A 56,686-nucleotide genomic window follows, 5' to 3' on the forward strand; every position below is an offset into this window, starting at 1 on the left:
CACCGGTTTTTCCACGAAAAACGGCAGATTCAGCGCCAGACAGGCCCTTTCCGCGGCGCCGTGGGCAAAAGGCGGCACGCAGATGAACACCGCATCCAGTTCAATGCCGGCCAACATGGCCTCGTGGTCCGGGAAGGCTTCCGCGCCCAATGCCGCAGCCGCCGTTGCAGCCCGCCCGGCATCGGGATCAGCGATGGCCGCGATGCGCACATCTTCCATCTGGGCCAGCACCTCGAAATGGCGATGGGCAATGCCGCCCGCGCCGATGAAACCGAGTCGTGTCGTCATGGCGGTACCTGTGACAAAGGGAGAAACGGAACGTTCATAGAGCGCGGCGGTTTGCCGACCCATCCGATCGGCGGTGTACAGGGTCTCATATCGCTCCCGCTGTCTTTCGGCCGCAGCGGCGCGCGCCGCGGGATCAGACAGCGCGTCGAACATGGCATCGGACAGCGCGTGGTGATCGCCGGGGGGAACGAGCCAGGGGTGGTCATCGCCCAGCACCTCGCGCACGCCCCCGATCCGGGTGGCGATCACCGGCGTTCTTGCCGCCATCGCTTCCAACACGACCAGCGGCAAGCCTTCGAAGGCGGAGGCAAGGACGAGAATATCGGCGGAGGCCATGAGGCGCGCAACATCCTCCCGCTGGCCCAGAAAATGCACGGCATCCTGTCCGAGCCGTTCTGCCCGGCGCCGCAGCCCGGCCTCCTCCGGGCCTTCCCCGGCAAGGAGGAGCCGGGCCGCGGGAATCCGACGACGCAGTTCCGCGAATGCGTCGAGCAGCACGTCGTGGTTCTTCTGCGGTGAAAGCCGGGCCACACAGAGGACGGTGGGGCGCTCCGGCATAATTCGCGGCTCCGCCGGGGCGTTGATTCCATTCGCGACGGCATGGATTTCGGGAAGTGCCACACCCAGCGCGCCGAGCGCCGCCCGCCACCCCTGCGCGGCCTCCTCGCTCACCGCGATGATGGCTGCAAGGGAGCCAAGTCTTTGGGCGTAGGCGCCGATTTCCTCGGGATCGGTCAGGAGCCAGGGCAGGTGCTCCGTGCGGATGACCCGGCTGCCGGCGGCTGCGGCCAGGTCCACCAGCCCGTGGCCCTCCCAACCGATCCCCGCATGAATATGGACGAGGGCGGCGCCCCGGAATGCCCGCGCCCATCCGCCAGGCGCAACCACGGCGGCATTGAGGCCCAATCCCTGCGCTTCCCGGACCAGCGCCGCACCCTCCGCATGGTCAGGGAACAGAAGCCGCGGTCGCCAGCCTGCACCGAGCCAACCGGCGAGGATCAGCATATGCCGACCCACCCCCGACGGGGAGGGACTGTCCGTCGCCATCACCACTTCACGCGTGTCTGACGGCATCGCTCTCAATCCCGGCTGTCCGCCCGCGTCGGGGCAAGGCGGGGCGCGAGGCGGCGATAGATCGCCAAAGCCTGCGCGACGACCTGATCCATATTGTAATAGCGGTAGGTTCCGAGACGCCCGGCAAAGATCACCTCCGGCATCTCCCGCGCCAGGCTTTCATACCGTCGCAGAAGCTCCTGATTTTCTGCGCGCGGAATCGGATAGTAGGGCTCACCCGAGGCGCAGGGATACTCGTAGCTGATGGAGGTCATGGGATGCACCTGACCCGTGAGGTGCTTGTATTCCGTGATACGCGTGTATGGCACACTTTCCTGCGGGAAATTGACCACGCCCACGGGCTGAAACCGCCGCATGTCGAGGGTTCTGTGGTCGAACCCGAGACTGCGATAGGGAAGCTCGCCGAAACGGTGATCGAAATACGCATCGATCGGGCCGGTATATATCGTCAGGCGGGCGCGTTCCGCTTGTTCCATTGAATGGAAATCCTGCCCCAGCACGACATCGATGCCCGGATGATCCAGCATCTTCTCAAAGAGCCGTGTGTAGCCGTCCATCGGCATTGCCTGAAAACTGTCGGTGAAATAGCGGTCATCGTCGTCGGTCCGCACGGGGACGCGGGCGGTGACGGACTTGTCGAGTTCGGAAGGATCAAGGCCCCACTGCTTGCGGGTGTAGCCCTGAAAGAATGTCTCATAGAGCCTGCGTCCCACTGCCGATACCACGACATCCCGGCTGTTGCGGATTTCTTCCACCGGCTCCGCCTGCCGCGCGAGAAAAGCCGCGACCTCCGCAGCCGAGGACAGGTCTGTCCCATAAAGGCCGTTAATCGTGCTGCGGTTGATCGGCACCGGCAATAGCCGATCCCCGACCTGAGCCAGCACGCGGTGCTCATACGGACGCCAGAGCGTGAACCGGCTCAGGTAGGCCACGACCGCTTCGCTGTTGGTGTGGAAGATATGCGGGCCGTAGCGATGGACCAGAATACCGGCCGCATCCACATGGTCATGGGCGTTCCCGCCGATGTGGTCGCGCTTGTCCACAACCAGCACCCGCTGCCCGCTGCCCTCTGCCAGACGCTCGGCGAGAACGCTGCCGGCAAAGCCCGCGCCGACGATGACCACATCGTATGGCGCCGACCGCCGCCGCATCACGGGCGTGGGAAATCGCGGCGACGCCGGCACTTCCCGGCTCCGCGTTTCGGCGGCATGCAGCAACGCCCGCATGCGCGCGAAGGTCGTATCCCAGCTCATGGTCGAGAGAACCTTGTCCGCCGCAGTCCTCCAGCCCTGCCCCGCTCGGCGCATCTTGAGCGTCGTCTCGCAGGCCCTGACGAAATCGCCCCCGTCGCGCCCGATTTGCACCGCATCCAGATCGCCATAATGACGCAGCACATCCCGGATCGGAGTGGAGACCACCGGCAGCCCGGCCGCGAGATACTCCGGGGTCTTCGTCGGGCTGATGAATTTCGTCGCCTCGTTGATCGCAAAGGGCATCATCGCCAGATCCCAACCGGAGAGATAGGCGGGTAACTCGTTGTAATGCTTGGGTCCAAGCCAGTGCAGATTCGCGGAGCGCGGCAAATCCGCCTCCGCGATCTTGGCGACCGGACCGATTATGATGAGCTGCCATTGCGGTCTGGCACGGGCCAGATCCGCGAGCAGGTTCAGGTCCAGCCGTTCGTCGATGACGCCGTAGAAGCCCAGGCGCGGATGCGGAATATCCTGCTGGTCCGGCGGTTCGGTACATCTCTGCCTAGCGGCGGCGAAATGCGCACAGTCCACGCTGGACGGCATCGCATGGATGTTGTCGTGATCGCCCCTCTTGGCCTCATAAAGGCTGTAGCCGCCCGTGAAGACGACATCGGCCGCACGCAGCAGCGCCGCCTCGTTGCTTTGCAGGTCATCCGGCGCAAAGCGGAAATTCGATAGCTCATCCATACAGTCATAGACGATCGCGCTCGCTTTGCACCGGGCGGCAAAGGGCCACATCTGCGGGGTATAGAACCAGAGCACAGGGTTCTGCGCCCCGGTGATCGCCACAAGCTGGTCGAGCAATCCGGCAAGCGCCTTGCGGGTTTCTTCCGGGGAGAAGTTCTGCGGAACCCTTGGCCTTATGGACTGCACCGCCGAGTTGTCGAAAGCGTGGAACTCCAGATAGGGCAGGTGGTGGTCCGTCGGGATCATTTCCTCCCAGAACCACACACGGCGTTCCGCGGCGAAGCGAGCCATCAGATGCTGTGGACGTTGCAGGACGAAATCCCAGCGCAGGTGAGAAAAGCAGATCAGCGGCGTCGCGCTGAACTTCTCCTTCGCGAAGTCGAGGTTCATTATCGCCAAACCTTCAAGGTGCGTCGTGCACGGGCTTCATCGATGAGGTGGGAAAAGCGAAGAATGGAATGTTTCCATGTCCATTGCCCCTGAACGACCTGCCGAGGTGAAAGGTTCCCGCTGTCCGCCAGCAGCCGCGCCAGCGCATTCCCGAAGCCTGCTTCGGGCGCCGCAACACCGGTATCGGGCCGGATGTACTGCAAGCCGCAGACCAGGCGGTCATTGGCCAGAACCGGAAGGCCGGCCAGCATGTATTCCGTGAGGATGGCGGGGGCACCGTCGTCCCGGCCGCAGACCAGACCCACCCGGGCGCGGTTGATAAGCGTGTTGACCTCATCGTGGCTGACAGGGCCGGTCCAGTCGATGTTCAACCCGCGTGCACACGCCCTCCGGGTGAGTTCGTCCGTCATGTCCCCATAGCCGACCACACACAGCGCACGCGCCTGCGGGCCGAGGGCTTCGAGCGCATCCAGAAGCAGGTCGTGGCGCTTGTAGGGCTGCGTGGCGGCCACATAGACGGCATCGTATTCCTTGGCCGCCCCTGTCGGGAAAAATGTCTCATCCGAGGCGAATTCGGGTCCGATGGGCAGGACGGCGCACAGGGCGTCCGGGTGTCGGCGCCGGATCTCATCGCTTTGCCACTCTGCCCCCGTGAGGAAGATGTCGAAGCAGGAGGAGAGTTCGGGGACGATGCGAATGGCGGGGGCGTCGATGGAATTGTAGATCAGGATACTGTCGCGGCAGAGGTCCAGCAGATCCTTCGTCACCCCAAGGCCCCAGACGCACATGATCTCCGGCGCTCCATGCACCGCGATATGAGCCGCCATGTCGGAAGAGCCATAGGGGGCGGGGTGAGGATCGGCGCGAAACACGCGCCGGACAAGGGCGTCCGACGGCGTGCAGGGGGGCGCGCCTTCTTCAAGCGAAGCCCTGCTGTCGAAATGCGCATCATCGCTGCCGCAGAAGGACCAGACTTCTGCCGTCTCCGCCAGCCCCGAGGCGACGCAGGCCAGCGGCAGACGTTCGAGATATCCCCCCTTGACGGGCGAGGGCGGAAAGCCACCCGTCACCGCCCCGCCGCGCTGCCATGCGCGTGTGAAGTCCGCGCTCGTCCATCTCGAAGGCCGCGGCGGGAGCGGCGCGCAGAAATCCGATATCACAACGACACGGGACATGGAGATCGCCTGATTTGCCAGGGGGGACTAGACACTTGCAGGACTGAGAAACGGCTGTCGAAATCTGTGGAAATGCCGTCTCTTCCTGCCCCTCAAAGAGCCGGAAGGGACGAATTGCAGGATCGATGGCGCAAGCACCATGCCCCGCTCCACATTTCGAGCAAGAAGGGAAATGGCCGCGAGGATCGCGGCCTTTCAAAATCAGGCAGCCGCCTTCGCCGCCGTGTTCAATGCCGAGGTGGCCAGCGCCGTGAGTTTCTGGTCAGCGGCCTTCTCTTCGGCCAGGGTCTGCCCCATCAGCTCCGCCGCCTCTTTCATCCCCAATGCCTCCGCCCAGGCGATGAGCGAGCCATAGCGCGAGATCTCATAATGCTCGGCGGCCTGCGCCGCGGCGAGAATGGCAGCATCGAGCGCGGGCTGCCCCTTGAACTCCTCCATGACCTCATCGGCCTCCGCGGTGATACCGTCGATCGCGTCGCAGGTCTTGCCCCGCGCAGGTTTGCCGATCATCTCGAACACCTGCTGGAGCCGTTCGATATGCGTCTCGGTCTCCTCGCGATGCGCCGTGAAGGCTTGCTTGAGCTCGGCGTCCGAGGCACCGCGCGCGAGTTTCCTTAGCGCTGCCAGCAGCTTTTTCTCCGCATAGTAGATGTCACGAAGGGTTTCATGAAACAGGGTGTCGAGTGTCTTGTCGGCCATGTCGCTTTCCTCGATCAATGTTGCAAAGTAAGCGAGGCGCAAGACAGGGCGCAGCATCGCTCGCCGACTACCAACGCACCCTGCGTCGGGACGTTCCAAGGCCACGGGGAAGCGCGGATTTTGGACGGCGAGCCCACCCCGTTGCTTGTGCCGATCGCGGTGCTTTTTCCTGTCCGGGATTCATGGTGTTGACCTCCGCCCCTGCTCACCGCTTGCGGTCTCGCCCCACCGATTTCCGCCGCTCGGGCGGGGGACGGTCGTCTTGCGTCGTGGCGCTCGTCTGCGACGGCACCCATTCTGGCCGGTCTATGGGCGAGGGCTTTTGAAGCAGCCGGAAACCGCCCGCGCAGATCGTCCCCGGCTGCAAATTCTGCGAGCGTCTTGAGTGTCCGCAATGCGTCTTCAGATGGCGGGCCGTCCGGTGGTCGTCAAATGCGGCACGGCGCGCTTTGCCCCCACCCGGAAGCGGCCGGGTTGGGGGCGGATGCGGGAGGGGTCGGAAGCGCGTCCGGAGGCTGACGGCGCGCTCCCATTCCGGCTTTCCTTAATAGGCTGCTGAAAAAGGCTTTTTGGCCTAGGTTGGAGCGGAGATCGTGCGCAATCTGACGAAATCCAGCCGGAAATCCATATACGTCCGGCGTTTCCGGGCCGCTTTATCCATTTCCGGCACATAGGCATGACACTTCAGGACTTTTTCGGCAGGCCTGTTAAAATGGAACGTTCAAAAGGCCATGGCCGTACCAGACCGTTCTACGGTTGCTCGCGCAACACCTTCCCGAGTTTCGCAAGATCAAACCGCAGGACGGAATCGAGCCCCCCTTCACGATAGAGCGGGTGTTCCTTTTCGAGCGGCGCCTTCACCGTCAGAAACAGCGTCTGGCCGTCCGCGGCAAGGGCCAGGCTGTTGGGATGGGCCGCGAGCGGAAGGCTGGCCATCAGGGAATAATCTTCGTCGTCCAGCACGACCAGCCCGCCGGTGCCCTCCGGTTTGTCATGGCTGGCGCCGCGGTAGGTGACGAAGACGAGCCCTGCTTCGGGCACACGGATCACATCCAGAGCACCGGTGCCGATCGGCACGGTCTTTACCACCTTGCCGCTTTGCGTGTCGAAGACATAAAGCGCACCGGTATTGCCGTCCGTGGCGAGCAGGCGGCTCCGGGACGCATCCAGTGCGAGATTGATGAAGAAGTGCCTGGATCCCTCCTTCCCCGGCTCCGTGCTGTCTCCCGTGGAAAACGCACTGACTTTTTCGCCGCTCGCCGCATCGAAAACGCCGATCTCATCGATGCCGCCGCCGCTCAGGAAGACCCGGTTGGTTGCCGGATCGAAGGCAAGCCCCGCCGCCCAAAGCCCGGCGTTATCGATGCGCTGAACCTTGTTGTCCTGCGCAGGCGTCACGATCCAGAGGGTTCCCGTCTCGGACGGGCTGGAGACGAACACGCGGCCGCTGGCCTCATCGACCTCGATCATGCGGACATGTTCGAAGCCTTCGCCCTCGGCCTTGCCCAGCTGGATCGTCTCGAGGAGCAGGCCGCTTGCGGCATCCACCACGCTGAGCGAGCCGTCCAGCGTGTTGCCCACATAGACCCGGCCGCGTTCCCGGTCCACGCCAAGCGCGAATGCCTGACGCGGCAGTTCGATGCGCCGGATCGCGCGCAGGTCATTCCGGTCGAGAAAATCGAGATAACCCGGCGTGCCCTTGGCAAAGCTGGGCGTGGAGCCGACAGCAAGCGTGCCGTTCGCGGGCAGGTCCACCAGTTCATAGGCGCCCCGGATCAGATCCTGCTTCAGCATGGCCGAAGCGATCTGCGGCAAGCCGAAAGGGGCTGACCCGTCCTTGGCAAACGATGGAACGGCAAGAAGGATGGCCATGGCGGTCAGCGCGCTCCGCGTGAAATTGTAACGCATCATTATTTTCATCCGATCCGGTTCAGAAACGTTTCCGCAGCGCGATTTCAGCGCGGCGACCCTCGCCATAGACGACCGTGTCGTAGAAGCCGGTCGTGGCGTAGTATTTCTTGTTGAAGATGTTGTTGACGCTCAGAGTGAGTTCGGTCCGCGCGTCCAAGTCATAGGACGCGTTGAAATCAAATACGGCATAGCTGTCCTGATGGACGCTGGGGACGGAGTCATCGGCGTCGAAATCCATGCTTTCGGTGCTGCTCTGCCAGCGCGCGGCACCGCCCACTGTCATCCGGTCTTCCAGTGCGGCCAGCCTGTAGTTGGTCGCGAGCTTCAGCGTATGTTCCGGCTGGTCGGTATAGAGGTCCTTGCCGTCCTTGTCCTCCGACGTGCGGAAGGTGTAGCCTGCGGACACGTTCCAACGGTCGTTGATCGCCCCGGCCACCTCGAACTCGACCCCGCGCGTGGTGGTGCCGTCGATGCTCTCGTAGATGCTGCGGAATTCCTCCGGGACGTAGCCGACGTAATTCGCGACGTCCTTCTGCTCGGTCTGAAAGATCGCGCCGGAAACCAGAAGCGCCCCGTCCAGCAGGTCGCCCTTCACGCCGAGTTCGTAGTTGTAGCCGTAGGTCGGGTCGAGATAGTTGCGGTCGGCATCCTGGACCAGCTGCGGCTTGTAGATGCTCGTGATGCTGCCATAGGCGGTGTAGGTCGGATTGATGTCATAGGTGAAGCCGACATAGGGCGTCACCTCGCCGGAGAACCTGTAGGAGGCCGTGACCTTCTCACCGTCGTTCTGCTCTCCGTCCCACCAGTTGATGCGCGCACCGGCAAGGATGTTGAAACTGTCGGTCACGCTGAACCGGCCAGTGCCATAGAGCCCGTATTGCCGCGTCTTGCTCCCGTCGGTGAAGGTCGGGCGATCCGACAGCACCGGCGCCGGGTAGCGGCCGTTCATGCGATACATGTTGACCGGAAAGGACTCCCCCGATCCGTAGCCGTAATAGGTGCCCTCTCCGTCCGATGCCATGGCGCCCAGAACGAACTGATGCGACCGGCCAAAGGCGTTGAAATCGCCGTTCAGCACGGCGTTGAGGTTGGTCTGCTCATAGCCGCCGTTGTAGCGCGTGCCGTAGCCGCTCATCCCGTCGCCGGTGAGGCGGCCCGGTATGTCGTAGATCCAGGCGAGCTTTGAATCCATGTCGTTCCTGACATGGGACAGGACCATCCGCCCGGTCCAGCCGTTCTCGAAGATATGTTCGAGCGAGCCAAAGGCCTCCGTCCGTTCGGTATCGACATAGGTCCAGTCGGCGCCGTTGCTGGTGCCCCGGGGCCAGTCTATGAGGCCGCCGTCCGTGTGGAATGGCTGGAGCCCACCCCAGGTGACACCATCGGCATCCGTCTTCTGGTAGGACAAACCGGTGCTCAGCACGGTGCTGTCGGACAGATCGACGTCCACCGCACCGAACAGGATGTATTTGTCCTTGTGATAGCGGTCGAGGGTGCCGTCCCGACTGTCCATGACGCCGACCAGCCGCCCTCGCACGCTGCCTGCATCGTTCAGCGGGCCGGAGATGTCGGATTCGACACGCCCGCCCTTCGGATAGGCCAGCGACACGCCGGCGCTGCTCTGGAACACGTCGGTCGGACGCTTGCGGATGAAGTTGACGGAGGCGCCGGGTTCACCTGCCCCCTGCATGAGGCCGGTCGCGCCGCGCACGATCTCCACATGGTCGTAAAGCGCCATGTCCGGGTTATTGTCGCCGAATTGCCAGGCGCCATCGCGCGGGATCGGCACGCCATCATACTGATAGGCGTCGATCTGGAAGCCACGCGAATAGTAGTTGATGCGGTCGCTTTCAAAGGCTTGCACGGTAACGCCGGTCGCGGCCTCCATCGTCTCGGCGATGGTGGTGATGTTGCGATCCTTCATCTGCGCATCGGTGATGACGCTGGTGGATTGCGGCGTCTCCTTCTGGCTCAGCACCAGCCCGGTGGCGGAGCGCATCCATTCGGTGGTCCAGCTTCCGGTGCCTTCCGTCACCGTTCCCGGCGCGGCGGTCAGCGTGACCGCGTTCAGCACCTGCCCGTCCCCCTCGCCCGCCGCGGCCTGCGGCGCGCCGACCAGCGCCGCCGATCCCGGTGCGGTCACACGGACCTCAAGCCCCGACCCGGCGACCATCGCCCGCAGCGCCGCATCCGGTGTCATCGCACCCGAGACAGCCGCAGAGGTCCTGCCCCGCACCAGCTCCGGCGTATAGCTGAGGTTCCATCCGCTGATCCGGCCATAGGCATCCAGCGCGCTCCCCAGCGGCTGAGCCGGAATGTCGAACCGCACGGCGGTTGCCTGAGCCTGTAACTGCTCGGGCGCAAAAATTCCGCCGGTGATTGCCAGACTTGTCGTCAGCATCAACGCCAGCTTGCGGCGATGCCGCCGTAACCTCTTTGTTTCGGCCATCCTGATCCCTCGCTTCTGCGCGGCAGACGGTTCGATCCGTCTGTCTCTCACATCAAAGACGCAGGGGCAGGCAGGAGTCGGAAAAATTTCCGACTCTTTATCTTAGAATTAGGATACCGCCCGGCAGGCTGATCGTGCCCGCACCGGTCGCGGCCGCCACGCTTGCCAGCGCGCCGGGAATGTCGTCCAGCCGAAAGCTGCCGCTGATCCGCATGTCCCGCAGGCCCGCCCGCGCGAGAACGATATGTCCGGGCCAGTAGCGATCCAGTTCGGCGACCAGCGTTGCCACATCGGTTTCCCTGAAAACCGCCCGCCCCGCCCGCCAGGCGAGCCTTCCCGCGCTGTCCGTCGCGACGGCCGGGCCGGCACCAAGACGGGAGATCGTCGCCGCCTGCTCCGGCAGCAGCGTCAGACGCGCAGGGTCTGCGCAATCGCAGCCGACCTCCAGCCGACCGCGCTGAAGGACGATCTCATCGCGGTCCGCTTCGCGACGAAATGAAAATGCCGTGCCCTTGACCTCGGCGCCGCCGAAACCTCCCTTGACATGAAAGGGATGGGCCGGATCGTGCGTCACGTCGAAATAGGCCTCACCCCGGAGCAACGTAACCGCGCGCCTTCCGCCATCGAAGTCGAGCGCGACGGCACTGTCGCTGTTCAGCGTCATGAGCGATCCGTCCGGCAGCGTGACGTCGCGCATTTCCCCGATGTCGGTCCGGGCATCCGCCCGCAGTTCAAGCAGGAAATCACCTGTATGGAGGGCGGCCGCCCCCAGCACCACAACCAGCGCAACCGCCGCCGCCCTGCGCCAGTGGCGCGACCGCGGGGCAAGCTCCGCCGGCAGGTTTGCTGGAAGGGACCGGACGGCCCCCCGAAACTCGGGACCCTCCCACAGGGCCTGCAGGGCGCGGAACTCCACCGCATGGCGGGGGTCCTGCCGCAGCCAGGCTTCAAACTGCGCCGACGTGTTCGCGTCGCTGTCGTTGCGCAGCCGCAAGAGCCACTCCAGCGCGGCATCGGTGACGGGGTCTGCGTGGGTATAGTCCTGCGCGGGCTCGGATTCTGCCATCACCGTCTTCCTACCGGAGCTCTCTGATCATATGACGCATCAGAGGCCGATACCCGGCAAAGATGGCGCCGCCTCAGGAAATTCGGGCCTCTCATGGCCAGCCCACCCGCGCCAGCGCGTCGCGGCAATGCCCCATGGCAAGCTTCAGATCGTTGAAGACCGTGCGCTCCGACACGCCAAGGCGTTCTGCGATGGCCCGGTTGCTCAGATTCTCCAGTCGCGCCATGATCACAACGGATTGCACGCGTGGCGGCAGGCCGCTCAGAGCAACGGACAGCCGGCCAAGATGCTGGCGCGCCGCGATCAGGTCTTCATTCGATGGCATCTCCGCGGCGACGCTGGACAGGTCCGCGCTTCGGCCGGCCTCCAGATGCCCGCGCACGGTTCGACGGCGCAGGTGATCCCGGGCAAGGTTCCGCGCCGTCTGGTGGAGAAAAGCGTCGAGATTCTCGATTTCCGCCTGCTTTCCGGCATGATGCACGCGGATATAGGTCTCCTGCGCCAGATCCTCGGCAATCTGCCGGTCGCCGACAATGCGCAGAACCGTCGCTATCAGCGACTCGCGCCGCGCAAGGAAGATGCCTGTGAGTGCTGCGTCCATCGCCTCGATCCAAGCCTGCCCGGGTCTCTGCCATCGCATCCCGACTGTCCTGTGCCGACTTTCCGCGAAGGCCGGGTCAGGTTCGAAAGGAAGAGCATGGCGATGAGCTTTGCTCGGGCGAAGGCTGCTGCGATGGCCAGATCCGCCAGACAGATCGGTGCATAGGGCGGCGCGATCCGCAACACAAGCGCCTTGAGCCGTCTCGCAATGATCGGCGGCGCAGCCGCAGAACAATCAGGCCTCCAACCCGTGGTAAAACGCCAGTAACCCGCTCAACTCATCCGCAATGTCATCATGCACCGCCGTTTGAGCCCCGCTCCCACGCGATGCGTAGCGCAATCGGCAGAATGGCCGTCAGGAGAGGAAAGGCACCGCCGCAGATATCGCACAGACACCGCCTTGCGCCGGAACACGCCGCAGGCGAGCAGGATATCGCTGAACTCGGGACAGCCACGGCCCGGATGGCGATGGAACAATGGATCGTGGCAGCCTCGTCACGAGTGAAGCGTCGCAACCGGTTGCACCCGCTGCAGCTGTTTTGGGTGACCGGCTCATATCTCGACGGTTTCCCGCCTGTTCCTGATGGCATGATGCGGGAAAAGGGGCCGCGGTCTGCCCTGCGGCCCCCCAGTCAGCGGGATCAGTCCAGCGGCTTCAGTCCGGCCTCGATCTTCGCGCGGCGCGATTCAAGGAATGGCGGCAAAGACAGCGCCTCGCCCATGGTCTCGAACGGTTCGTCCACGGCGAATCCGGGGGTGTCGGAGGCGATCTCGAACAGGTTGCCGCCCGGCTCACGGAAATAGAGCGAGCGGAAGTAGAACCGCTCCACTTCGCCGGAGGACGGGATGCGGAAGCCGTTCACGCGCTCTGTCCAGGCGCGGATCGCGTCGGCATCGGGCACACGGAAGGCGACGTGATGCACCGCACCCGCGCCCTGGCGCGCTATGGGCAGGCCGGGCTGCACGGCGACATGGAGCTCTGCCGCCGGGCCGCCCGCGCCCATCTCGAACACATGGACCTGACCCTCGCCGTCCGGGCTGGCGTAGTCACGCAGCCGTCGCATGTTCATCACCCGGGTCAGCAGCGTTTCCGTCGGGCCGAGGTCGGGGACCGAGATGGTGATGGGACCGAGGCCACGGATCTGATGCTCGGCCGGAACAGGGCTGCGCTCCCACGGATGGGTCTCGCCCGGCTGGTCGGCGGTCAGGCGGAACCGCTGGCCCTCGGGATCCTCGAAATCAAGGCTGGCGCGGGTGTCCAGCGTGGCGATCTCGCCCATGCTCAGGCCATTGTCCCGCAGGCGGGCGGCCCAGTAGTCGAGGCTCGCCTCGTTCACCCGCAGCCCGGTGCGGCTGATCGACCGGGTGCCGCGGCGCTCGCGCATCACGGGCCAGTCGAAGAAGGTGAGGTCTGTGCCGGGGCTGCCCACGCCATCGGCGAAGAACAGATGGTAGGCGGAGGTGTCGTCCTGGTTGACGGTCTTCTTGACCCGGCGCAGGCCCAGCATCTGCGTATAGAAACGGTTGTTGCCGGGGGCGTCGGCGGTGATCGCCGTCAGGTGGTGAATGCCGGTGAGGTTCATCGCGGCCTCCTTTCGTTGTGTCCAATATCGGCGATGACCTGCACGCCCGCCAGCCGTGCCCGATCGAAGCCGGCGTTCTGCTATTGCGAACGGATGGAGCGCAAGTATGCTTCACCCATGCGATATTCCTTGGACGAGATCGAGACCTTCCTGACGGTGATGGAACTGGGCACCATCTCTGCGGCCGCCGCTCGGATGAACCTGTCGAAATCGGTGATCAGCAAGCGGGTCTCGGATTTCGAGGCGACGGTGGGAGCAGCGCTTTTTCGCCGCAACGCCGGGCGGATCACGCCGACCGAGGCAGCGGGACACCTGTCGGAGCGCCTGCGACCGGCACTGGCCGAACTGGTCGCGGCAACCGAAAGCGCGGCCTGGAGCATGGACGGCGCGGCGCCCTTGCGCGGGTCGCTTGCCATCGCCGCGCCGATGAGCTTCGGCACAATGTATCTGACCCCGATCCTCGCGCGGTTCGCCGCCGCGCATCCGGAGCTGGACCTGCGCATCGACTATGACGACCGCGCCCATGACCTGGCGCGCAACGGTTTCGATATCGGTATCCGCATCGGCGAAGCACGCGACGGCGCGCTGAAGGCCCGCAAGCTCTGCGAGGACCGGCAGGTTGTCGTCGCGGCGCCGTCCTATCTCGCCCGCCACGGGACGCCGACGACGCTGTCCGACCTGCACGACCATCAGGTGATCAGCTATGCGCATCTGGCCGATGTGGCCTTGTGGCAGTTCCGGGTGGGCGGACGGACGGTCTCGCCGCAGGTGGGAGGGCGGATCGCGCTCAACAATGGCGAGGCGATGCGCGATCTGGTGATTGCCGGGCTTGGCCTGGCGATGCTGCCCGGCTTCATCGTGGCGGCTGCGGTAAGGAATGGCGCCCTGGTCGAAGTCATGCCCGGGGTCGAGACCCGCGTTCTGCCGATCACCGCCGTCTGGCCGCCCGTCTCGCCCATGCCCACCAAGATCCGGGCCGTCATCGACCATCTGGCTGCCGAACTGGCGGACGGAGGCCCGTGGCGGCAGGGCATGCCAACGGCGGAGCTATGAGAGCGGGCAGGAAGGCGCAACGCATCCGGTCCGCCATCGCAGCGATCCCTCTGCCGGAGCAACGCGCGGAAAAGGCGGTCAACGGAATGGGCGGCCGAAGCCCAGATGGCTTGGCCGCCCATCGCGCCCCATTATGGCCCCGCGTCAGGCGCCCGGCTGGCTGGCCATATGGCTGCCGATCACCGTCTGATAGCCCGGCAGATGGCTTGAGATCAGTTGGCCGAAGCCTTCCACGTCATTGCGCCAGTCGCGCTGCAACTCGGCTGCCACTGCGAACCAGGAGGTCAGCTGCGCGCCCGCCTGCTGCATGCGCAGCCACGAGGCATCGCGGGTGATTTCGTTCATTGTGCCGGATGCGTCAGTCACCACGAAGACCTCGTAGCCCGCCTTCAACGCGGAGAGCGCCGGGAATGCCACGCAGACTTCGGTCACCACCCCGGCGATGATGAGCTGTTTCTTGCCGGTCGCCTTGATAGCATTGACGAAATCATCGTTGTCCCAAGCGTTGATCTGCCCCGGTCGGGGGATATACGCCGCCTCTGGGAACATGTTCTTGATACCGGCAAGGAACGGGCCGTTGGGACCATTCTCGAAGCTGGTCGAGATGATCACCGGCAGATTGAAGAACTTGGCTGTATCGGCCAGAGCCTCGACATTGTTCTTGAAGGCTTCCGGGGTCTGGTCGCGCACCAGACCGGAAATGAGCCCCGTCTGGTGATCCACCAGCAGGACGACGGCGTCGTCTTTCGACAGGCGGTTATAGAGATCTTCCATGATACTGGTCCTTTCTCGTCGCGGCCGGGCCAACTGCCGACCCCGTACCACGCACGGAATATGCGCCCCCGCCGCGATCTGCATAAGCCAACGACAATCGAAGACCGCGTTCGGTTTTTGCGAACGCGTCCGGTACATATCGGTGCTGAAGCCCACGCCGCACCGGTCTTCGGCCGTTGCCATGGCAGCGTGCCGCGCTTCGAAGCTGAACCGCCTGTCGCAGAAGATATGCTCCCGCAGATATGCTCCCGCGGGCTGCGACCGGGATGTGGCGCAAGACCTCGTCAGATAGCCGGATGGCCGACGTCCCGACGCCACGCGGGGTTGGGCAAACTCATCGACGGTGCGGCAGTCCCGGCAGCGTTGCCCCGGAACTGTCGGCGCGAGGCATGAAGGGCCCATGGTGGCTGCGCTAGGCCCGGTGGCACCGATGATCCTACCGCGCTGCCGAAAAGTCCTGAAATGTCATGCCTATGCGCCGGAAGTCGGAAAATGGGCCCGGAAACACTCGGAAGTATATGGATTTCCGGCGGGATTTTATCAGATTGCGAAAGACTTCCGCTACAACACAGACCAAAAAGCCTTTTCAGCAGCCTGCTACCTGTGGAAGAATGGGTATGGTAGGGCTCAAAAAGAAGGCGGGCCTTCCGCGCACAGAAGACCATGACGTGACGGGAGCGGTCTAGCCGTTTCTTCTGGGGCGAAATTGATCCGCGCCCCGGTATTCGCCACCTCAGCGGCCTTGGTCCCGAGGGGCTCGCAGAACGGCCTGCCCGTCGTGGATGACGTCCGCCGTCCCCGGCGTCAACGATGGCCACTGCCTCCAGCAGCCGGGGCGCCGTCGCGTCATCGGGGATAGGGAAATCGCGATCCGCGGTCAGCCGCGTATCTTCGGGCGCGCGGCCGCCCCAAGACCCGCCACCGATCACGGCCATCCCCGACTTGACGGCAAGGTCAGCCGCGCGGCCGATGGCCGGCGTTTGGTCCAAGCAAAGTCTCGGGCGGAAAGCGCTGGCGGCCGAGCACGCTGTCATCGGCCATTCGATGTACAATCAGGGCCGTTGTCCCGCCAGCGAAACGGATGCACGACAAAGCTCCCCATCGCAGCAGGCAGCCTTTGGGGCGGAGATGCCGCCGTGACAGGGAACCCGGGCTTCAGCCGAGTTCCCTGTTCTCGGGCTCCGGCTTGCCCACCGCGCCCGGCCGATCCACCTCTACGCCTCCATGTCACGCCCTTGGCAGCGGCGTGGGCTGATAGCCGACAAGCTGCCAGCCTTCTTTTCCCCGCCGATAGACGGCGAGGCTTGCATTGGCCAGGCGGCGGGTCTGACCGGCCACCGTCACCTCGGCCAGCATGCGGCCCGCCACCACGGCCGCATCGCCCCAGACGGTGATCGCATCCTCCGGGTGTTCGATGGAGAGATAGCGGAAATGCCCTGCCGACACCTTTTCCAGATAGCTGGCGCGCGTGTCGCGCGACCCATCCGAATGGGTGTAGATCAGCGCCCCGTCCAGCAGGGCTGCCAGAGCCGTCACATCCCCTGTCCGCATGGCGGCATAACGCGCCGCCTCGACCGCGCGGATCTCTTCCTCAGCTCTCATGCCGGCACCGCTTCGGGAACGGCAAAGGCGGTATGGTGATCGATCCAGAGCCGGGGCGGCAGTGCTCCCCAGCGGTTCACCACCTTGGGGTTCGACAGGTTCACCCCGACATCCGTCACCTGTGTCGGCCGGTCGTCCCCGATCACCTCCATCTCCGACGTGCATTCGACCATGAAACCGGCACTGTCGAGGTAATAGGCGAAGATGTTGTCCCCTGCCCCGTGCCGCCCCGGCCCCCAGACGATGCCACGGTCACAAGCGTCCAGCACATCGCCCAGCCGCTTGTAATCGCAGAAATCCGCAAATTCCCAGCTGTAGTGGTGCAGCCCCGGCCTGCCCAGCACAAGGCCAACCGTATGGTGGCGCCCGTCGCCCGCGCGCATCCAGTTCAGCTCGTAACCCGTCGTCCGCTCCGACAGGATCAGGCCCATCACCTCACCGAGTTCCTCCCCCATGGCCTGGGGATCAGAGGAACACAGGTTCACGTGATCCAGGCAACTTGGATGGATGCCGGCGCCGGCATACCGCTTCGGCTGGTCTTCCGGCATGGCGGTATGGACCTCGAACACATGGCCCTCGCTGCTGGCGAAAGTGACCGACCGGGCAATGGCGGGCAGCGAGGGCGTCTGCGAGAGGATCCGCAAGCCCCGCTTGCGCGCCCGTGCCGCGACCTCATCCACCGCCGCGGCGCTGGTCGCCTCCAGCCCGATGGCGCGGACCTCGTTCGCGGCGGCGCGGTGCAGCACCAGCTCCGCATGGCGACGGTTGGCGGTCAGGATCGCGCGATCCCCCTCCATCCGGCAGAGCCGCGCGCCGGCGATGGCCTGCGCGTCGGCGACTGCCGCCTCCAGATCGATGACGTTCAGGGCGACGTGGCCCAGCCGATAGATGAGTGCGGTCATGGTTTTCCTCCCCTCGACAGCGGTTCAGGCGGCAGCCGTGCGGACTTCATCTTGCACGGGGTTGGACAGGATGCCGATGCGCTCGATCTCCACCTCGCAGCGGTCGCCATCCTTCATGAAGAGCGGAGGCTTCCTTGCCCAGCCGATGCCGGCGGGCGTGCCCGTCACGATGATGTCGCCCGGCTCGAAGGTGATCGCCTCCGAGATGGTGGAGATCAGCACATCCACCGGGAAGATCAGGTCGGAGGTATTGCCCTGCTGGACGACCTCTCCGTTCAGGCGCGTCTGGATGGACAGGCCCGCCGCGCCGGGCGGCAGTTCGTCCGCGGTAATCATCCACGGGCCAAAAGCGCCGGTGTTGTCGAAGTTCTTGCCGACCGTCCATTGCGGCGACTTGAACTGATAGTCGCGGATCGAGCCTTCGTTGAAGATCGAATAGCCCGCGACATGGGACAGCGCATCCTCGCGGCGGATATGCCGCCCGCCCTTGCCGATGATGGCGACCAGCTCCCCCTCGAAGTCGAGTTCGCGCGAGATGGTGGGCCGGATGATCGGCTGGCCATGCGCCACAAGGCTGGTGGCATAGCGCGGGAACACGGCCGGATAGGTGGGCCTTTCCTTGTAGGGGCTCTCCGCCGCATGGTCGAGATAGTTGAGGCCGATGCAGAAGATCTTCGGCGGCCGCTGGATGACAGGCAGCAGCGCCGCCATGTCCAGCGACATCGCCTCGCCCTTGGGGGCGGCCGACAAATCGGCCCCGGAGCGGATCAGGGAGGTCAAATCCGTGGCGCCCAGATCGACCCAGCCGTCGCCGGCGGAAGCGGCGAGATGCGCCTTGCCGTTCTTGAGGAAGTTTGCGTAACGCATGATTGTCTCCTTGTGGTCAAAGAATGGAACAGGCTTCCTCGAAGGAAAGCCGTGGCAGGCGGGGGAAGAGCTTCTCGCGCTCCCCATGCCCGAGATTGATCAGAAAGTCGGAGCGCAGCCGCCCGTCGGGAAAGAACTCCCGGTCCACCGCGCTATTGTCGAAGCCCGACATCGGCCCGCAATCCAGCCCGAGCGCGCGGGCGGCGAGCAGGAAGTAGCCGCCCTGCAAGGTGGCATTGCGCTCCGCTGTCGTGCGGGTCAGCGCCGGATCGGCGGCAAAGGGCTCCGCCGCCTCCGGCCTGTGCGGAAAGAGCCGCGGGACATGTTCATGGAACCGGGTATCGCTGGCGACGATGGCCGTCACGGGTGCGGTGCGGACCTTGTCCACATTGGCAGGCCAGAGCGCGGGCAGCAGCCGCGCCTTCGCCTCCGGCGTGGTCAGGAAGACGAAGCGCGCCGGCTGGCAGTTGACCGAGGTCGGCCCCATGCGGGCCAGGTCGTAAACGCGTTCCAGCATTTCATGCGGCACGGCCTCATCCTTCCAGAAGGAATGGGTGCGCCCATCGGTGAACATCCGCGCGATGACGTCAGCCATGGAGATAGGCCTTCGACAGCGTGTCATCCGACAGCGCGCGGTCCCATCCTCCGCGGGGCACCTCATGCACCACGCGGCCCAGCGACATGACATAGGCGCGGTCAGTGATCCGCGCGGCGAGCTTTACGCTCTGCTCCACGATCAGCAGGCTGAGACCCCGCGCGCGGAGCGTATCCAGCGCCGCGACGATCTCCTGCACCACCTTGGGCGCAAGGCCCGTGGTCAACTCGTCCAGCACCAGAAGCCGCGGTTGCAACAGCAACGCACGCGCCACCGCCACCATCTGCTGCTGTCCACCCGACAGAAGCTCTACCCGTGTCGCCAGCTTTTCCCGGACCACAGGAAAAAGCTCCAGCACCTCCTCCAGCCCCATGCGGGCAAAACCGGCCGGGCGACTGGCCTTCTGTCCGGCGTGATCGGACAGCCGCAGGTGGTCCGCAACGGTCAGTTCGCCGAAAAGTCCCCGCGTCTCCAGCACGACGGCGATGCCATGCCCCGCGCGGGCGTGGGGCGCATCGCGGGTGATGTCGGCGCCGTTGAAGGTGATCCGCCCCGCCGTCGGCGGCGAAAGGCCAAGCACCGCGCGCACCAGCGTGGATTTCCCGGCCCCGTTGGCGCCGACGATGGCGACGGCCTCATTCTCGCCGACCTGCATGTCCAGATCACGCAGCACGGGAATGCGCCCATATCCGGCGGCGATCCGTTCCACAGACAGCATCTCAACCCCCCAGATAGGCATCGCGCACCGCCCGGTCCGCCTGGATGGCGGCCATCGACCCCGATGCGATGATCTTGCCGAAGTAAAGCGCATGGACATCTTCGCAGACTTCCATCAGCCCCATGTCGTGGGAGACGAGGAGGATGGTGATCCCCTCCGCCGCCAGTTCTTCGATCCAGTCGCGCAGGCGGAACACCTCGTCCTGCGAGAGACCGGAGGACGGCTCGTCCAGCAGCAAAAGCCGCGGCGACGCCATCCGGGCACGGGCGATCTCCACGATGCGCTGTTGCCCGGCAGGAAGTTCACCCGCACGGGTGGTGGCCAGCCGGTCCAGCCCGAAGCGCGCCAGCATCGCCGCCGTGCGCTCCGCCACCATGCCCCGCTCGCGCCGCTCCGCCGGGGTCCGCAGCATGGCCGACCAGAAGCCGGAGGAGGTCTCGTTGTAAAGGCCGAGCGCCACGTTCTCCGCCACCGTCATATGGCCGAACAGCTTCGGCGTCTGGAAGGTGCGGATCAGACCCGCCCGGCTTCTGGCCTGAACCGGAGCGCGGGTGATCGGGCGTCCTTGCAGCAGGACCTCCCCTGCCTTGGGGAGCAGGAAGCCGGAGGTGATGTTGAAAAGCGTGGTCTTGCCCGACCCGTTCGGTCCGATCAGCCCGGCGATGCCCCCTTGCGGCACCGAAAAGCTGACATCCCGCAAGACGGTCAGGCCGCCAAAGGCATGGGCCACACCGCGGAGTTCGAGGATCGGCGCGATAGGCGTTTGCTGTGCAAGTGCTGTCATTTGCGGAGCCTCCTCAAACGGGCGGGCAGCCCCGTCAGCCCCTCCGGCAGCAGCACCACGACCAGCACCAGCACGATGCCGAAAAGCATCTGGTGGATGTCGCCGAGCCCGGCCAGCGCTTCGGGAACCAGCGTGACAAACAGTGCCCCCGCCACCACACCCCAGACGGTGCGCGCCCCGGCGATCACCGGGATCAACAGAAAGACGATGGAGCGTTGAACGGTAAAACTCTCGACGCTCACATAGCTGACGTAATGGGCAAAGAGCGAACCCGCCAGCGCACCGAGCGCCGCGCCGATGACGAAGATGCGCAGGCGCAGCCCGTGGATCCCCACCCCCAGCACCTCGGCCGCCGGGGCCGCATCCCGCACCGCCTTCATGGCAAGGCCCGGGCGGCCCGCAACCAGGTTCTGCCCCAGCCAGATGAGGCCAAGGAGCAGCCCCCAGGCGAGGTAGTAGAACCGCGTCGGCGTGTCGAAATCGAAACCCATCAGCGAAAGCGACGGCAAACCGCCGATGCCGAGCGTTCCCCCGGTCAGCCAGTCCCATTCAAAGAACAGGATCGTGCCGATGGTGCCGACGGCCAGCGTCGCCAGCGCCAGGAAAAAGCCCGTGAGCCGCAGCACCGGCCAGCCGATGGCCAGCGCCACCGCCGCGGCCACGACGATCCCGACGACGATCCCGGTCAGCGGCGACCAGCCGAGTTCCACCGTACCATAGGCCGAGGCATAGGCGCCGATGCCGTAGAAGAACGCCTGCGCGAGATTGACGATCCCGCATTGGCCAAGCAGCAGCCCGACCCCCAGCCCAGCAATCGCATAGATCGCCGCAAACACCATGAGGTCGATCGCGTGGCGCCCCAGCACCATCGGCAGCAGCAAAAGCACCAGCAGGGCAACGGCGCTCCAGACGGGGGCGGAGCGCGCGCTCCGGGATGCGGTCAGCGTGGCCATCTCAGCCCCCCTTCCGCCCGGCGCGGCCCAGAAGGCCGTTCGGCATCAGCACCATCATGGCCACCATGATGGTCAGCGCCACCGCGTCCTTGTAGCCCGACGACAACCCCACGACGGCCAGCGCCTCGGTCAGCCCGATCACCAGCCCGCCCAGAACCGCGCCCAGCGGATTGGCCAGCCCGCCCAGAATGGCGGCGGCAAACCCCTTGAGCGTGATGCCCAGCCCCATCTGATAGCTCACCGCGATCAGCGGCGTGACGAGGATACCCGCGAGCGCGCCCACGGCCCCACCAAGAATGAAGGTGTTGCCCCGCATCCGCGCCACGTCGATGCCGTTGGTGGCCGCGCCTTCGGCGTCGATGGAGGTCGCCGTCATTGACAGCCCGGTTATCGAATAGCGGTAGAAGGCCCAGAGCCCCGCCACCACGACCAGCGATATGCCGATGAGCCACAGGGCATGGATGGTGATGAAACCACCCATGATCTCGACATTGCCCTGCCCGCCGAGGCCGGGAAGCAGATGCGCATCCCGCCCGCCGAAATAGAGCACCGCCGCCGAGATGGTAAAGGCCAGCCCGATGGTGAGCAGCAGGAAGGCATCCTCCTCGGCATGGCGGCGCATCATCGGGCGCACGCAGAAGCGGTCGATGGCCCAGCCGGTCCCGGCCCCCGCGGCGATGCCGAGCGGGAAGGCCACCCAGTAGGGCAGGCCAGCGGCGGCTATGGCAAAGACCGCCACCATGCCGCCGATCACCGCGAAATCGCCCTGCATGGCGTTCACGATCCGCGTGCCCTTGTAGATGACCGCGATGCCGATGCCGACCAGCGCATAGACGAAGCTGTTGGTCAGCCCCGCAAGAATGGATTGCCAGACGAGTGCCATGGCCGCCCCCTCACTCGGCCTTGTAGGGCAGCCGCGAGAACTGCCCTTTCGTCAGCAGGGAATAGCTGAAACTGCCGAGGTTCAACCCGCCCATGTCGGCCGCGGAGAAGTCATAGGTCGCAAAGGCGCCCGGAAACGGCGCGCGCAGGGCCTCGCAGAGTTCCCCCTCGGCCGGCTCCGGCCTCCGGCCCGGTCTTTTCCAGCGCGGCGGCGATGGCCATCACCGCGTCCCAGCCGGCGGCCTCGAAATGCTTGGGCAGGCGGCCGTATTCGGCTTTGTAGGCAGTGACGAATTCCACCTGGTTCGGCAGCGGATCCTCGGCGATCAGGAACTCGGCGTGAACCACATTGTCGGCCGCATCGCCCATGGCGCGCACGACTTCGTAAAGCGCGGTGCCATGGACCGAAACGATGGGCTGCGTCAGCCCGACCTGCCGCAGGTTGCGGAAACCCGTCGCGTTTGAGGACAGAAGGATCACCGCATCCGGGTTGGCGGCCTTGACCTTGGCGGCCTGGGCCGTGGCATCTGTGGCGGAAAGCTCGAACTTTTCGACTTGCACGAACTCGACGCCGTATTCGCTGCCGAGATCCTTCATCGCGCCCCAGATCACCTGGCCATAGCCGGAATCATGCAGGACGGCGATGCGCTTGAACCCTGCATCGCGCACATAGGAAAGCAGCGCACGCGCATTGAGCCCCTGCGCCGGGGTGAGGTGAAGCACGCAATCGCGCTTCGCCTCCACCGCCGGACCGATGCCGGTGAAGGCCAGCATCGGGATCCGTTCCTTCTGCGTCACAGCGCCGACGGCGACGGTCTGGGCGATGCCGGTGGGGCCGACCACGGCGACTACGTGATCGGAATGCACCAGCGTGTTGATCTTGCTCATCGCCGCGTCAGGGTTTGAGCCGTCATCCTGCATGATCAGTTCCAGCTGCCGGCCGCCGACACCGCCCTTCGCGTTGATGACTTTCTGGGCGAGCAGCACCCCGTCGCGTTCCGCGGTCCCCAGCGAAGCGAGGCCCCCCGTCGTGGACAGCAGCACCCCGATCCTTACCGGCTCCGCCGCCTGCGCCGCCGTCGCCTGCGCGATCAGCGCAATGGCCGTGAGAAATCCAGTCTTCATCGCTTCCTCCCCGAAACGAATGCGAATCGGCGCTTCACCGATTTTCCACTGTTTATCATATTTTCTATAATCGGTGAATAATGGTAATTTGAAATGACAACGGGGGAGAATCGGCATGCGCTTGGATGGCAAGGTGGTGGTGGTCACGGGGGCGGAATCCGGGATCGGGCGGCAGGTGGCATTGTCCTGTGCAGCCGAGGGAGCAATGGTGATCTCGGCAGGGCTGGATGAGGCGGGGCTGGCGGAGACCGTCCGCATGGGTGCTGCTCTGGCGCAGGTGGCGGACATCCGCGACCGGCCGGCAGTGTCCGGCCTGATGCGGCTGGCGCAGGAGCGGTTCGGACGGTTGGACGCCGTCGTGGCCAATGCCGGTGTGACCCTGCCCCGGAAACCCGTTCTGGAGATCAGTGATGCGGAATGGGATTTCATTCTTTCCGTAAATCTTACGGGAACTTGCAACACGGTGATTGCGGCGGCACGTGCCTTGGTCGCGCAGGGAAACGGCGGGTCGATCATCGCCACCGGATCCTCCACGGTGCTGCGCGGCATGACCGGGCTGACCCCCTATGTGGTGGCGAAAAGCGGCGTGCATGGCCTGATGCGGCAACTGGCGTCAGAGCTTGCGCCCCACCGCATCCGGGTCAACACCCTGGTGCCCGGCACCACCGCCACCCCGCTGGCCCAGGCGATTCCGGGCCATCTGGAGGCCGCCGCCGCAGCGCTGCCCATGGGTGAGGTCGTCGATCCGGAGGAGCTTGGCCGCTACGTTGCCTTTGCGCTGAGCGATGCCCTGCCCCATATGACCGGGGCGCTGCTCTGCGTCGATTCCGGCCGGACCGTCGCATGATGCAGTTGCGAAAGAATACGAAATTTTCTAATATTATCGCAAAGCCGCAAGTATGGCCGAAGGACAATAACGGCATGGACATCGAGACGCCGGACCGCCCCAACGCGCGCACGCGTACATCGGAAATCGTCGGGACGCTGCGCGCGGCAATCCTCAATGCCAAACTCCGGCCGGGAGAAAGGCTGCGCTTCGAGGAGCTGCGGGAGCAGTTCAACGCCGGGATGAGTCCACTCCGCGAGGCGCTGACCCGTCTGGCGGGTGACGGCCTTGTCGTGCTGGAGGAGCACAAGGGTTACCGTGTCGCCCCCGTGTCGCGTGAGGATCTGGCCGATCTGGCGGAGACGCGGTGCGATATCGAGAGCCTCGCCCTGACACGCGCGATCCGGGCCGGCTCGGATGCGTGGGAGGGGCGGATCCTTGCCGCGCTTCACGAAGTCGGCAAGCGGTCGAAGATGAAGGACGGCGAAATCGACCTTGTCTGGGAGGAGGCGCATCAGCGGTTCCACACCGCGCTGGTGGCCGACTGCGGATCCCCCCGGCTGCTGCATTTCCGCCAGATCCTTGCGGATCAGGCCACCCGCTACCGCCGCCTGTCGGTCCACTATCTGCACGAACCCCGCGACGACTTGGGAGAGCATCGCGAGCTGGCCGAGGCGGTAATCACCCGGCGTAGCGACGACGCCGCCTATCTGATCCGCCGCCACTACATGCGCACTGTGGACATCCTGCTCACCTCCGCGCCGGAGATCTTCGAATAGGGCGCCCTGAGGTTCAGCCTCGGGGAGCTTGAAGGCGTTGAGTCATGCTCGGAAGGCGAGGAGGCAAGGACATTCATAGTACCGATTGGAACCAGAGCAGTTGAGGTTGCCCCGCCTGATGAGGCGGCTTGGCGGCTTGACTGAAGGAGCTTTGCCTGTCTTCTGAATGGATCGTTTCCTTCGCCGGAAAATCCTCCCCCACGCCTCTATCGCGGAGCACAGGAGTGTCTCAGCCCTGCCGGATCCGCCCCTGCCCCGGGCGGATGAGACGGCCGCGGATCAGGCCGGACACGGCGTCGATCAGATAGACCATCCCGACGATCAGGATGATGATCGACCATGCCTCGTCCCATTTGTAGGCACCGATCCGGTCAGAGAGGAGGAAGCCGATCCCGCCCGCGCCGACAATGCCGAGGATGGTGCCCGACCGCACGTTCGATTCGAAGTTGTAGAGCGTGATCGACAGCAGCACCGGCATCACCTGCGGGAGCAGGCCGAAGCGGATCGCCTGAAACCGGGAGCCGCCCGCCGCCGTCACGCCCTCCACCGGCTTGGGCGAGCTGTTCTCGATCGCCTCCGCATAAAGCTTGGCCAGCACACCGATCTCTCCCACCGCGATGGCCAGCACCCCGGCCAGGGGCCCGAGCCCGAAGGCCCTGATGAAGATCAGTGCGAGGATCAGCGTCTCGAAGGCGCGGATCGCGTCGAAACCCCGCCGGAGACCGAAGCGCAGCCAGCCCATCCTGTTGATCGTCTTCGCGCCCAGGAAAGACAGCGGAAAGGCCACTAGCGCGCCGAGGATCGTGCCCAGAAAGGCCATCGACAGCGTCTCTCCAAGTCCCGTCAGCACCTCGGCCACGCTGGGCCAGTCGGTCCAGACATGGGGCGGCAGCATGAAGGACAGCACACCGCCCAGCCGCCCCATCCGGTGCCAGAGACGCGTGGGCGTGAAGCCGAAATCATAAAGGCACCAGCCGAACATGAGGGCGAAACCGGCCCAGAAAAGCGCCCGCCCCGGTCGGCGCGGCCTTGCGATGGCTCGAGTTAGGTCCGCCATCACACAGCCTCCAGCCCGATGACCCGGTGACGAAGCCGCTCGGACGCCCAGTCGATCGCAAAGACGGTTGCAAGGATAATGAGGAAAAGCGCCGACAGGTCGGTGTATTCCTGCAGGCTGACCGCAGTGCGCAACTCCTGCCCGAGTCCGCCCGCGCCGACAAAGCCGATGATGGAGGAGGAACGAACGTTGATCTCGAACCGGAGCAGCGTATAGCTCAGCGTGTTGGGCATCACCTGCGGCACGACGCCGTATCGCATCTGGTCGAACCACGACCCGCCCGCGGCACGAACGCCCTCCACGGGGCGCATATCGACGTTCTCGTTCGCCTCGGAATAGAGCTTTCCAAGCGATCCCGTGCAGTGCAGCGCGATGGCCAGCACGCCCGCCATCGGGCCCACGCCGAAGCAGAAGACAAAGATCAGCGCCCAGACCAGTTCCGGCACCGTCCGCGCGATCTCAAGCATCCGGCGGGTGATCCAGACCAGCGAAGGCAGAGGCGAAAGGTTGCGCGCCGCCGTGAAGGACAGAAGGAACCCCGCGATCACACCGAGCGTCGTGGCCATGAAGGCGATGAGCAGCGTCTCCACCAGCAGGTCGAGCCAGACGGGCCAGCGCCAGAACCAGTGCGCGAGATCCCGCCCCAGCGTGGCAAGGCTCAGGTCCGGCAACGTCTTGGCAATGTAGTCACCCAGCCGCGGCAGCCCTGCGGCGAGGATCCAGCGATCCTCGCGCGCACCGCCGGGAAGGGTCACCTGCGTTACACGAAAGAAGTTCGCCATGTCCGCCGAGACCCAGAACGCCAGCGCGATCACGGCAAAGGCGAGCCAGAAGGTCAGCCGCGCCCGTCTCCGGTGACGCAGGAAATCGGCCTCGAAGGTAGCGAAGGTATCGGTTGGGGACATGGGATGCGCCGGTTGTTTTTGGAGAAATCGGGGCGGTCGCGCCGCCCCTTCACGATCAGCCGCGACGTTGCGCCTTCATCCAGGCGCGCATGTCCACGATCCACTGATAACGGTCGTGATCCACTTCGATGAAGCCCCTGGCGGTCGATTTGTCGCCGCCGGTGATGGCGCGGAAGGCGTCCGGCGCATCGACCGGCGCGCGCAGATACGCCTGCTTCACCGCATCGATCATCGCGGGCGGCAGGTTGGCGCGGACGGTCACCGGGCCGTTGGTGATCTCTGGCGACTGCCAGACGAAGCACACCTCGCCCTCCTTGATCATGCCTTTCTGCACCATGCGCTGGGGGATGCCGTTTTCTTCGTTGTTGATGTAGGTGGCGGCGGCGTCGAACTGATGGTTCACCACGCCCTGCACACCGGCCTCATGACTGCCCGAAAACGGCGTCGCGGCGAAATAGCTGGTCGGCTCGATCCCTTGCCGGACAAGGTTGAACAGCGGCACGGCATAGCCCGAGGTGGAATCCGGGTCGGCGAAGGCCATCACCTTGCCCTTCAGGTCCGCCACCGTCTTGTATCCCGCATCGCAGCGCACCGCGATGACGGAGAAATAGCCCGAGGAACCATCGAGATCCTGCTGGGCAAGGATCGGCCGCACGCCGCCTTCCGTTTCCGTCCAGGCGGCGGCATAGGCCGAGGAACCCAGGCTGGCGAATTCGATCTGGTCTGCGGCCAGCGCCTGGATCACGCCGTCGTAGCTTCCAGCGGTGAAGATCTCGACCTCCACGCCCAGCGACTTTTCCAGATAGTCGCGGTAGGGTTCCCAGCGTGCCATGCGGTCGGCCTCGTTCTCGGCCGAGGTCACGCCGATGCGCACGATGCGGTAGTCCTGCTTCCAGTCCTGTGCCCATGCGGGAAGGGTCGCACCCAGCATGAGCAGGGCGGCGGCGGTCAGCGTCTTCATGGAGAAAGCTCCGGTTCAGGCCGGCTCGTGCCGGCGGATCGCGGTTGAGGTGATGGCTTCGTCGATCTCGGTCAGACCGTCGGTGCCGTAGAGATCGCGCACCACGTCGGGCGTGAGCTGGCGCGCGGTGCCGTCGAACATCACGCGCCCTGCCCGCATGGCGACGATCCGGTCGCAATAGGCGCGCGCCGTGTCGAGCGTGTGGAGATTGACGAGGACGGTAATCCCGTCCTCGCGGTTGATCCTGCGCAGCGCGTCCATCACGCGCGTCGCATTGCCGGGGTCAAGGCTGGCGATCGGTTCGTCGGCCAGCATCACGCGGGGTTTCTGTACCAGCGCCCGCGCGATGGCGACTCGCTGCTGCTGCCCGCCCGACAGCGTGCCCGCCCGCTCCAGCGCCTTGTGGGCAAGGCCCAGCCGGTCGAGCGCCTGAGCGGCGGCCAACCGCTCGGCCTCCGAGAAATGCATGGCCATGGACGAGAGAAGCCCATGGTTGGCCAATCGGCCGACCAGCACATTGGTCAGAACATCCAGCCGATCAATGAGGTTGAACTGCTGGAAGATCATCGCGCAATCGCGCCGCCATTCCCGCAGGCGGCGGCCGCGCAACGCGGTGACATCGGTCGCGCCGAAGCGGATCGTGCCTTCCGTCGGTTGCACGAGGCGGTTAACAAGGCGCAGGAGAGTGGACTTCCCCGCGCCGGAAGGGCCGATCACCCCGACGAACTGGCCCGCCGGTATGTCGAGCGTCACCCGGTCCACAGCCCGGGTCTCCCCGAAGGCGCGGCTGAGCGAGATGAGCGAAAGCATATCCTGTTTCATGGCCTTACCCTGCGCTGCAGCCGTAACGCCACCAAGTCATCCGAATGAATTTTTTACGACGCAGGCGGCATATGGTGGACCTGTCAGCGCGCTGGCTGGCGAGTTTTATCCGGTCAGCGTATTACTAGGGGACAGTGCACTGAACGCGGGCTGAGACCCATAAGGCGGATAGATGCACCTTCCACGGGGCTACCCGGTTCCACTTCAATACCTGATGAAACGGTTTTCAGGTCTGCGCTGGAGCGGAAATCGTTCGCAATCTGACGGAATCCAGCCCGAAATCCACGCGATCCTGAACACTCCGGGGCAGATTTCCCGATTTCCAGAGCAGGGGAATGCGGCTTCCGAACGTTTTCAGCAACCCGCCACCGACGCTGTGCAGGCATTCGCACGGAGCGACGTGCCAGCCCCGCGCGTCATGTCGGTCGGAGCGGAGATCTCTGGCAGCGGCCTCGCCCGCGCGCTAGCAGAAGGCAGGCAGCAAGGGAGAATGCCATGCCCGTCATCGAACGCATCGCCGGCTATGCAGCGGATCTGACCGCGATCCGTCAGGATTTCCACGCGCATCCCGAGATTGGTTTCCAGGAAACCCGCACATCTTCACGGGTGGCGGAACTGCTGGAAGGCTGGGGTATCGCGGTCACCCGCGGCGTCGGTGGAACCGGGGTCGTGGGTGTCCTGCAAGGGTGCCGCGCCGGGCGGACCATTGGCCTGCGCGCCGACATGGACGCCCTGCCGATGGAAGAGATGACGAACCTGCCCTACAGCTCGCGTCATCCGGGGGTCTTTCACGGCTGCGGGCACGACGGACATACGACGATGTTGCTGGGGGCCGCCCGCTATCTGGCGGAGACCTTGGATTTCGCCGGGCAAGCGGTGTTCATCTTCCAGCCTGCGGAGGAGGGTCTCGGCGGGGCGCGGGCGATGCTTCGGGACGGGCTCTTTGACCGCTTTCCCTGCGACGAGCTCTACGGATTGCACAATTCGCCCTACAATCGCCATTCGGAAGTGACGATCCGGCCTGGCCGTGCGCAGGCCGGGGCGAGCTTCTTCGACATCACCATCCACGGGCGCGGCAGTCACGGAGCCATGCCGCAGGCAAGCCGCGATCCGGTCGTGATCGGAGCGGAGCTGGTATCCGCGCTCCAGACGATTGTCGCCCGCAATATTGATCCCACGCATGCCGCCGTCGTTTCCGTCACGCGGTTTCAAGCCGGCTCCGCCTATAACGTGATCCCGGCGGAGTCCCAGCTCGCCGGCACCTTCCGCTATTTCGAGGAACAGGACGCCCGGTTGATCGCGGAACGGATCACGGAAATCTGCGCGGGTCTGGCCACGGCACATGGGGTGCAGATCGATATCGACATCCGGCAGGTGTTCGACGTTCTTATAAACGACCCCGAACGTGTCGAGAACCTGATCTCCTCGGCCAGCGACATCGTCGGCGGCCAGGCGCGGGCGGATGCCGAGCTGACCATGGGATCGGAGGATATGGCCGATCTCCTCCGCATCGTGCCGGGTGCCTTCTTCAACCTCGGACACGATGGAGAAGTACCGCTCCACAATCCGGGTTTCCTGTTCGACGACACTATCCTGCCCGTCGGGGCGAGCCTCCTCGCCCATCTGGTGGAGAGTCGCGGCAAGGCCTGACGGCGCCTCCCCCTTCGACAATGACCGACGCCGCCCACGGGCGGCGTTTCCCGTTCGTGAACCGCCCAAATTTCCGGCAGAGGCGCTGCATCACCGGTGGAAACCCGACTGTGGCAGTCAAAGCCACGTCTTTTTCATTGACCGACTCAAAATTTTTACATTTTGTCTCACATAACGGAACCGATGTTCCATAAAACGGAACTATCAGATGTCGATACTCCAAAATGCCGCAGAGGTTCTCCGTTGCTTCAGCACGGAAACACCGGAATTGACGGTGACGGATGTCGCCGTCCGTCTGGATTTGCCGAAGGCCAGTGCGTCACGGCTGATGAAAGCGATGCGGGAAGCAGGCATGCTGGAAACAGTCGGCCTGTCCAAGCGGCATCGGCCGGGGCTTCTGTTGCTGGATCTCGCCGCGGCGTTCCGCTCCTCCTCCCGGCTGATCACACGGGCAAGCGCCGCGGTGGCCAAGGTATCCCGCCAGTTCGGCCATACCGGCTATGTCTCCATACGCGACCGCCGGGAGGTGACTGCCGTCGTGGATTTCGAGGGGACGAACGCCCTGCGCGTCGTCAGCAACATCGGCCGCCGTCTGAAAGCGCATGAAAGTGCGACGGGGCGCACCCTGCTGGCGCGCATGCCTGATCCGGCAATTGCCGCGCTCTACGGCGATCATCCCGGACTGGCCGAGGTGATGCGCCATGTGACGCGGGTCCGCGAAAACGGGTTTGCCTATTCCAACCAGGAAGCCACGCCGGGGGTCGATGCCATCGCCCTCTCCGTCGCCGACCCCATGAGCGACGAGGCCGTAAGCCTTTGCGTCGTCTTTCCCCATGCGCTCGTCGATGAGGCCGCGCGCATGGAGATCGTCTCCACCCTTGCCGAAGAAGCGGCGCGGATCGCCGACGAACTGGGCGATACCGCCTTTGTCGCGCCCCGCTCCGCCACCCCTGTTACAGAAAAAGGACTGCCCGAATGACCTTCTCAGCCAACCGCTGGCGTGTCGGTTTCGACATCGGTGGCACCTTCACGGATTTCGTGCTGTACGACGCGCAGGATGCGTCGGTAACGCTGCACAAACGGCTGACTACTCCGGACGATCCTTCGGAGGCGGCGCTGAAGGGCCTGAAGGAACTGCTCGACCTGCGCGGCATCTCTCACGCCGATGTGGCGGAGATCGTGCACGGCACCACGCTCGTCACCAATGCGGTGATCGAACGCAAAGGCGTGCAGCTCGGCCTCGTCACCACGCAGGGGTTCCGCGATGTGCTGGAGATGGGAACGGAGCAGCGCTACGACATCTACGATCTGTTCGTGACCTTCCCGGAGCCGATGGTCAGCCGTGATCTGCGGCTCGAAGTGGCGGAGCGGCTGGATGCCCGCGGCCACGTCGTGACACCGCTCGACGAACCCGCCGTGCTGGAAGCCGCGCGGGAGCTGGTCGCACAGGGCTGCGAGGCGATTGCCGTCGTCTTTCTGCACTCCTACATGAACCCTGCGCATGAACGCCGCGCCGCCGACATCATCCGGGCGGAGTTCCCGGAACTGGCCGTCTCAGTCTCCTCCGAGGTCGTGGCCGAGATGGGGGAATACCAGCGCTGCGTGACGACCTGTGCGAATGCCTTCGTGCAGCCGCTGATGCACCGCTACCTCACGAAACTGGAAGCCGCGCTCAGGGCCGACGGCTTCTCGGGGTCGTTGCGGCTCATGCATTCCGCCGGCGGACTGGTATCGTTGGAAACCGCGCGCGATTTCCCGATCCGGCTGCTCGAAAGCGGCCCGGCGGGGGGTGGCCTCGCCACCGCGCTGTTCGGAGAGAAGGCCGGGCTTGCGGATGTCATCTCCTTCGACATGGGCGGCACCACCGCCAAGGCCTGCATGATCGAACACGGCCGCGCCGAGGTGGCCCCGATGATGGAAGCCGCCCGTGTTCACCGCTTTACCAAAGGCTCTGGCCTGCCCATAAAGGCGCCCGTCATCGAGATGATCGAAATCGGCGCGGGCGGCGGTTCCATCGCTGCCATCGACGAGGTGGGGCTGCTCAAGGTCGGGCCGCATTCTGCCGGATCCGATCCCGGACCTGCCTGCTACGGCATGGGCGGCAAGAACCCGACCGTGACCGATGCCAATCTCGTGCTCGGCTATTACGACCCCGGTTTCTTCCTGGGCGGGCGCATGACGCTCGACCTTTCCGCCGCACGGGCGGCGGTGGCGCGGGTGGCCGAGCCGCTCGGCCTCACGGTGGAGGAGGCGGCGCTCGGCATTCACAAGGTCGTGGTGGAGAGCATGGCCGCGGCGGCGCGTGTCCATCTTGTCGAGCGAGGCAAGGATCCGCGCGCCTATGCGATGGTTGGTTTCGGCGGAGCCGGTCCGGCCCATGCCGTGGATGTGGCCCGTGCCATGGGGATCGGTCAGGTGCTGATCCCGCCCGCGTCCGGGGCGGCTTCCGCCCTTGGGTTCCTTGCCGCGCCGCTGTCCTTCGAGGGGGTGCGCTCGCTCCGTATCGAGCTCGCTCCGGGGTTCGATGCAGAAGCGGTGAACACCGTGCTCGGCAAGCTGGAGGAAGAAGGACTCCACCACCTCACGCGCGCGGGCATCGGCGCCGGGGAGGCCGTGGTGGAGCGGACGGCGGACATGCGGCTTGTCGGGCAGATGCACGACATTTCCGTCCGTCTGCCCGCTGGCCGGATCGGCGAGGCTGAACTCCCCGAGATCCGCGACGCCTTCGTCGCCGCCTATTCCGCCCGCTATGCCGCGCCCTTCGACGGCGCACGGTTCGAAAGCGTGAACTTCCGCGTTCGCGTGGCCGGACCCACCCCCGCTCTCGCGCTGACCGGCGCGGCGGGTGGCGGCGACCTTGCCGCCAAGGTGAAGGGAAGCCGCACCTGCTGGTTCGATGGCGGCGCATTCGAGACGCGGGTCTATGACCGCTATGCGCTGACCGGCGGCGATGAGATCGCCGGACCTGCGATCATCGAGGAGCGTGAATCTACCACCGTCGTCGGGCCTCTGGACCGTGTCAGCATCGACGCGGGCCTGAATCTGTGCGTGCATGTCGGGGCGCTCAAGACCGCCGAGGCCGTGATCACCGCCGACATGGACCGGGCAGACGCCGTGGCCCGTATCCAGTCCGACCCCATCGGGCTAGAGATCATGTGGTCCCGCCTCGTCAACGTGGTGGAGGAGATGTGGCTGACCGTCTGCCGCACGGCCTTCTCCCTCGTCATCGCCGAGGCGCAGGATTTCGCCTGCGAACTTCTGGACAAGGACGGCGAAACGCTCGCCCACTCCCCCCGCGCCATGCCGGTGTTCAACCTGACCCTGCCCCGCGCGGTGAAGGCGCTGCTCGCCCGCTATCCGGCAGAAACGCTGAAGCCGGGGGATGTCCTCATCACCAACGATCCGTGGCTCTGCGCGGGGCACCTCTTCGACATCGCCATCGTGACGCCCGCGTTCCGCAACGGGCGGCTGGTCGGACTGATGGGCACTGTCGGCCATGTCTCCGACATCGGCGGCACCAAGGACAGCCTGCATGCCCGCGAAATCTATGAGGAAGGTCTGCAAATCCCGCCGATGAAGCTGTTCGACGCCGGGCAGCCGAACGAGACGCTGGTCGAGATGATCCGCCAGAACGTGCGCAACGGGGAACAGGTGCTGGGCGACATCTTCTCCTTCGTGGCGGCGAATGCGCTTGGGGCTGAGCGGCTGACCGCCTTCATGCGCGATTACGGGATGGACGATCTGGGCGCGCTGGCCGAAGTGGTGCAGGGGCTTTCGGAGAAGGCCATGCGCGACGCGATCCGTGCCATCCCGGATGGCGATTATCGCAGCTTCATCACCAACAACCCGCTGGGCGAAAAGATCGAGTACCCGGTGCTGGTCAAGGTGCAGGGCGACAGCATCACCGTCGATTTCGACGGCGTGCCGCCACAACTTCCGCAGGGCGGGCTCAATTCCACGCTGAACTACACCGCCGCGCATGCCACCTATCCGCTGAAGTGCATGCTGACTCCCACTGTGCGCGGCAATGCTGGTTGCTACCGCCCGTTCACGGTGACCGCACCCGAAGGTTCCATCCTGAACCCGACCTACCCTGCGGCGGTGAACCTGCGGACGCGGACGGGCTGGTACATCGCGCCGAACATCTTCATGGCGCTGGCCAAGGCGGCGCCTGCACAGGTGCAGTCCTTCACGGGTCTCGCCGTGGCCGCGAACATATATGGCCGGGACGCGGAGGGGCGGTTCTACTCGGACATGCTGTTCTGCGGCGGCGGTCAGGGCGGATCGGAGCGGGGCGACGGGCATTCCGCGCTGCTTTGGCCCACATCGGCCGCAAATACTTCCATCGAGCTGATGGAAAGCCGGGTGCCGATCCTGATTACCGGCAAGAGCTACCTGCCCGACAGCGGCGGGCCGGGCAAGGCGCGCGGCGGGCTGGGCCAGATCGTGACCTTCCGCAAGCGGGACGACGATGGACAGCCGACGCTCGTGTCCCTTTACCCGGAAGGTGTGGACAATCCGATACCCGGCCTCTTTGGCGGCCAGCCGGGCGGCGGCGCCCGCGGGCGGATCGTCTCTCCCGACGGCACGGTGATCCACGACTGCGGCACCGGCGCGCTGGTGGAGATCCGCACGACGGGAGAGATCGTGGAGTTCGTCCTGGCCGGCGGCGCGGGCTACGGCAACCCGGCAGAGCGCGATAATGCAGCCATCTCCCGCGATATCGCGCTTGGCTATGTCACGCCCGCCCATGCAGCACGCCACTATCGCGTGGAGGATGAAAAGCCTGCGCCCGCAGATCACGACAGGGTGGGCGCGTAGGCGCCCCACTCCAACCATAACGCTCTTCCAACATGGAGACCTGAGATGACGACCCCTGTCTCGCTTCCCCTGACCCGCCGCGGCCTGCTCGCCATGGCGGGGGCCGGTCTGGCGGCAGCGACATTCCCGCGCGCTCTCTTCGCCCAGTCGGGCAAGGGCGTCCTGATCATCGCGTCCGGCCAGGACATCCCGAATTTCGATCCGCATACCGCAACCGGGTATTCGGCCTCCTTCTTCCTGCGCAACACCTATGACCCGCTGGTGCGCATCGCGGGCAACCCGCCGGAGCCGGTGCCAGCCATCGCGCAAAGCTGGGAAATCAGCACGGACGGGACCGAATACGTCTTTCATCTGAACCCGGCCGCAAAGTTCCACAGCGGCAAGCCGGTGACGGCAGAGGATGTGGTCTATTCCTTCCAGCGCGCGATCAAGCTCGCCAAGGGCAATGCCTGGATGATCCGCGGCATCGTCACGCCCGAAAACGTGACGGCAGTCGATCCGCAGACCGCGCGCTTCAAGCTCTCCTCACCTTTCGCTGCCTTTCTCCAGGTTCTGCCGTGGATGTTCATCGCCGAGAAAGCGGCTGTGGAGGCCAACCTTGGCAGCGATAACGGCGAAGGCTGGCTGATGAAGAACCTTGCCGGTTCCGGCCCCTTCGCGCTGAAGCGGTCGCAGGCGGGTACGCTGCACTATCTCGCACGGGTGGAGGATGCCTGGCAGCCGGGGGGCGGCAACCTTCAGGGCGTCATCTGGCAGATCGTGCGCGAAACGGCGACCCAGCGCCTCATGCTGCAAAGGGGAGAGGCGCATATCGCCGTCGATCTGACCTCCGAGGACATGGACGCGCTGAAGGACGCCCCCGGTGTGGTCCGCGTGATCGAGCCGGAATACCGGACCTTCTCCATCAAGATGAACACGGTCAAGGGGCCGCTCTCCGATCCCAATCTGCGCAAGGCCATTTCATGCGCGACGAACTACCAGGGGATCCTTGACGCCGCGGGCTATGCCGATCTGATGCAGGGGCCGCTCCCCTCCACCATCTTCGGCTTCGATCCCACGCTGGAAGTCTATCGGACCGATCTGGCAAGGGCGAAGGAATACCTCTCCAAGACCGCCACGCCGGAAGGTGGCTTCACTCTCCGCATGGTGCATGTCTCGGGCCTTGAGCAGCAGCGCCGCTGGTCGCTCATCCTGCTCGACAGCCTCAAGCAGCTGAACATCGGCCTCGACATCCAGCCGATGAACTGGCCGGATATGGTGGCCGCCTGTCAGTCGCCCGACACCTTCCCCGATCTGTTTCCGGTCTATCAGACGGCCAACTACGGCGACCCCGACAACATCGCCTTTGCCGCCTACCATTCCTCCCGCAACGGAGGCTGGCAGAACGCGGTTTACAGCAACCCGGAGGTGGATGCCCTGATCGAAAAGGGCCGCACCACGCTCGACCCCGAGGAACGCAAGGCGATCTATGCCGAGTTCCAGCGCAGGGTCGTGGCCGATGCGCCCGATATCTTCGGCGTCATCGAGCGGCGCAAGCTCGGTATGCGGGACGCGGTGAAGGGCTACAGCTTCAGCCCCGTTGCCTCCAACGCAATCGAGGCCTGGCCCCTCTCCCTCTGACAGCCTCAGGGGGCGGTGCCCCCTGCCCCTGCCCCGCCAGCCGGGGGCGCGAAGCCCCTCTTCCAGCGAAAGGACAGCGCGATGGTCCAGTTCATCCTCCGGCGGCTGCTGCTGCTCGTGCCCGTTCTGATCGGGCTTACGATCATCATGTTCGCCATCGCGCGGCTTCTTCCGGGCGATCCCGTGGGGCTTGCCGCCGGCCCCAACGCCACACCCGCCGAAGTGCAGGCACTGGCGCGGGAGTTCGGTCTCGACCGGCCGGTTTGGGAGCAGTATCTTCATTATGTCGGGGGCCTTGCCCATGGCGACCTCGGCACCTCTCTCTCCACGCGCAGGCCGGTGGCGGAGGACATCGCGGCCTATTTGCCCGCCACGCTGGAACTCGTGCTGGCAGCGCTGACGCTCGCCGTCGTCATCGGCATTCCTCTGGGCCTCGTCACTGCCGTCTGGCGCAACCGCTGGCCCGATTATCTGAGCCAAATCGCAGCGATCGGCGCGATTTCCATGCCGCGGTTCTTTCTTGGGCTGCTGCTTCAGCTGTGCCTCGCCATGTGGTTGATGTGGCTGCCGCTGGGGGGGCGGTTACCGATCATCCTCGACCCGCCGCCGACCGTCACGGGGTTCTACACCATCGACGCACTGCTTTCCGGTGACTGGGAAACCTTCGTGATCGTGCTGAAACACCTCGCGATGCCCGCCATCGCAATGTCTCTTTCCCCGCTGGCCACGATCATGCGGATGATGCGCGCATCCACCATCGAAGTGATGGGGCAGGACTATGTGACCACCGCCCGCGCGCTCGGCCTGCCCCGCGGAAAGATCATCCGAAAATACGTGGCCCGGAACGCGGTCTCCGCCACGCTCACGGTGATCGGACTTTACTTCGGCTGGCTGCTGGGCGGCACGGTTCTGGTGGAAACGGTCTTCGACTGGCCCGGGCTCGGCCTCTATGCCACCAAGGCGATCCTCGCGCAGGACATGATGCCGGTGATCGCCGTGGCGCTGGTGATCGGGCTTCTGTTCATCATCGCCAACCTCGTCATCGATCTCGCCTATGGCGTCATCAATCCGAAGGTCCGCTATTCATGACCGACGTCCCCGATACCTCCTCCCTCGGCTCTGCCCCGTCCGAAACAGGGCCTGAGCCGGCACCCGGCACCGACCGGCTGCGGCGCGCGCTGTTCCGCTTCCGGCAAAGCAAGCTCTCCGTCATCGGCGCGCTGCTGGTCGCGGCGGTGGTCTTCCTGACCCTCTTCGGCCCATGGCTCGCCCCCTACCCGGAACATGTCGCGGGCGGTGTCGATACTGCGGCGCGGTTCCTGCCCCCCTCCCTCACCCATCCGTTCGGCACCAACGAGCTTGGGCAGGACGTGCTGTCGCTCGTCATGGCGGGCACGACGGTTTCGGTGCTGGCGGCGTTCAGCGTGGTGCTGATCGGCACGATCATCGGCACCCTGATCGGCGCTGTCGCCGGGTTCGCGGGGGGCTGGATCGATGAAGCGCTGATGCGCTTCACCGATCTGGTCCTCACGATTCCCTCGCTGATCCTCGCCATGGCAATCGCCGCGGCGCTGGGTCCGGGTTTTCTGAACATGGTGATCGCCATCTCGCTCTCGTGGTGGCCGGGCTATGCACGGCTCGTGCGGGGTGAGGTTCTGGCCACGCGGGAGGAGAACTACGTCACTGCCGCCCGCGCTCTGGGGGCCAGACCTTCCCGCGTGCTGTTCCGCCATGTGCTGCCGAATGTCGTCTCGCCGGTGATCGTCAAGATGTCGCTCGACATGGGTTTTGCCATCCTGACGGTCGCGGGGCTTGGCTTCATCGGTATCGGGGTGCGGCCGCCGACGCCGGAATGGGGCACCCTGCTTTCCGTCTCCCGGTCCTACATGCCGGACTACTGGTGGACGGCGATGGCGCCGGGGGTGGCGATGTTTGTCGCGGTTTTCGGCTTCAACCTGCTGGGAGACGGGCTTCGCGACGTGCTCGATCCGAAGGGGAGGCGCTGAGATGCCGGATACGCTGCTGTCCATCCGGGGCCTTCGCCTGACCATGCGGAGTTTCGAAGGCGAGGCGCAGGTGCTGAATGGCATCGACCTGACCGTGGCAAGGGGCGAGATATGGGGGCTGGTCGGCGAATCCGGCTGCGGCAAGTCGCTGACGGGCCTGTCGATCTCCCGCCTTTTGCCCTCCCCGCCCGCGCGGTACGCCGGGGGCGAGATCCGCTTCGCCGGGCGCGACCTGCTCAAGCTTTCGCAAGCAGAGATGCAGCCCCTTCGCGGCAAGCGTATCGGCATGATATTTCAGGATCCGACCACCAACCTGAACCCCGCGTTCCGCATCGGTGAACAGCTGGCCGATGTCGCGCTGGCAGCCGCACGACAGGAGCCGTCGATCCTTGACTGTCCCTCCAATGCCTCGGGGCGGGAGCGCAAGCGCGCCGCGTGGCGCTTGGCGGCACGCATGCTCGCCAGCGTCGGCATCCCAGAGGCGGAGACACGCCTCCAGTCCTATCCGCACCAGTTCTCGGGCGGGATGCGACAGCGGGTGCTGATCGCAATGGCGCTGATCGGACAACCCGACCTCCTCATCGCCGACGAGCCCACAACGGCCCTCGACGTGAGTGTGCAGGCCCAGATCCTCAACCTCGTCAAGCAGGCGGTGGCGGAGCGTGACATGGGTGTCATCCTGATCACTCACAATCTCGGCGTGGTGGCCGAGACATGCTCCCACGTCGCCGTCATGTATGCGGGCAACATCGTGGAGGCGGGTCCGGTAGCGGAGGTGATCGGGCGCCCGGTGCATCCCTATACCCGCGCTCTCATGGCCGCTATCCCGACGCGGGAGACGCAACGGGGTGACCTGAAAGGGTTGGCGGGACAGGTGCCGAACCTTGTCACCCCGCCGCCCGGATGCCGTTTCGCACCCCGCTGCGCGCTGGCGGTCTCTGCCTGCCGCGACGGCCTGCCGCCGCCGGTGACGGTCGGGCCCGGCCATATCGCGGCCTGCCTGCGGGCGGGCGAGATCACCGCTCATGGCAAGGAGGCCGCCCATGCCTGACCTCTCCCCGACCCTGCGAGCCGCACCGGCAAGCCCCGGTGTGCCGGTGCTGGAGATTTCCCATGTCTCCAAGGTATTTCCCGGCCGCCGCGGCCTGTTCGGCCGTTCGGCCGAAGTGGCGGCGCTGAAAGATGTGTCCCTGACCGTAAACCGGGGCGAAAGTTTCGGCCTGGTAGGCGAATCCGGCTCCGGCAAGACAACGCTCACCCGGTCCATCCTGCAGCTCGATCTGCCGACATCCGGCAGCATACGGTTCGAGGGGCAGGATCTGTCGCACCTGTCGGCTGCGGAGCTGCGGCGGCTGCGGGCGCGGGTGCAGATCGTGTTTCAGGACCCCTATGCCTCCCTCAATCCGCGCATGTCGGTTCATGACATCGTGACGGAGCCGATGGTCATCCACCATGACATCCTGAACCTCACCCCACGCCAGCGGACCGAGCGGGCGGCAGAGCTTCTCGCGCTTGTCGGCCTTGGCCCCCAGCATATGCACCGCTACCCTCACGAATTCTCGGGCGGTCAGCGGCAGCGGATCTGCATCGCACGCGCTCTGGCCTCCGGGCCTGACCTGCTGCTTCTGGACGAGCCGACCTCCGCGCTGGATGTGAGCGTGCAGGCACAGGTGCTGAACCTGCTCATCGACCTGCAGAACCGTCTCGGGCTGACCTACCTCTTCATCAGCCACGATCTCGGCGTCGTGCGCTATCTGTGTGATCGCGTGGCGCTCATCTATCGCGGCGAGATCGTGGAGGAGGGCGATTGCCAGACGGTCTTCGATGCGCCACGAAGCGACTATGCCCGCATGCTCATCAGCGCGATGCCGGAGGTCAGGGTGCCCCGCCGGGATAATCCCGACCAGCGTCATCCTGCCCCGACAGTGCCGGGCGCGTAGAACCTGCGGGATGGTCCCATTTCCGGTCATCCCTGCCAACGCCTCCCCAACGGCAGCCTTTCATGGGGAGAGGCCCATGCCCCATGGCCGGGTTGGGCTGCGGGTTCATATCCTGTCCCCGCGAAAATCGGACGCGCATCGCGCCGCAACTGAAGGGATCGCTCCCTGGCGAGGCACATCTCACTGGCATCATGATCATCGGCGAGCATGCCTGCCATCCACAACCCGGAACACGATGATAGCGACCCTCGGCCCGGCGGGAAGGTCGGCGGCCAAGGCGCTGGCACGCCGGGCAGGGGACCGGCTTCTGTCGTTTGGAGGCGAGGAACCATCCGCCACCCTGACACGCGCCCGAATGCTTGCTCGCATCTCGTCTCCGGCATTCGCGCTCGTCCCGAATTCGGGAGGCCGCGCGCGGTGGCGGACCCTTGGGAACGAGCATCAAAAGACTGACCAAACGAAATGGCGGAGCATTGCAGTCCAAGGAAGCCTGATCCCGGCACGGAATGCCTCCGCCGGCGGCTGCCTTTCCGCCACGCCGGTCTCGATGTCCGGCGTGTTTCCGGGCCGAAGGGCCTGCCCCGGCCGATGATATGGGAGGGCCGCCGCGCAGCGTTATGAGCACCTCGGCTCACAGGCGGCGTTGGGCCGCTCCGCCCCCGGCAGCGGCTGGCGCGGTCCAACGCCGCCCTGTCCGGTGACCGGCGGGGCGAGGTAGCGCTCACCGCTATCGGCGAGGATCGTGGCGATCAGCCGGCCGGCCATTTCCGGCCGTGCCGCGAGGCGGGCCGCCGCGGCAATGGCCGCCCCGCCGGACAGGCCGACGAACAGGCCCTCTGTCCGGCAAAGCGATGTCGCCGCCGCGCGGGCCTCGGGCGTGCCCACTTCCAGCCATTCATCGGCAAGAGCCGGATCATAGACACCCGGCAGGGCTTCCACCGGGATGTCGGAGACACGGTGCACGCCCTCGATCTGATCCGGATAGGGATCGGCCTCCGACGGCAGGGAGGCGAGCGAAGGCTCCACCACGGCTACGTGGAGGGCGGGATTGCGCTCCCGGAGATAGCGCCCCGCCCCGGAAACGGTGCCGCCCGTCCCGACGGTCGCGACCAGCGCATCGATGCGGCCCCCGGTGTCGCGCCAGATCTCCGGCCCGGTGGTTTCATAATGGATGCGGGGATTGGCGGGATTGCCGATCTGATCGGCAAAGAATCCGTCCGGGTTCAGCGCCTTTATCTCCGCCAGCAGGATGTCTCTCGCATTCGGCTCGAGAAAGCGCCGGTTCGGTATTTGCACCACCTCCGCCCCATAGCTGCGCAACAGGTCGATCTTGCCGGGATTGATGCAGTCCCGGGTGTAGAAGCGGGTGCGATAGCCGCGTGCAGCCCCGATGGCTGCGAGACCGATGCCAGTATTGCCGCTGGTCAGGTCAAAGATCAGCGCCCCCGGACGGAGCTTCCCGGACCGCTCCCCCTCCCGGATGATGGCCCAGGCGGTGCGGTCCTTTATGCTTCCCGCCGGGTTCAGATATTCCACCTTCGCGACGATGCGCGCACCAAGGCCATGAACGCGGCGAAAGCGATGAAGCTCCAGCAGCGGCGTGTTACCGATGAGCGCAGTGATATCGCCGTGGATTGCACCCGCAGGATCGGCACAAGGGTGGGCGGACGGGGACGGGGTCTGCCGGGAAATCGAACCGGGTTCGAACATCAGACGGCCTCCTTCTGCGTCGTTTGATCTGCGCTGCGCCATTCCGGCAGCAGCCTCGCCATGTCGGTCAGGATTTGCTCGTAATCCTCCACCGCTAATTCGTAGGGGAGTTCGAGACGCAATTCACGGGCGGTCGCCGCTACGGGATCGCGGGAAAGGAGAGCGGCGATCTCCTCTACCGTCCCGACGATATCGGGAAGGAACAGCGTTCGCCGCGCGCCCTGCGGTTCCAGCGTCCGGGCGTGGCGGCTGCGGGCGAAATCGACATAGCGGCGTCGCGTTGCGAAATCGGCGCTGTCCGTCGGCAGGATCACACGGCCAAGGCCCACGCGCCCCCCTCCCGCGCGGCGGAATGCGTCGATGAGCCGCCGCTGCGCCGTCAGGAAGTCATCGGTCCCCTCGCCCGAAACGATGTTGCCGGTCAGCAGATGAAACCCCGCGCCGCCTGCCCAGACCGCGGAACGCTGCGAACCGCCGCCATACCAAAGCCGCTCCGACAGCCCGCGGGCCACGGGTTGCAGCCGTGGCACCTGTGCGCCGGAGGCATTGCCTGCGACCCGTTCAGGGCTGAGCGGCGGGCTGGCGATCAGCCGGGCCAGCTCCTCCGCCCGCGTGTGGCCGTAGTCGCCTTCCACCGGATAACCGCCGATCAGCGCGGCAAAGGGAGGGTGTCCGACGGAAACTCCCACGTTCAACCGCCCGCGGGAGAGCACGTCCACCGTGGCGAGATCCTCCGCCAGCCTGAACGGGTGCTCATAGCCGAGCTGGATCACCGCCGTGCCGAGGCCGATGGAACGCGTCCGCTGGCTGGCGGCGGCAAGGAACGTCGCCGCCGAGGAGATCCCGCGTTCCAGATGCCGCTGACGCACCCACCCGCTGTCGTATCCCAGCCGCTCGCCCAGTTCGAACAGGCGGAGCGTCGCCTCCAGCCCCGTGAAGGGATCCTCCTCGGCGTAGTTGCCGGGCACGAGGAAGGCAATGTGATCGAAATCCATGCGCATCACCTCATCAATATCTGGGCAAGCCGGGCGGATTGGTGCGGCTTTCGGGAAGGGCCTCCTCCGTCAACTGCCAGCGCTCCAGAACGGCGGCATAGCTTCCGTCGCGGATCGCGCCGTTGATGGCCTCCGTCACCGCTTCTGCAAGGCCCGACCCCTTCCGCGTCGTGACCGCCACATCGGACCGCTCCGGCCAGCCGGCGGAGAGCGTGCCGACACGGCGGATATCCCCGTCCCGCGCGGCGATATAGACAAGCTGGGCATTCGGCTGAACGATCACATCCGCCCGGCCAGCGCGGAGCGCGATGAGCCGCGTGGCCTCGTCATCGAAATACTGCAGCTCCGCCGGGGAAAGCCCGGCTGCCCGGTTCAGCTTGTCCCAGGCGAGCAGGATGCGCTCCTGATTGGTGCCGGCGCCGACGATGATCCGCAGCCCCGCGATGTCCTTCGGTTCGGCGATAGGGCCGATCCCCCGCCCCTCAAGCGTGAAGAACCCGTGCAGCCCCTGCCGGTAGGTGGAAAAGTCGAACTTCTCCTTGCGCTCCTCCGTCACCCCGACGTTGGAGATCACGGCGTCGTACTTGCCGGAGACAAGCCCCAGCGGCCAGTCCGCCCAGGCCACGACCACCGTCTTCAGTTCCAGCCCCAGCGCATCGGCGATCAGGCGTGCGATGTCGGGATCGGCGCCTACTACGGTCTTTGCGTCATTCGCATATGTGGAAAGCGGTGGCCCGCCGGAGGCCGTGTTCGCGATGGTGAAGAAGCCCGGAGTGGCGAAGGCGAAACCCTCGGGCAACCTCGCGATGGCCGCCGGGTTCCTGGCCGTATGGATCAGATCGTCGCGATCTGGGTCAAGATCGAACACATCCGCCGCGGCCCAGCCTGGCCCGCAGGCGGAGGTGAAGGCCATGCCAATGGCAAAGCTGGTGATGAATCGGGTGAAACCACGGCGGGAGAAAGCGGGGATCATGGCATGGTCCAATCGTCTGATGCTGTAGTTGAAGAAGGGCGCTTACTTCTTCGGAAGGCCGGGCGGGTTGACACGGCTTTCGGTGATGGCCTCGGCCGAGAGGTTCCAGCGCGCCAGTGTCCGGGCATAGGTGCCGTTCGCGATCTGCGCGTTCAGAGCCGTGGCCACCGCGGAGGCAAGACCGGACCCCTTCTTCACCGCCACCGCGATCTCCGCCGTGACGGGCCAGCCGCCGGAGAGGGTACCCACGGCGCGGGTCTTGCCCTCCTGCGCGGCCTGAAAGGCGGAGGTGGCATTGGGACCAAGGTAGGCATCGATGCGCCCGGACTGGAGCGCGAGGTCCAGCACCGGCTGATCGTCGAAATAGAGAACTTCCGTCGTGGGCAGGCCCTGCGCGCGGTTCTCCTCGATCCAGCGCAGCAGGATCTGCTCCTGATTGGTACCGGAGGAGACGGACACCTTCAGCCCCGCGATGTCTGCCGCCTTGTCGATATGGGTGATGGGGCTGGCGGCGGCGACATACCAGCCCAGCAGATCGGTGCGGTAGGTGGCGAAGTCGAACTTCTCCTTGCGCTCCTCCGTCACGGTGACGTTGTGGATCACCGCATCGTATTTCCCGGAGGCAAGGCCAAGGGGCCAGTCGGCCCAGGCCACAGGGATCAGCTGCAGTTCCAGACCGAGGCTGTCGGCCACCAGTTGCGCGACGTCCGGTTCACCGCCGACAGGCGTGCTTGTATCCGTCGCATAGACCGCGAAGGGCAGCCTGCCCGGCACGGAGGCCACGGTGAGCTTGCCCGGCGACACGAAGCGGAAACCGGCGGGCAGCGCCGCGATGGCGCCCTCCACCCGGTCTGTGCGGATGCGGTCAGGCTGCTCTGGGCTGAGATCGACCGCAGGCGCGGCGGCGTGGGCCGGAAGCAGGGGGAACAGCGCTGTCGCAGCGATCACGGCCGCGCCTCTCAGCAGGGAGGGAAACATGGGAAGCCTCTTTGCAAGACAGGAGATCATGAGATTTCGGGCGGCAGGTCGCGGTCATCGGCGATGAAGCGGTTCGGCCGCAACTATTTCGGCTGCCCCCGTCTCCGCACCGGGAAGGGCGGCGCGGAGACGGGGGCAGCACGGCCGCGACGGGAGGGGCCGCGGCCACGGGCACGGGGATCAGAGCACGCGGCCCAGAAACTCCGCCGTGCGGGGATGCTCGGGGCGGCTGAAGATCCGCTCGGGAGGCCCGGATTCCACCACCCTGCCCCGGTCCATGAACACGATGGTGTCGGCGACCTCCCGCGCGAAGCCCATCTCGTGCGTCACGATGACGAGCGTGACGCCGGAGCGCGCGAGTTCCCGGATCACCGCCAGCACCTCCCCCACCAGTTCGGGATCGAGGGCGGAGGTCGGCTCATCGAAGAGCAGCACCTTGGGCTTCAGGGCAAGTGTCCGAGCGATGGCCACCCGCTGCTGCTGGCCGCCGGAAAGCTGGCGCGGATAGGCCCCGGCCTTGTCGGCCAACCCGACGCGGGCAAGCAGATCCCGCGCCAGCCGCTCCGCCGCCTCCCGGGACAGGCCGCGGACGGCGAGGGGAGCGGTGACGATGTTCTCCAGCACCGTCAGATGCGGGAACAGGTTGAAATTCTGGAACACCATGCCGACATCGGCCCGCCGTTTCAGGATGTCCCGCTCCCGCAGCTCATGAAGCGCGTCGCCCTCCTGGCGGTAGCCGATCAGCTCTCCGTCGATGGAGATGAAGCCCTCGTCCACCCGCTCAAGGTGATTGATGGAGCGCAGCAGCGTCGATTTGCCGGAGCCAGACTGACCGAGGATCGCGGTGACCGAGCCTGCCGGAAAGGTCAGGGACACGTCGTTGAGCACCTTGTTCGCCCCATAGCTCTTGGAGACATGCTCGACATTCACCGTGCCGCCAGACGGGAGCGCCTCCGCCCAGCCGGCAGACGACGCGGAAGACAGGACGGCTGCCGTCTGCGGTGAGCCTGCCCTCCTCGGGGAGAGGACCCCGCCGCGTTCCAGGACTGCACGGAAGAGGTTGGGCGGGGGATTGCGCAGCGCGCCGCGGGCGAAATGACGTTCCACGAAATACTGCACGAGCGACAGGACGGACAGGATGAAGAGATACCATACCGTCGCCACCATCAGCAGCGGGATCACCTCCAGATTGCGCCGGTAGATGATCTGCACGGTATAGAAAAGTTCCGGTATCGCAAGGACATAGACCATGGATGTCCCCTTGGCCAAACCGATTACCTCGTTGAAGGCGGTGGGCAGAAACGCCCGCATGGCCTGCGGCAGAACGATGCGCCGCGACTGAAGACCCTTGGGCAGACCGAGCGCCGCTGCCGCCTCATGCTGACCCTGATCGACGGAGAGGATCCCGCCCCGGATCGCTTCGGCCGAAAACGCGCCGAGATTCAGGGTGAGGCCGATCACCGCCGCCCAGAACGGCGTCAGGAACTGGGTGGTCGGATAGGTCCAGAAGGTGATCGCGGTATAGGGAATGCCGATGGACAGCGTCTCATACAGGTAGCCGAGATTGTTGAGCAGCAGCAGCAGGACGATCAGCGGAATGGACCGGAACAGCCAGATGAACCCCCAGGCGACAGCAACCATCAGCGGCGAGGATGACACCCGTGCCAGCGCCAGCACCGTGCCGAGGGCCAAGCCGAAGATCGACCCGAGCAGCGTGAGCCACAGCGTCCGCCCCAGCCCCACCATCACAGGTTCCGAGAAGAACCATTCCGCAAAGACCGGCCAGCCCCAGCGCGGATTGCCCAGCACCGAATTCAGCACCGCCGCCAGCACCACGGCGCCGGCCAGCGTTCCGAAGAGACGACCGTAGTTGCGGGAGGGCACGATGCGCAGCCCGTCGAAGCGCCCCGGCTGTCGCGGAGTTGCGGTGGTGGTGGTGGAGAAATCGGTGGCGGTCATCTCATGTCCTTTCCTGCCGAAAGGGCGCCGGGCCGGAGGGAAACGGCTGCGCGGCGATGCCGCAGCGCGAGGGACGTGGCAGGGCGACCGGGAAGACGCGCGGGCGTAAGGGCCGCGCGTTTCATTCCGCCGCCTCTCGGAAAGCGTGTTCGGCGGCGACCTTCGTGGCATGGGCCGCCTTGGCCGCGCGGGTGCGTTCGGTCGCTTCCTCCGGGGTGGCAGCCGGTTCCTTCAGCGCCGTCGTGCCCGGCTGACCGGCCTTGGCACCGATATGTTTCTCGAACGGCAGTGTCCGATAAAGGGCGCGGTCAACCGCCGGGTCGAAAAGCCGCCGGTAGCCAAGCGAGACGTAAAGCGCCTCCGCCTCCGGTTGCCGGAACCCTGTGGTGAGATAGAGACGCGTGTAGCCGAGCGCCGCGGCGCTTTCCTCCAGCGCCAGAACGATCCGCCGCGCCAGCCCCTGCTTGCGCAGATCGGGCCGGGTCCAGATGCGCTTCAGCTCGGCCGTATCGGCGTCATGGCGCATGAAGGCCCCGCCTCCGATCGTCTCATCCTCGCGCCGGATGAGGAGGAAATCCCCGGATGGGGGAGCAAAGGCGGCGGGCGGATAGCGATAGACCTCCGCCCGCGCCCCGGCGGGGTCGAACGTGGTGCCGTAACGGATGTCGTATTCGCGGATCAGATCCTCGATCAGCGGCTGGGCCTCCGGCGTGTGCGGAGAGGACCGGAGGAGGACGATGGGTGTCATTGGATGTCTCCCGAAAGAAAACCTTCGACCAGGGCGGCCCAGAGGGTGGCTCCCGGCAACAGGATGGCGTCGTTGAAGCGGTATTCCGGGGAATGGAGGGGCGCGCCCTCTCCATTGCCGAGGATCAGGAACGCGCCCGGCACCTCCTGAAGGTACCACGCGAAATCCTCGCTCGCCGTGCGCGGCGCGAGGATGGGCAGCACCCCCTCCTCTCCCAAGGCGGCCAACGCCGCACCCCGCGCGATGCGGAGTTGGGCCGGGTGGTTGACCACCGCCGGAAAGCCCGGGCGGTAGTCGATATACGGGGTGGCCCCCAGCGCCTGCACCACGCCGGTCAGCAGCGCGGGAACGCGGGCGGCAAGCACTTCCCGCGTTCGGGCGGAGAAGGAGCGGAGCGTCAGCTTCATCTCCACACTGTCAGGGATGACGTTGGACGCGGCCCCCCCGTGGATCGTGCCGACCGTCACCACCGCTGCCTCCAGCGGATCGACATTGCGGGCGACGACGGATTGAAGCGCGGTGATGGCATGGGCGGCGGCCACGACGGGATCCACGGCCTCATGCGGGGCGGCGCCGTGGCCTCCCTTGCCGCGCACACGGAAATCCACCTGATCTATGCCGGCCATTGCGGGCCCTTCGATGAAGCCGAAACGCCCCTCCTCCACCCCCGGCCAGTTGTGCAGGCCAAAGATGGCATCCACGGGAAAGCGGTCGAACAATCCTTCGCCGATCAGCCGCCGGGCGCCCTGCCCTATCTCCTCGGCGGGCTGGAAGATCAGGTGCAGCGTGCCCCGGAAGCGCCGCGTTTCCGCCAGATAGCGCGCCGCGGCGAGCAGGATCGCCGTATGCCCGTCGTGGCCGCAGGCATGCATTACCCCCGGCACGGCGGAGGCGAAGGGCAGGCCGGTCGCCTCATGGATCGGCAGCGCGTCGATGTCGGCGCGGATCGCCAGCCGCCGCCCCTCCCCGTTGCGGAGCGTCCCAATCACCCCGGTCCCGGCGAGGGGGGTGACGTCGTAGCCCCAGCCTTCCAGCAGCGCGGCAATCCGTGCGGAGGTCCGGCGCTCCTGAAAGGCCAGCTCGGGGTGATGGTGCAGTTCCTGCCGCAACACCACGAATTCATCTATGGTTTCGGCAATCCTCTCCCGTGCGGCGCCTTGGGGCGCCGTGATCCGTTCTGCCACGGTCATGACGTTCTCCTATACGGCTGCGGCCTGCGGGAGCGGCCCCGCGCGATAGCGGCTTTCCCGGAATGGCAGGCCGAGATGGTCCCGCAAAGTCTCTCCCGGAAGCTCGCGGTTGTACCGGCCCTGCGCCTCAAGCTCCGGGATCACGAGGTCGATGAAGTCCTGAAGCCCCTCCGCGATGACGGAAAAGCCCAGGATGAAGCCGTCACACGCGCCCGCGTCGATCCAGCGGATGATCTCCCGCGCCACATCCGGCCCGGTCCCGATGAAATTCGGCCGGGGCGTGGCGGCGGCAAGGGCCGCTTCACGCAGGGTCTGACCCTTTTCACGGGCCACGCGCTTGATCCGATCCGTGGTGGAGCGGAAGGAGTTCCGGCCGAGATCGCCCAGATCGGGAAAGGGGGCGTCCGGGTCATACTGGCTGAAATCGTGGTGCTCGAAGTAACGGCCCAGATAGGCCAGTGCTTCCTCCACGGAGATCAGGTCGCGGATGATCCGGTATTTCTCCTCCGCCTCCGCAGATGTCCGCCCGATGATCGGGGCGATGCCGGGAAACACCTTCACGTCGGAGCGCGCCCGGCCATGTGCCTGAGCAGCGTCCTTGACGCGATTGGTGAAGGCGCGGGTTTCGTCGAGATCGGGAGAATGGGTGAACACGGCATCGGCATATTTCCCGGCAAGCCCGATGCCCGCATCCGACGATCCCGCCTGGAAGATCACCGGCTGCCCCTGTTTGGAGCGCGGCGCGTTGAGCGGCCCCGTCACCTGGAAGAAGCGTCCCTTGTGGTTCAGCGTGTGCAGCTTTTCGGGGTCGAAGAACCGGCCCGTCTCCCGGTCACGCGGGATCGCATCCTCGTCCCAGCTGTCCCAGAGACCCTGCGTGACCTCCAGATATTCGTCGGCGATCTCGTAGCGCAGCGCGTGTTCGGGATGGGCGCGCGAATAGTTCAGCGCGGAGCCTTCCAGAGGTGTCGTCACCACGTTCCAGCCCGCGCGCCCCCCGGACAGCAGGTCGAGCGACGCCAGCTGCCGCGCCACGGTGAACGGGTCCGAATAGGAGGTGGAGACCGTCCCGGCGAGGCCGATCTTTGTCGTTTCCCGTGCGAGTGCCGAGAGCAGCGTCAGCGGCTCGAAGCGGTTGAGGAAATGCGGGATCGACTTTTCGTTGATATACAGCCCGTCGGCCACGAAGGCGAAAGCGATGCCCGCCGCCTCTGCCTTGCGCGCCGTCCGGGCGAGAAAGTCGAAGTTCACGCTCGCATCCGCCGGACCGGAGGGGTGTTTCCAGGCGTTCATATGCCCGCCCGCGCCCTGAAGCATGATCCCGAAAGTAATGTCTGCGGCCATGTGCCTGCTCCTGTTCACGCGGCCCGGCGCTGACGCGCCCGGGCGATGAGTTGGATGGAACGGAGCCGCCGCGCGGCATCCGCAACCGGAATGTCGAGGATGAATTCCCGCACGCCATGATCGCGTTGCAGGCTGGCCAGTTCCTCGTGAATGTCCTCTCCCGTGCCTGCGACGATCCGGGGACGGCGTTCGCTGATGCTGTAGTCCTGCGCCCCTGACTCTGCCGCATAGGCCTCAGCCGCGGCAAGGGAGCCGAGGTTCACTGCCTGCCCGCCGGGCAGTTGCAGGCGATAGACCCGCAGGTCCACCACCGCCTGCTCCGCTTCGCTGCGCGAGGGCGCGGCAAAGGCCGTCACCGAGAGCAGTGAGGCGCCCTTGCCCCCAGCGTGGAGGGCGAGCGTCGCGCGCAGGCTGTCCGCATCGCCGTCGTGATGCCCGGCATGGACATAACCCCAGCCGAGGTCCGCCGCCCTCTGGGCGCTATCGGGGCTCGCGCCCAGCAGGAACAGTTCCAGCCCCTGCCGCGGTGCGGGCCGCAGTTCGGCGCCGGACGGGCGTCCCTTGAGCCAGCCATCCAGCTCCGCCAGCTTGATATTGAAGTCCCGCGGTGTCAGGCGTTCGGATTGCAGCGCGCGAATGCTCTGCGGAAGGCCTCCGGGCGCCTTGCCGATCCCGATATCCACCCGCCCCGGCCCGAGATGGCTCAGCACGGAAGCGATCTCCGCCACCTTGTAGGGACTGTAGTGTTGCAGGAGAATGCCGCCGGTGCCGATCCGAAGCGCCCGGGTCCGTGCCAGCAGATGGGCAACAAGAAGCTCCGGCGCGGCGCTGGCGAGTGCGTCGAACCCGTGATGCTCGGCCAGCCAGTAGCGATGGTAGCCCAGCCGGTCGGCAGCCTCTGCCAGCGCGATGGTGGCGGCCAGGGCATCCGTATCGGTCGCCGTTGCGACAGGGCTCTTGTCCAGAAGGCTCAGTAGATATGTCATCTTGGATCACGGTCAGGAAGCGATAAAGTAATGTTAGTCTACCGAGTTACTGTAGTAAATCGGAGGGGGCTTCTGAAATTTGATCTGAAAAGGGGTGAAACTTCTCCCGGGTGGCAGGGATGAAACAGAAACATTCCCCTCATAGTCATCAGGATGATGGGGAGCAGTAACGTAATTAATTGACTTTATTATATTATGTCGCAGACGACGATGATCGGCGCCGCCTGCCGCATCCGCACCACGCCTTCGATCCCATCCAAGTCGGGCAGGTTGAGGTCCAGCAATAACGGCCACGCCTCCAGGTCCAGCGCCGCCGCTAGGCTGCCTACCGCCGCCACCTCCCCGATCCCCACGGGGCCCGGTCGGCGTCATGGACAGCGCGTCGCAGAGCAGCGGATGGTCATCCACATCAGCGCGGTCCGCAAATCCTGCGCCCCATCGGCCATCGCCTGCGCCGTTTGGTTTCCCCCTTCCCTGCGGTGGCCGGCTCCCTCCGACCCCCGCAGGTCGATCCTAGCGCCCGGAGCGCCCCGTGGCGGAACCCCGCGCCCTGCCAGCATCCCCCTGCAGCGCGCGGAGCAAATAGGACATTGGTCCCATCACGGCGGCTCCAGCCGCATCCCAGCCGCGGGACGCGTTGATCTGCAAACTGTAGCGGCCTGGATGCGGGGTGAGGAAACACCCCACCCCCGCGCCCGCCTGATGCAGGTTCTCCACCACCGCCCCCGTGCCATCCAGCAGATAGATCACAAAGATCGCGTCCATGCTTTCGAACACCAGTTGGGCGGGGCCTTGTCGAATGGCGGCGTGATCTGGTTGCCGGTGCCGCGGAATTCCACCGTCGCCGCACGGGCGGGCAGGGCGCCGATATGATCGGCGGACATCCGCTTGATGCGGAAGCCCTAGCTCAGATAGACGCGCCTGTCTGATAGCGCACGTTCTCCGTCCAGTAATCCTCCATCCAGTCGTTGGAAGGCACCTAGAAGAGGCCGGTCGTCTGGCCGGCATCACGGGAGGTTGTCGCGTGACGCTGCAAATCCTTGCCGCGGCGGCAACCTAGTCTTTCCGCAGGCTGAGAAAGAAGCGCACCATCTCGGCGCTTGCATCAGGACCCTTGGGATCGCTGTAGGTGCCGCGAGGATTTCCGCCGGACCAGGCATGGCCCAAGCCTTCAATCGTCCAATGCTCCAGCAGCACCGCCCCGTCGCTTGCCGTGGTGGTTTCGCGGACGAAGTTGCGCCCATTCGTCTGCCCGGAAATCCTGTCCAGAAGCGTCTGCTTCGGCCCGGCGGCAAGGACGTCTGCCCCGATCCGGCCCGCATTCGATCCGTGCACGGTCTGATCCGCGCTGCCCTGGAAGATGATCGTAGGTGTGGCGCGCAGGTCCCGTCTGTGGGCGATCTCGCCTGCCCTGCCCCCCATGGCCGCGAAGGCCGATGGCACATCCCTTGCACTGCCGAATGGCAGTCCCGAATGCGCACCCACAGCGGCGAAGACATCGTCATATGTCTGGCCAAGGATCACCGCCATCGCCGCCCCTGCCGACAGTCCGGCGACGAAGGTCAGTGCCGGGGGGATATCGTGGTCCCTTGAAATCTCGGAGGCGAGGCCGGCAAGAATCGCCGGCTCGCCCCTGCCCCGGCGCTGGTCACCGGGGCTGAACCAGTTCCAGCAAGACTGCGCGTTATCGCCCCGCGACTGCCGCGGATAGACGATGATGAGCCGATGCTGTTCGGCAAGCGCGTTCATCCCGGTGCCCACCGCGAAATCGGCGCCGTTCTGGGTGCAGCCATGCAACATCATGATCACCCCTGCAGCACCATTCGCGGCGCTGGCGGGGACATACTTCAGATACTCACGCCCCCCCGCATCGCAGACAAAGTGCCCACTGTCGAAGCGCGCACCCGGAACCAGCCGCTCTGTCGGCGCAGTGTCCAGTCTTGCGCCCATGCCGGACAGCGCGGAAAGCGCGGAAAGCGGATTTGTCGCCGCTGCGCCGCTGCCGTCAGCGGCGAGACCGTGCTGCGCGAGGGTGCGGCGTACGAGATCATGGGCATTGCCTGGGCGTACGTCGGCAATCGCCCGGCGCAGCGCGCCGAGGTCGAGTGGTTTCATGCTGCAATTCCTTGGTTCAGGTGATTAGTGGATACGGTCGCCGAGTGCTTTCCGGATGTCGTCGCCTGCCTGCAAAGCGCCGAGCACGGTGATCGAACCGATGGTTGCCACGGCGAGTTCGGGGGTCACGTCAGGCGCAATCCGCGCGAGGCCGACGACACTGACATGCAGCCGCTCCCCCTTCTCGCGCAGCGCCTGAAGCTCGGCTCGGGTGATCGTGCGCAAGCCGAGATCCATGGTGTTACGCTCAAGCGACCGGGTCACGACCTCGTCATGAGCGGCCAGCTGGTTGCGGATCGCCGTGCGGATGAAGTCGCTGCGGTTGGAATAAAACCCCTCCTGCACCAGAAGGTCGATCCGTCCCAGATCGACGTAACCCAGATTCAGGGTGATCTTCTCGCTGTCTGTCATCTTGGTGAGTGTGTGTCCCGCCATGACAGCACTCCTTGTTCCATTTGGATGGTATATGGATGGTATATGGATGGTTTCAAGAGGCCCTCACCCATTCTCCGGCTTGAAGCATCCATGACGATTGCGCTGCCGGACGCCCCCCTTTGAGAAAGGGCTATCTATCTTCCCGCAAAGGTCTAATTTGTCTGAACCGTCGATTTAGGCGGCAGTTCTGAGGAGCAGGCCAATGGCCAAGGGCATGGACAAGCGAAAACGCGATGAGAAGAAACCGAAGGCGGTAAAGCCGAAGGTGATTGCTGCCGCACCCAGCACCAAAGACAAGGTTTCCAAAGCCGTCGCTGAGAAAACCAAATGACGGCATCAGACGGGCGCACGGCGGAAGAGCCTGCGCTCGTCGGTGTCTGGAGGCGCAAGCCCTCGATGTCGGGAAACGGTGCGCGTTGAGGGGCGGTCGGTCCAAAATTGCGGCTGTACCGATCCTGCCTTGAACATCGCCGCTAATCGGCGGCATCTGCGGTTATGTCAGCCGAAGCTAGTTCAGGCTGGCGGCCCGATGCCTGATTTCCGCTCAGTCTCTTCTCCTCTTTCTACGCGGCGGGGGAAATGCCTCGTCCGCGCAGCCCCTAGTTGATGGCAGATCGCGCATTATCCTCGGGCAAGAGCACAATGGGCGGATTCAAGGAAATCGCAGCCCCTCCAAGATCATGTTGGAGTGCGACGGTCCGTCCCCTGCCAGCCCGCGTCTGGATGGGAAGCCACGTTGCTGCAATGAGGCTTTTGAAGGGTAACTTATGAAACATGATAACCGCCTTACTGTCCTCTTCCAGAATCGGGCGAGAGGCGGCTGAGTTGCCAATAGCCGATAGAAGGGATCGAGAGACAGTCGGTCCATCGAGAACGACGGCGATGATTTCGTCTCGCCTCGACCTGCCCCGCTCTGATATAGGCCGAGGTATGATAGAACCTTTGCCTCCCTGCCCCGAGTGTCGCTCCACCTACACCTACGAGGGGGAAACACTGCTTAACTGTCCCGAGTGCGGGCATGAATGGCCTCTTACCGGTCCCATTGAGGGCCGTACCGAGGTGCGCGATAGCGTAGGCAATCTCCTAGCGGATGGCGACACCGTCACCGTGATCAAGGATCTCAAGCTCAAGGGATCGTCTGGCGTTATCAAGGTCGGCACCAAGGTGCGCAGCATTCGGTTGGTTGATGGTGATCACGACATTGATTGCAGAATCCCGGGAATCGGGGCGATTGGACTTAAGTCGCAATTTGTGAAGAAAGTTACTGATTAGCGGAGTTCGACGCTGCCCTACGTTGTTAGCGCCGGGGTAAGTCATGAGATATTAGATAAGGGTAGGTCGTGCGCGATTGTTAAGCATGCTTAAGCAATCGGTAAAGGTCTGTAACTTCTGCGTGGGTCACTATTTGCTTGAACCATGCCGGGTTTTTGTGACGTTCCAGTTCTCGAGCGGGATGGAGCATTATAGACAAGACGACCAAGAGGTTTTCGCCTGGAGCGCGCGAGGTCGTTGTCTTTTGACAATAGGGGTCAGAACGGTTCTCGTTGGTAGTCATGTCTATCATGGCGAAGATCGGTGGCACGCCCCAAACACTGAATGACTGAGTCCAGAAGACTGAAATTGATCGTGGCAAGCGAGCACCCGTCCTCACTTGGAATATTAGTTTACGTCACTTTTATACTGATGCCTATGGCAGACGCATCGCCGGTTGGCATACCGAGCACTTCGGCCCAATCAGGTCTTGTTCTCCATGCACTGGAGCAGGCATCCGCTACCACCGCTCCGCAGATCGCATGGCTAGGCAACTAAGTTAGGCTCCAAACCCAATCAGAGACTTGCTTTTTATGTGCATCTTCTAATTCACTTTCGGTACTGGTCAGGGGCGGTAAGCGATGTCGGGTGGCTTTTGGCTTGCGGACCGGGCGTGGGCGGCAATCTAGCCGCTCTTGCCGAAGAACCAGCCTGGGGCGCGGCGGGTGGATGACCGTCGCGTCATCAGCGGGATCATCCCTGTGCTGCGGATCGGCTGCCGGTGGGAGGATTGCCCGCCAGAATACGGCCCACCTACGACGATCTACAATCGCTTCAACCGCTGGAGCCATCGCGGCCTCTGGGGGCGCATCTTCGCCACGCTGGCCACACAGGCCGAACTGCCGGACGAGCTGAGCATCGGCAGCACCGCCGTGCATGCCCACCGCTCCGCACACGGCGGAAAAGGCGGGCGCAGAGTCAGGCCATCGGGCGCTCGCGTGGCGGTCTAACCACCAAAATCCATGCTCTGACAGATGGTTGTGGGCGAGCGGTGGCCTTCACCCTTAGCCACGGCCAACATGCGGACATCTCGGAAGCACCCGCGCTCTTGGACACATGTCCCGCGCCGGCGGTCACGTCCGTCGAGGTTGTGTAATTTCCCGGATGGCCTGAGGTCATGATCAG

At 65.2% G+C, this 56,686-nt stretch carries 49 protein-coding genes and 2 pseudogenes (1 of these 51 running past the window's edge); 14 read left to right on the forward strand and 37 right to left on the reverse strand.

The window, feature by feature from the left end:
• The 9 genes from RT513_RS08710 to RT513_RS08750 form a co-directional block, all read right to left on the reverse strand.
• A protein-coding gene (locus RT513_RS08710) for a glycosyltransferase (protein ID WP_290686582.1) crosses the window boundary here: on the reverse strand, positions 1 to 1,362 show its 5' portion. 741 nt of this gene lie to the left of the window's left edge; only the first 1,362 of its 2,103 coding nucleotides appear in the window; its start codon is at positions 1,360 to 1,362; its stop codon lies beyond the left edge, outside the window.
• Between the two features lie 5 nt (positions 1,363 to 1,367).
• The gene (glf, locus tag RT513_RS08715) at positions 1,368 to 3,692 is read right to left on the reverse strand and encodes a UDP-galactopyranose mutase (protein WP_290686579.1); all 2,325 of its coding nucleotides are present in this window, start codon (positions 3,690 to 3,692) and stop codon (positions 1,368 to 1,370) included.
• A complete protein-coding gene (locus RT513_RS08720) occupies positions 3,692 to 4,867 on the reverse strand; it encodes a glycosyltransferase (RefSeq protein WP_290686577.1) in 1,176 nt (391 codons plus the stop codon). The genes glf and RT513_RS08720 overlap by 1 nt, the downstream gene beginning before the upstream one ends.
• A gap of 201 nt (positions 4,868 to 5,068) precedes the next feature.
• A complete protein-coding gene (locus tag RT513_RS08725) occupies positions 5,069 to 5,566 on the reverse strand; it encodes a ferritin-like domain-containing protein (RefSeq protein ID WP_290686575.1) in 498 nt (165 codons plus the stop codon).
• A gap of 750 nt (positions 5,567 to 6,316) precedes the next feature.
• Positions 6,317 to 7,474 carry a YncE family protein gene (locus RT513_RS08730; protein ID WP_313533914.1) on the reverse strand — a complete coding sequence of 386 codons (1,158 nt, stop codon included), beginning with the start codon at positions 7,472 to 7,474 and terminating at the stop codon, positions 6,317 to 6,319.
• 22 nt (positions 7,475 to 7,496) lie between these two features.
• Positions 7,497 to 9,878, reverse strand: coding sequence for a TonB-dependent siderophore receptor (locus RT513_RS08735; protein WP_313533915.1), 2,382 nt, complete (start codon positions 9,876 to 9,878; stop codon positions 7,497 to 7,499).
• 145 nt (positions 9,879 to 10,023) lie between these two features.
• A complete protein-coding gene (locus tag RT513_RS08740; protein ID WP_290686569.1) occupies positions 10,024 to 10,992 on the reverse strand; it encodes a FecR domain-containing protein in 969 nt (322 codons plus the stop codon).
• A gap of 91 nt (positions 10,993 to 11,083) precedes the next feature.
• Entirely contained in the window at positions 11,084 to 11,593 is a 510-nt protein-coding gene (locus RT513_RS08745; RefSeq protein WP_313533916.1) for a sigma-70 family RNA polymerase sigma factor, read from the reverse strand.
• A 640-nt stretch (positions 11,594 to 12,233) separates the two neighbouring features.
• On the reverse strand, positions 12,234 to 13,175 hold the full coding sequence (locus tag RT513_RS08750) for a ring-cleaving dioxygenase (protein ID WP_290686565.1): 942 nt from the start codon (positions 13,173 to 13,175) through the stop codon (positions 12,234 to 12,236).
• Positions 13,176 to 13,292: 117 nt separating this feature from the next.
• On the opposite strand from RT513_RS08750, the gene RT513_RS08755 reads away from it, so the two are divergent.
• Positions 13,293 to 14,228, forward strand: a complete 936-nt coding sequence (locus RT513_RS08755; protein ID WP_313533918.1) for a LysR family transcriptional regulator — start codon at positions 13,293 to 13,295, stop codon at positions 14,226 to 14,228.
• Positions 14,229 to 14,372: 144 nt separating this feature from the next.
• Here the strand turns inward: RT513_RS08755 and ycaC are convergent, their stop codons facing one another.
• The 10 genes from ycaC to RT513_RS08805 form a co-directional block, all read right to left on the reverse strand.
• On the reverse strand, positions 14,373 to 15,185 hold the full coding sequence (ycaC, locus tag RT513_RS08760) for an isochorismate family cysteine hydrolase YcaC (RefSeq protein ID WP_290686560.1): 813 nt from the start codon (positions 15,183 to 15,185) through the stop codon (positions 14,373 to 14,375).
• A 1,044-nt stretch (positions 15,186 to 16,229) separates the two neighbouring features.
• Positions 16,230 to 16,604: a nuclear transport factor 2 family protein gene (locus RT513_RS08765; protein ID WP_290686558.1), complete on the reverse strand. Its 375-nt coding sequence runs from the start codon at positions 16,602 to 16,604 to the stop codon at positions 16,230 to 16,232.
• Entirely contained in the window at positions 16,601 to 17,506 is a 906-nt protein-coding gene (locus RT513_RS08770) for a hypothetical protein (protein ID WP_290686556.1), read from the reverse strand. The genes RT513_RS08765 and RT513_RS08770 overlap by 4 nt, the downstream gene beginning before the upstream one ends.
• 24 nt (positions 17,507 to 17,530) lie before the next feature.
• On the reverse strand, positions 17,531 to 18,373 hold the full coding sequence (locus RT513_RS08775) for a fumarylacetoacetate hydrolase family protein (RefSeq protein ID WP_290686554.1): 843 nt from the start codon (positions 18,371 to 18,373) through the stop codon (positions 17,531 to 17,533).
• A gap of 16 nt (positions 18,374 to 18,389) precedes the next feature.
• Positions 18,390 to 18,968, reverse strand: a complete 579-nt coding sequence (locus RT513_RS08780) for a malonic semialdehyde reductase (RefSeq protein WP_290686552.1) — start codon at positions 18,966 to 18,968, stop codon at positions 18,390 to 18,392.
• Positions 18,961 to 19,686 carry an ABC transporter ATP-binding protein gene (locus tag RT513_RS08785; RefSeq protein WP_290686550.1) on the reverse strand — a complete coding sequence of 242 codons (726 nt, stop codon included), beginning with the start codon at positions 19,684 to 19,686 and terminating at the stop codon, positions 18,961 to 18,963. The genes RT513_RS08780 and RT513_RS08785 overlap by 8 nt, the downstream gene beginning before the upstream one ends.
• A gap of 1 nt (position 19,687) precedes the next feature.
• Positions 19,688 to 20,470 carry an ABC transporter ATP-binding protein gene (locus tag RT513_RS08790; RefSeq protein ID WP_290686548.1) on the reverse strand — a complete coding sequence of 261 codons (783 nt, stop codon included), beginning with the start codon at positions 20,468 to 20,470 and terminating at the stop codon, positions 19,688 to 19,690.
• Positions 20,467 to 21,423, reverse strand: coding sequence for a branched-chain amino acid ABC transporter permease (locus tag RT513_RS08795; protein WP_290686546.1), 957 nt, complete (start codon positions 21,421 to 21,423; stop codon positions 20,467 to 20,469). Before RT513_RS08795 ends, RT513_RS08790 begins: the two co-directional genes overlap by 4 nt.
• 1 nt (position 21,424) lies before the next feature.
• Positions 21,425 to 22,306 carry a branched-chain amino acid ABC transporter permease gene (locus RT513_RS08800; RefSeq protein WP_290686544.1) on the reverse strand — a complete coding sequence of 294 codons (882 nt, stop codon included), beginning with the start codon at positions 22,304 to 22,306 and terminating at the stop codon, positions 21,425 to 21,427.
• A 110-nt stretch (positions 22,307 to 22,416) separates the two neighbouring features.
• Entirely contained in the window at positions 22,417 to 23,430 is a 1,014-nt protein-coding gene (locus tag RT513_RS08805) for an ABC transporter substrate-binding protein (protein ID WP_290686524.1), read from the reverse strand.
• Positions 23,431 to 23,545: 115 nt separating this feature from the next.
• On the opposite strand from RT513_RS08805, the gene RT513_RS08810 reads away from it, so the two are divergent.
• Positions 23,546 to 24,277, forward strand: coding sequence for an SDR family NAD(P)-dependent oxidoreductase (locus RT513_RS08810; RefSeq protein WP_290686521.1), 732 nt, complete (start codon positions 23,546 to 23,548; stop codon positions 24,275 to 24,277).
• Positions 24,278 to 24,351: 74 nt separating this feature from the next.
• Positions 24,352 to 25,035, forward strand: a complete 684-nt coding sequence (locus RT513_RS08815; protein ID WP_290686518.1) for an FCD domain-containing protein — start codon at positions 24,352 to 24,354, stop codon at positions 25,033 to 25,035.
• Between the two features lie 229 nt (positions 25,036 to 25,264).
• Here RT513_RS08815 and phnE (RT513_RS08820) read toward each other — a convergent pair whose 3' ends face one another.
• The 4 genes from phnE (RT513_RS08820) to phnC are packed head-to-tail and all read right to left on the reverse strand — an operon-like array spanning position 25,265 to position 28,780.
• Positions 25,265 to 26,092, reverse strand: coding sequence for a phosphonate ABC transporter, permease protein PhnE (gene phnE, locus RT513_RS08820; protein ID WP_290686508.1), 828 nt, complete (start codon positions 26,090 to 26,092; stop codon positions 25,265 to 25,267).
• Positions 26,092 to 26,997 carry a phosphonate ABC transporter, permease protein PhnE gene (gene phnE, locus RT513_RS08825; RefSeq protein WP_290686505.1) on the reverse strand — a complete coding sequence of 302 codons (906 nt, stop codon included), beginning with the start codon at positions 26,995 to 26,997 and terminating at the stop codon, positions 26,092 to 26,094. The genes phnE (RT513_RS08820) and phnE (RT513_RS08825) overlap by 1 nt, the downstream gene beginning before the upstream one ends.
• Before the next feature lie 55 nt (positions 26,998 to 27,052).
• Positions 27,053 to 27,958, reverse strand: a complete 906-nt coding sequence (phnD, locus tag RT513_RS08830) for a phosphate/phosphite/phosphonate ABC transporter substrate-binding protein (protein WP_290686501.1) — start codon at positions 27,956 to 27,958, stop codon at positions 27,053 to 27,055.
• Positions 27,959 to 27,973: 15 nt separating this feature from the next.
• Entirely contained in the window at positions 27,974 to 28,780 is an 807-nt protein-coding gene (phnC, locus tag RT513_RS08835; RefSeq protein WP_290686498.1) for a phosphonate ABC transporter ATP-binding protein, read from the reverse strand.
• A gap of 495 nt (positions 28,781 to 29,275) precedes the next feature.
• Between phnC and RT513_RS08840 the strand changes: the two genes are divergently transcribed.
• The 8 genes from RT513_RS08840 to RT513_RS08875 all read left to right on the forward strand — a co-directional run bounded on the left by RT513_RS08840 (position 29,276) and on the right by RT513_RS08875 (position 40,817).
• Complete coding sequence (locus RT513_RS08840) at positions 29,276 to 30,430, forward strand: amidohydrolase (protein WP_290686495.1); 1,155 nt, start codon at positions 29,276 to 29,278, stop codon at positions 30,428 to 30,430.
• A gap of 208 nt (positions 30,431 to 30,638) precedes the next feature.
• Positions 30,639 to 31,409, forward strand: coding sequence for an IclR family transcriptional regulator (locus RT513_RS08845; RefSeq protein WP_290686492.1), 771 nt, complete (start codon positions 30,639 to 30,641; stop codon positions 31,407 to 31,409).
• Positions 31,406 to 35,251: a hydantoinase B/oxoprolinase family protein gene (locus tag RT513_RS08850; RefSeq protein ID WP_290686488.1), complete on the forward strand. Its 3,846-nt coding sequence runs from the start codon at positions 31,406 to 31,408 to the stop codon at positions 35,249 to 35,251. The genes RT513_RS08845 and RT513_RS08850 overlap by 4 nt, the downstream gene beginning before the upstream one ends.
• Before the next feature lie 45 nt (positions 35,252 to 35,296).
• Positions 35,297 to 36,871, forward strand: a complete 1,575-nt coding sequence (locus RT513_RS08855; RefSeq protein WP_290686485.1) for an ABC transporter substrate-binding protein — start codon at positions 35,297 to 35,299, stop codon at positions 36,869 to 36,871.
• Between the two features lie 81 nt (positions 36,872 to 36,952).
• Positions 36,953 to 37,960 (forward strand): ABC transporter permease, encoded by a 1,008-nt coding sequence (locus RT513_RS08860; RefSeq protein WP_290686482.1) that lies wholly within the window; start codon positions 36,953 to 36,955, stop codon positions 37,958 to 37,960.
• Positions 37,957 to 38,877, forward strand: coding sequence for an ABC transporter permease (locus tag RT513_RS08865; RefSeq protein WP_290686479.1), 921 nt, complete (start codon positions 37,957 to 37,959; stop codon positions 38,875 to 38,877). The genes RT513_RS08860 and RT513_RS08865 overlap by 4 nt, the downstream gene beginning before the upstream one ends.
• Position 38,878: 1 nt before the next feature.
• Positions 38,879 to 39,928, forward strand: coding sequence for an ABC transporter ATP-binding protein (locus RT513_RS08870; protein WP_290686476.1), 1,050 nt, complete (start codon positions 38,879 to 38,881; stop codon positions 39,926 to 39,928).
• The gene (locus tag RT513_RS08875) at positions 39,921 to 40,817 is read left to right on the forward strand and encodes an ATP-binding cassette domain-containing protein (RefSeq protein ID WP_290686473.1); all 897 of its coding nucleotides are present in this window, start codon (positions 39,921 to 39,923) and stop codon (positions 40,815 to 40,817) included. Before RT513_RS08870 ends, RT513_RS08875 begins: the two co-directional genes overlap by 8 nt.
• Before the next feature lie 615 nt (positions 40,818 to 41,432).
• On the opposite strand, the gene RT513_RS08880 is transcribed toward RT513_RS08875, so the two are convergent.
• The 14 genes and pseudogenes from RT513_RS08880 to RT513_RS08940 form a co-directional block, all read right to left on the reverse strand.
• Complete coding sequence (locus RT513_RS08880) at positions 41,433 to 42,527, reverse strand: PLP-dependent cysteine synthase family protein (protein WP_290686470.1); 1,095 nt, start codon at positions 42,525 to 42,527, stop codon at positions 41,433 to 41,435.
• Complete coding sequence (locus RT513_RS08885) at positions 42,527 to 43,522, reverse strand: LLM class flavin-dependent oxidoreductase (RefSeq protein ID WP_290686467.1); 996 nt, start codon at positions 43,520 to 43,522, stop codon at positions 42,527 to 42,529. The genes RT513_RS08880 and RT513_RS08885 overlap by 1 nt, the downstream gene beginning before the upstream one ends.
• Positions 43,523 to 43,535: 13 nt before the next feature.
• Positions 43,536 to 44,495 (reverse strand): ABC transporter substrate-binding protein, encoded by a 960-nt coding sequence (locus RT513_RS08890; RefSeq protein WP_290686464.1) that lies wholly within the window; start codon positions 44,493 to 44,495, stop codon positions 43,536 to 43,538.
• A gap of 42 nt (positions 44,496 to 44,537) precedes the next feature.
• Positions 44,538 to 45,473, reverse strand: a complete 936-nt coding sequence (locus RT513_RS08895) for an ABC transporter substrate-binding protein (protein WP_290686461.1) — start codon at positions 45,471 to 45,473, stop codon at positions 44,538 to 44,540.
• Positions 45,474 to 45,653: 180 nt separating this feature from the next.
• Positions 45,654 to 46,403 (reverse strand): amino acid ABC transporter ATP-binding protein, encoded by a 750-nt coding sequence (locus RT513_RS20830; protein WP_290686684.1) that lies wholly within the window; start codon positions 46,401 to 46,403, stop codon positions 45,654 to 45,656.
• A gap of 228 nt (positions 46,404 to 46,631) precedes the next feature.
• Positions 46,632 to 47,603, reverse strand: a pseudogene (locus RT513_RS20835) (amino acid ABC transporter permease); the annotation flags it as partial.
• Positions 47,554 to 48,180 (reverse strand): GNAT family N-acetyltransferase, encoded by a 627-nt coding sequence (locus RT513_RS08905; RefSeq protein ID WP_290686458.1) that lies wholly within the window; start codon positions 48,178 to 48,180, stop codon positions 47,554 to 47,556. The pseudogene RT513_RS20835 and the gene RT513_RS08905, both read right to left, overlap by 50 nt.
• Positions 48,177 to 49,370, reverse strand: coding sequence for a M20 aminoacylase family protein (locus tag RT513_RS08910; protein WP_290686455.1), 1,194 nt, complete (start codon positions 49,368 to 49,370; stop codon positions 48,177 to 48,179). Before RT513_RS08910 ends, RT513_RS08905 begins: the two co-directional genes overlap by 4 nt.
• Before the next feature lie 9 nt (positions 49,371 to 49,379).
• Entirely contained in the window at positions 49,380 to 50,714 is a 1,335-nt protein-coding gene (locus RT513_RS08915) for an LLM class flavin-dependent oxidoreductase (RefSeq protein WP_290686452.1), read from the reverse strand.
• Positions 50,715 to 50,728: 14 nt separating this feature from the next.
• A complete protein-coding gene (locus RT513_RS08920) occupies positions 50,729 to 51,700 on the reverse strand; it encodes an MsnO8 family LLM class oxidoreductase (RefSeq protein ID WP_290686449.1) in 972 nt (323 codons plus the stop codon).
• A 188-nt stretch (positions 51,701 to 51,888) separates the two neighbouring features.
• A complete protein-coding gene (locus tag RT513_RS08925; protein ID WP_290686446.1) occupies positions 51,889 to 52,038 on the reverse strand; it encodes a hypothetical protein in 150 nt (49 codons plus the stop codon).
• 175 nt (positions 52,039 to 52,213) lie between these two features.
• The gene (locus RT513_RS08930; RefSeq protein ID WP_290686443.1) at positions 52,214 to 52,465 is read right to left on the reverse strand and encodes a hypothetical protein; all 252 of its coding nucleotides are present in this window, start codon (positions 52,463 to 52,465) and stop codon (positions 52,214 to 52,216) included.
• Between the two features lie 291 nt (positions 52,466 to 52,756).
• Positions 52,757 to 53,815, reverse strand: coding sequence for an alpha/beta hydrolase family esterase (locus RT513_RS08935; RefSeq protein WP_290686441.1), 1,059 nt, complete (start codon positions 53,813 to 53,815; stop codon positions 52,757 to 52,759).
• 24 nt (positions 53,816 to 53,839) lie between these two features.
• Positions 53,840 to 54,250: a CopG family transcriptional regulator gene (locus tag RT513_RS08940; RefSeq protein ID WP_290686438.1), complete on the reverse strand. Its 411-nt coding sequence runs from the start codon at positions 54,248 to 54,250 to the stop codon at positions 53,840 to 53,842.
• A gap of 202 nt (positions 54,251 to 54,452) precedes the next feature.
• Here RT513_RS08940 and RT513_RS08945 point away from each other — a divergent pair, with 202 nt between their 5' ends.
• The 3 genes and pseudogenes from RT513_RS08945 to RT513_RS08955 all read left to right on the forward strand — a co-directional run.
• On the forward strand, positions 54,453 to 54,581 hold the full coding sequence (locus RT513_RS08945; protein ID WP_290686435.1) for a hypothetical protein: 129 nt from the start codon (positions 54,453 to 54,455) through the stop codon (positions 54,579 to 54,581).
• 599 nt (positions 54,582 to 55,180) lie between these two features.
• A complete protein-coding gene (locus RT513_RS08950) occupies positions 55,181 to 55,522 on the forward strand; it encodes a zinc ribbon domain-containing protein YjdM (protein ID WP_290686432.1) in 342 nt (113 codons plus the stop codon).
• Between the two features lie 674 nt (positions 55,523 to 56,196).
• Positions 56,197 to 56,627, forward strand: a pseudogene (locus tag RT513_RS08955) (IS5 family transposase); the annotation flags it as partial.
• Between the last annotated feature and the right edge of the window lie 59 nt (positions 56,628 to 56,686).

Origin of the sequence: Haematobacter sp., assembly GCF_032102465.1 — a bacterium.
In the GTDB taxonomy this organism is placed as follows: Bacteria; Pseudomonadota; Alphaproteobacteria; order Rhodobacterales; family Rhodobacteraceae; genus Haematobacter.

What these genes read in the sequence shown, in the direction of transcription:
- glf (WP_290686579.1), bottom strand. Translation starts at nt 3,692, where the DNA reads ATGAACCTCGACTTCGCGAAGGAGAAGTTCAGCGCGACGCCGCTGATC.
- RT513_RS08720 (WP_290686577.1), bottom strand. Translation starts at nt 4,867, where the DNA reads ATGTCCCGTGTCGTTGTGATATCGGATTTCTGCGCGCCGCTCCCGCCG.
- RT513_RS08725 (WP_290686575.1), bottom strand. Translation starts at nt 5,566, where the DNA reads ATGGCCGACAAGACACTCGACACCCTGTTTCATGAAACCCTTCGTGAC.
- RT513_RS08730 (WP_313533914.1), bottom strand. Translation starts at nt 7,474, where the DNA reads ATGCGTTACAATTTCACGCGGAGCGCGCTGACCGCCATGGCCATCCTT.
- RT513_RS08735 (WP_313533915.1), bottom strand. Translation starts at nt 9,878, where the DNA reads ATGCTGACGACAAGTCTGGCAATCACCGGCGGAATTTTTGCGCCCGAG.
- RT513_RS08740 (WP_290686569.1), bottom strand. Translation starts at nt 10,992, where the DNA reads ATGGCAGAATCCGAGCCCGCGCAGGACTATACCCACGCAGACCCCGTC.
- RT513_RS08745 (WP_313533916.1), bottom strand. Translation starts at nt 11,593, where the DNA reads ATGGACGCAGCACTCACAGGCATCTTCCTTGCGCGGCGCGAGTCGCTG.
- RT513_RS08750 (WP_290686565.1), bottom strand. Translation starts at nt 13,175, where the DNA reads ATGAACCTCACCGGCATTCACCACCTGACGGCGATCACCGCCGACGCC.
- RT513_RS08755 (WP_313533918.1), top strand. Translation starts at nt 13,293, where the DNA reads ATGCGATATTCCTTGGACGAGATCGAGACCTTCCTGACGGTGATGGAA.
- ycaC (WP_290686560.1), bottom strand. Translation starts at nt 15,185, where the DNA reads ATGGCAACGGCCGAAGACCGGTGCGGCGTGGGCTTCAGCACCGATATG.
- RT513_RS08765 (WP_290686558.1), bottom strand. Translation starts at nt 16,604, where the DNA reads ATGAGAGCTGAGGAAGAGATCCGCGCGGTCGAGGCGGCGCGTTATGCC.
- RT513_RS08770 (WP_290686556.1), bottom strand. Translation starts at nt 17,506, where the DNA reads ATGACCGCACTCATCTATCGGCTGGGCCACGTCGCCCTGAACGTCATC.
- RT513_RS08775 (WP_290686554.1), bottom strand. Translation starts at nt 18,373, where the DNA reads ATGCGTTACGCAAACTTCCTCAAGAACGGCAAGGCGCATCTCGCCGCT.
- RT513_RS08780 (WP_290686552.1), bottom strand. Translation starts at nt 18,968, where the DNA reads ATGGCTGACGTCATCGCGCGGATGTTCACCGATGGGCGCACCCATTCC.
- RT513_RS08785 (WP_290686550.1), bottom strand. Translation starts at nt 19,686, where the DNA reads ATGCTGTCTGTGGAACGGATCGCCGCCGGATATGGGCGCATTCCCGTG.
- RT513_RS08790 (WP_290686548.1), bottom strand. Translation starts at nt 20,470, where the DNA reads ATGACAGCACTTGCACAGCAAACGCCTATCGCGCCGATCCTCGAACTC.
- RT513_RS08795 (WP_290686546.1), bottom strand. Translation starts at nt 21,423, where the DNA reads ATGGCCACGCTGACCGCATCCCGGAGCGCGCGCTCCGCCCCCGTCTGG.
- RT513_RS08800 (WP_290686544.1), bottom strand. Translation starts at nt 22,306, where the DNA reads ATGGCACTCGTCTGGCAATCCATTCTTGCGGGGCTGACCAACAGCTTC.
- RT513_RS08805 (WP_290686524.1), bottom strand. Translation starts at nt 23,430, where the DNA reads ATGAAGACTGGATTTCTCACGGCCATTGCGCTGATCGCGCAGGCGACG.
- RT513_RS08810 (WP_290686521.1), top strand. Translation starts at nt 23,546, where the DNA reads ATGCGCTTGGATGGCAAGGTGGTGGTGGTCACGGGGGCGGAATCCGGG.
- RT513_RS08815 (WP_290686518.1), top strand. Translation starts at nt 24,352, where the DNA reads ATGGACATCGAGACGCCGGACCGCCCCAACGCGCGCACGCGTACATCG.
- phnE (WP_290686508.1), bottom strand. Translation starts at nt 26,092, where the DNA reads ATGGCGGACCTAACTCGAGCCATCGCAAGGCCGCGCCGACCGGGGCGG.
- phnE (WP_290686505.1), bottom strand. Translation starts at nt 26,997, where the DNA reads ATGTCCCCAACCGATACCTTCGCTACCTTCGAGGCCGATTTCCTGCGT.
- phnD (WP_290686501.1), bottom strand. Translation starts at nt 27,958, where the DNA reads ATGAAGACGCTGACCGCCGCCGCCCTGCTCATGCTGGGTGCGACCCTT.
- phnC (WP_290686498.1), bottom strand. Translation starts at nt 28,780, where the DNA reads ATGAAACAGGATATGCTTTCGCTCATCTCGCTCAGCCGCGCCTTCGGG.
- RT513_RS08840 (WP_290686495.1), top strand. Translation starts at nt 29,276, where the DNA reads ATGCCCGTCATCGAACGCATCGCCGGCTATGCAGCGGATCTGACCGCG.
- RT513_RS08845 (WP_290686492.1), top strand. Translation starts at nt 30,639, where the DNA reads ATGTCGATACTCCAAAATGCCGCAGAGGTTCTCCGTTGCTTCAGCACG.
- RT513_RS08850 (WP_290686488.1), top strand. Translation starts at nt 31,406, where the DNA reads ATGACCTTCTCAGCCAACCGCTGGCGTGTCGGTTTCGACATCGGTGGC.
- RT513_RS08855 (WP_290686485.1), top strand. Translation starts at nt 35,297, where the DNA reads ATGACGACCCCTGTCTCGCTTCCCCTGACCCGCCGCGGCCTGCTCGCC.
- RT513_RS08860 (WP_290686482.1), top strand. Translation starts at nt 36,953, where the DNA reads ATGGTCCAGTTCATCCTCCGGCGGCTGCTGCTGCTCGTGCCCGTTCTG.
- RT513_RS08865 (WP_290686479.1), top strand. Translation starts at nt 37,957, where the DNA reads ATGACCGACGTCCCCGATACCTCCTCCCTCGGCTCTGCCCCGTCCGAA.
- RT513_RS08870 (WP_290686476.1), top strand. Translation starts at nt 38,879, where the DNA reads ATGCCGGATACGCTGCTGTCCATCCGGGGCCTTCGCCTGACCATGCGG.
- RT513_RS08875 (WP_290686473.1), top strand. Translation starts at nt 39,921, where the DNA reads ATGCCTGACCTCTCCCCGACCCTGCGAGCCGCACCGGCAAGCCCCGGT.
- RT513_RS08880 (WP_290686470.1), bottom strand. Translation starts at nt 42,527, where the DNA reads ATGTTCGAACCCGGTTCGATTTCCCGGCAGACCCCGTCCCCGTCCGCC.
- RT513_RS08885 (WP_290686467.1), bottom strand. Translation starts at nt 43,522, where the DNA reads ATGGATTTCGATCACATTGCCTTCCTCGTGCCCGGCAACTACGCCGAG.
- RT513_RS08890 (WP_290686464.1), bottom strand. Translation starts at nt 44,495, where the DNA reads ATGATCCCCGCTTTCTCCCGCCGTGGTTTCACCCGATTCATCACCAGC.
- RT513_RS08895 (WP_290686461.1), bottom strand. Translation starts at nt 45,473, where the DNA reads ATGTTTCCCTCCCTGCTGAGAGGCGCGGCCGTGATCGCTGCGACAGCG.
- RT513_RS08905 (WP_290686458.1), bottom strand. Translation starts at nt 48,180, where the DNA reads ATGACACCCATCGTCCTCCTCCGGTCCTCTCCGCACACGCCGGAGGCC.
- RT513_RS08910 (WP_290686455.1), bottom strand. Translation starts at nt 49,370, where the DNA reads ATGACCGTGGCAGAACGGATCACGGCGCCCCAAGGCGCCGCACGGGAG.
- RT513_RS08915 (WP_290686452.1), bottom strand. Translation starts at nt 50,714, where the DNA reads ATGGCCGCAGACATTACTTTCGGGATCATGCTTCAGGGCGCGGGCGGG.
- RT513_RS08920 (WP_290686449.1), bottom strand. Translation starts at nt 51,700, where the DNA reads ATGACATATCTACTGAGCCTTCTGGACAAGAGCCCTGTCGCAACGGCG.
- RT513_RS08930 (WP_290686443.1), bottom strand. Translation starts at nt 52,465, where the DNA reads ATGGACGCGATCTTTGTGATCTATCTGCTGGATGGCACGGGGGCGGTG.
- RT513_RS08935 (WP_290686441.1), bottom strand. Translation starts at nt 53,815, where the DNA reads ATGAAACCACTCGACCTCGGCGCGCTGCGCCGGGCGATTGCCGACGTA.
- RT513_RS08940 (WP_290686438.1), bottom strand. Translation starts at nt 54,250, where the DNA reads ATGGCGGGACACACACTCACCAAGATGACAGACAGCGAGAAGATCACC.
- RT513_RS08945 (WP_290686435.1), top strand. Translation starts at nt 54,453, where the DNA reads ATGGCCAAGGGCATGGACAAGCGAAAACGCGATGAGAAGAAACCGAAG.
- RT513_RS08950 (WP_290686432.1), top strand. Translation starts at nt 55,181, where the DNA reads ATGATAGAACCTTTGCCTCCCTGCCCCGAGTGTCGCTCCACCTACACC.